Annotated in this window: 36 protein-coding genes and 1 tRNA gene; 25 read left to right on the top strand and 12 right to left on the bottom strand. The window is 66.2% G+C overall.

Features of this window, described 5'->3' with window-relative positions; genetic code table 11:
• The 5 genes from AC5O77_RS18440 to AC5O77_RS18420 all read left to right on the top strand — a co-directional run.
• Window positions 1–697, top strand: a 697-nt coding sequence (locus AC5O77_RS18440) for an IS4 family transposase (RefSeq protein ID WP_494507055.1), incomplete at its 5' end; no start/stop codon positions are given.
• A gap of 233 nt (window positions 698–930) precedes the next feature.
• Window positions 931–2,331, top strand: a complete 1,401-nt coding sequence (yjjJ, locus tag AC5O77_RS18435) for a type II toxin-antitoxin system HipA family toxin YjjJ (protein WP_065428852.1) — start codon at window positions 931–933, stop codon at window positions 2,329–2,331.
• A 124-nt stretch (window positions 2,332–2,455) separates the two neighbouring features.
• A tRNA-Ile gene (locus AC5O77_RS18430) sits at window positions 2,456–2,531 on the top strand.
• An 88-nt stretch (window positions 2,532–2,619) separates the two neighbouring features.
• Window positions 2,620–3,267, top strand: coding sequence for a hypothetical protein (locus AC5O77_RS18425; protein ID WP_494507054.1), 648 nt, complete (start codon window positions 2,620–2,622; stop codon window positions 3,265–3,267).
• Between the two features lie 60 nt (window positions 3,268–3,327).
• Window positions 3,328–4,014 carry a hypothetical protein gene (locus AC5O77_RS18420; RefSeq protein WP_494507053.1) on the top strand — a complete coding sequence of 229 codons (687 nt, stop codon included), beginning with the start codon at window positions 3,328–3,330 and terminating at the stop codon, window positions 4,012–4,014.
• 24 nt (window positions 4,015–4,038) lie between these two features.
• On the opposite strand, the gene AC5O77_RS18415 is transcribed toward AC5O77_RS18420, so the two are convergent.
• On the bottom strand, window positions 4,039–4,431 hold the full coding sequence (locus AC5O77_RS18415; protein ID WP_121504312.1) for a DoxX family protein: 393 nt from the start codon (window positions 4,429–4,431) through the stop codon (window positions 4,039–4,041).
• Between the two features lie 118 nt (window positions 4,432–4,549).
• On the opposite strand from AC5O77_RS18415, the gene AC5O77_RS18410 reads away from it, so the two are divergent.
• Both AC5O77_RS18410 and AC5O77_RS18405 read left to right on the top strand, forming a co-directional pair.
• Window positions 4,550–4,969 (top strand): H-NS histone family protein, encoded by a 420-nt coding sequence (locus AC5O77_RS18410; protein ID WP_012512202.1) that lies wholly within the window; start codon window positions 4,550–4,552, stop codon window positions 4,967–4,969.
• Between the two features lie 49 nt (window positions 4,970–5,018).
• Window positions 5,019–5,426: a hypothetical protein gene (locus AC5O77_RS18405; protein ID WP_494507052.1), complete on the top strand. Its 408-nt coding sequence runs from the start codon at window positions 5,019–5,021 to the stop codon at window positions 5,424–5,426.
• Between the two features lie 21 nt (window positions 5,427–5,447).
• On the opposite strand, the gene AC5O77_RS18400 is transcribed toward AC5O77_RS18405, so the two are convergent.
• A complete protein-coding gene (locus AC5O77_RS18400) occupies window positions 5,448–6,089 on the bottom strand; it encodes a glutathione S-transferase family protein (protein WP_494507051.1) in 642 nt (213 codons plus the stop codon).
• Between the two features lie 127 nt (window positions 6,090–6,216).
• Here AC5O77_RS18400 and AC5O77_RS18395 point away from each other — a divergent pair, with 127 nt between their 5' ends.
• A complete protein-coding gene (locus AC5O77_RS18395) occupies window positions 6,217–6,633 on the top strand; it encodes a hypothetical protein (RefSeq protein WP_049423734.1) in 417 nt (138 codons plus the stop codon).
• A gap of 7 nt (window positions 6,634–6,640) precedes the next feature.
• On the opposite strand, the gene AC5O77_RS18390 is transcribed toward AC5O77_RS18395, so the two are convergent.
• Window positions 6,641–7,444 carry an AraC family transcriptional regulator gene (locus AC5O77_RS18390; protein WP_494507050.1) on the bottom strand — a complete coding sequence of 268 codons (804 nt, stop codon included), beginning with the start codon at window positions 7,442–7,444 and terminating at the stop codon, window positions 6,641–6,643.
• Window positions 7,445–7,451: 7 nt separating this feature from the next.
• On the opposite strand from AC5O77_RS18390, the gene AC5O77_RS18385 reads away from it, so the two are divergent.
• Window positions 7,452–8,402, top strand: a complete 951-nt coding sequence (locus tag AC5O77_RS18385) for a DMT family transporter (protein WP_494507049.1) — start codon at window positions 7,452–7,454, stop codon at window positions 8,400–8,402.
• Between the two features lie 8 nt (window positions 8,403–8,410).
• On the opposite strand, the gene AC5O77_RS18380 is transcribed toward AC5O77_RS18385, so the two are convergent.
• Window positions 8,411–9,439 carry a hypothetical protein gene (locus AC5O77_RS18380; protein WP_494507048.1) on the bottom strand — a complete coding sequence of 343 codons (1,029 nt, stop codon included), beginning with the start codon at window positions 9,437–9,439 and terminating at the stop codon, window positions 8,411–8,413.
• Between the two features lie 258 nt (window positions 9,440–9,697).
• Window positions 9,698–12,532, bottom strand: a complete 2,835-nt coding sequence (locus AC5O77_RS18375; RefSeq protein ID WP_494507047.1) for a TonB-dependent receptor — start codon at window positions 12,530–12,532, stop codon at window positions 9,698–9,700.
• Window positions 12,533–13,086: 554 nt separating this feature from the next.
• Between AC5O77_RS18375 and AC5O77_RS18370 the strand changes: the two genes are divergently transcribed.
• Window positions 13,087–13,539 (top strand): PA2169 family four-helix-bundle protein, encoded by a 453-nt coding sequence (locus tag AC5O77_RS18370; protein ID WP_494507046.1) that lies wholly within the window; start codon window positions 13,087–13,089, stop codon window positions 13,537–13,539.
• An 85-nt stretch (window positions 13,540–13,624) separates the two neighbouring features.
• Here AC5O77_RS18370 and AC5O77_RS18365 read toward each other — a convergent pair whose 3' ends face one another.
• Complete coding sequence (locus tag AC5O77_RS18365; RefSeq protein ID WP_494507045.1) at window positions 13,625–15,115, bottom strand: MFS transporter; 1,491 nt, start codon at window positions 15,113–15,115, stop codon at window positions 13,625–13,627.
• Between the two features lie 107 nt (window positions 15,116–15,222).
• On the opposite strand from AC5O77_RS18365, the gene AC5O77_RS18360 reads away from it, so the two are divergent.
• Both AC5O77_RS18360 and cml read left to right on the top strand, forming a co-directional pair.
• On the top strand, window positions 15,223–16,128 hold the full coding sequence (locus AC5O77_RS18360) for a LysR family transcriptional regulator (protein WP_032128595.1): 906 nt from the start codon (window positions 15,223–15,225) through the stop codon (window positions 16,126–16,128).
• 197 nt (window positions 16,129–16,325) lie between these two features.
• A complete protein-coding gene (gene cml / locus AC5O77_RS18355) occupies window positions 16,326–17,513 on the top strand; it encodes a CmlA/FloR family chloramphenicol efflux MFS transporter (RefSeq protein WP_049401065.1) in 1,188 nt (395 codons plus the stop codon).
• 66 nt (window positions 17,514–17,579) lie between these two features.
• On the opposite strand, the gene AC5O77_RS18350 is transcribed toward cml, so the two are convergent.
• Entirely contained in the window at window positions 17,580–20,936 is a 3,357-nt protein-coding gene (locus tag AC5O77_RS18350; protein WP_494507044.1) for an autotransporter domain-containing protein, read from the bottom strand.
• Between the two features lie 189 nt (window positions 20,937–21,125).
• On the opposite strand from AC5O77_RS18350, the gene AC5O77_RS18345 reads away from it, so the two are divergent.
• Window positions 21,126–21,326 carry a hypothetical protein gene (locus tag AC5O77_RS18345; RefSeq protein ID WP_029550896.1) on the top strand — a complete coding sequence of 67 codons (201 nt, stop codon included), beginning with the start codon at window positions 21,126–21,128 and terminating at the stop codon, window positions 21,324–21,326.
• A 124-nt stretch (window positions 21,327–21,450) separates the two neighbouring features.
• Window positions 21,451–21,801 carry a VOC family protein gene (locus tag AC5O77_RS18340; protein ID WP_478464496.1) on the top strand — a complete coding sequence of 117 codons (351 nt, stop codon included), beginning with the start codon at window positions 21,451–21,453 and terminating at the stop codon, window positions 21,799–21,801.
• Window positions 21,802–21,816: 15 nt separating this feature from the next.
• On the opposite strand, the gene AC5O77_RS18335 is transcribed toward AC5O77_RS18340, so the two are convergent.
• Window positions 21,817–22,437, bottom strand: a complete 621-nt coding sequence (locus AC5O77_RS18335; protein ID WP_478464494.1) for a TetR/AcrR family transcriptional regulator — start codon at window positions 22,435–22,437, stop codon at window positions 21,817–21,819.
• 126 nt (window positions 22,438–22,563) lie between these two features.
• Here AC5O77_RS18335 and AC5O77_RS18330 point away from each other — a divergent pair, with 126 nt between their 5' ends.
• The gene (locus AC5O77_RS18330) at window positions 22,564–24,036 is read left to right on the top strand and encodes an MFS transporter (protein WP_494507043.1); all 1,473 of its coding nucleotides are present in this window, start codon (window positions 22,564–22,566) and stop codon (window positions 24,034–24,036) included.
• A gap of 10 nt (window positions 24,037–24,046) precedes the next feature.
• Here AC5O77_RS18330 and AC5O77_RS18325 read toward each other — a convergent pair whose 3' ends face one another.
• Window positions 24,047–24,352 (bottom strand): KGG domain-containing protein, encoded by a 306-nt coding sequence (locus AC5O77_RS18325; RefSeq protein ID WP_032128582.1) that lies wholly within the window; start codon window positions 24,350–24,352, stop codon window positions 24,047–24,049.
• A 323-nt stretch (window positions 24,353–24,675) separates the two neighbouring features.
• Between AC5O77_RS18325 and AC5O77_RS18320 the strand changes: the two genes are divergently transcribed.
• Window positions 24,676–26,160, top strand: coding sequence for a DUF4434 domain-containing protein (locus AC5O77_RS18320; RefSeq protein ID WP_494507042.1), 1,485 nt, complete (start codon window positions 24,676–24,678; stop codon window positions 26,158–26,160).
• Between the two features lie 5 nt (window positions 26,161–26,165).
• Here AC5O77_RS18320 and AC5O77_RS18315 read toward each other — a convergent pair whose 3' ends face one another.
• Window positions 26,166–26,630 (bottom strand): MarR family winged helix-turn-helix transcriptional regulator, encoded by a 465-nt coding sequence (locus AC5O77_RS18315; protein WP_049423760.1) that lies wholly within the window; start codon window positions 26,628–26,630, stop codon window positions 26,166–26,168.
• A gap of 50 nt (window positions 26,631–26,680) precedes the next feature.
• Here AC5O77_RS18315 and AC5O77_RS18310 point away from each other — a divergent pair, with 50 nt between their 5' ends.
• From AC5O77_RS18310 to AC5O77_RS18300, 3 genes are all read left to right on the top strand, one after another.
• Window positions 26,681–27,592 (top strand): S41 family peptidase, encoded by a 912-nt coding sequence (locus tag AC5O77_RS18310; RefSeq protein WP_494507041.1) that lies wholly within the window; start codon window positions 26,681–26,683, stop codon window positions 27,590–27,592.
• Between the two features lie 98 nt (window positions 27,593–27,690).
• On the top strand, window positions 27,691–28,584 hold the full coding sequence (locus AC5O77_RS18305; RefSeq protein ID WP_478057589.1) for an NAD-dependent epimerase/dehydratase family protein: 894 nt from the start codon (window positions 27,691–27,693) through the stop codon (window positions 28,582–28,584).
• 210 nt (window positions 28,585–28,794) lie between these two features.
• Window positions 28,795–31,326, top strand: a complete 2,532-nt coding sequence (locus AC5O77_RS18300) for a methyl-accepting chemotaxis protein (protein WP_494507040.1) — start codon at window positions 28,795–28,797, stop codon at window positions 31,324–31,326.
• 95 nt (window positions 31,327–31,421) lie between these two features.
• Here the strand turns inward: AC5O77_RS18300 and AC5O77_RS18295 are convergent, their stop codons facing one another.
• Complete coding sequence (locus AC5O77_RS18295) at window positions 31,422–31,808, bottom strand: DUF2628 domain-containing protein (protein WP_071227807.1); 387 nt, start codon at window positions 31,806–31,808, stop codon at window positions 31,422–31,424.
• A gap of 217 nt (window positions 31,809–32,025) precedes the next feature.
• Between AC5O77_RS18295 and AC5O77_RS18290 the strand changes: the two genes are divergently transcribed.
• Entirely contained in the window at window positions 32,026–32,196 is a 171-nt protein-coding gene (locus AC5O77_RS18290; protein WP_165929944.1) for a hypothetical protein, read from the top strand.
• Between the two features lie 60 nt (window positions 32,197–32,256).
• On the opposite strand, the gene AC5O77_RS18285 is transcribed toward AC5O77_RS18290, so the two are convergent.
• On the bottom strand, window positions 32,257–34,302 hold the full coding sequence (locus AC5O77_RS18285; protein WP_201117386.1) for a TonB-dependent receptor domain-containing protein: 2,046 nt from the start codon (window positions 34,300–34,302) through the stop codon (window positions 32,257–32,259).
• Window positions 34,303–34,795: 493 nt separating this feature from the next.
• Between AC5O77_RS18285 and mdoH the strand changes: the two genes are divergently transcribed.
• The 5 genes from mdoH (at window position 34,796) to hemC (ending at window position 40,843) form a co-directional block, all read left to right on the top strand.
• Window positions 34,796–36,721, top strand: a complete 1,926-nt coding sequence (mdoH, locus tag AC5O77_RS18280) for a glucans biosynthesis glucosyltransferase MdoH (RefSeq protein ID WP_032128590.1) — start codon at window positions 34,796–34,798, stop codon at window positions 36,719–36,721.
• Between the two features lie 50 nt (window positions 36,722–36,771).
• Window positions 36,772–37,431, top strand: coding sequence for an alpha/beta hydrolase (locus AC5O77_RS18275; protein WP_080291776.1), 660 nt, complete (start codon window positions 36,772–36,774; stop codon window positions 37,429–37,431).
• Window positions 37,432–37,434: 3 nt separating this feature from the next.
• Window positions 37,435–38,478 carry a sensor histidine kinase gene (locus tag AC5O77_RS18270; protein ID WP_494507039.1) on the top strand — a complete coding sequence of 348 codons (1,044 nt, stop codon included), beginning with the start codon at window positions 37,435–37,437 and terminating at the stop codon, window positions 38,476–38,478.
• A gap of 10 nt (window positions 38,479–38,488) precedes the next feature.
• Window positions 38,489–39,220, top strand: coding sequence for a LytR/AlgR family response regulator transcription factor (locus AC5O77_RS18265; protein WP_010481294.1), 732 nt, complete (start codon window positions 38,489–38,491; stop codon window positions 39,218–39,220).
• Between the two features lie 711 nt (window positions 39,221–39,931).
• Window positions 39,932–40,843, top strand: a complete 912-nt coding sequence (gene hemC / locus AC5O77_RS18260; RefSeq protein ID WP_049421426.1) for a hydroxymethylbilane synthase — start codon at window positions 39,932–39,934, stop codon at window positions 40,841–40,843.
• The last annotated feature ends 31 nt before the right edge of the window (window positions 40,844–40,874 follow it).

Genomic DNA, 40,874 nt, shown 5'->3' with positions numbered 1-40,874 from the left:
CAAGGGTTTCTGGGGCGCGGATCTGCTGTTGAGCCTGGCCGGAAACGGTACTGAGCGGCACTGGCTTACGCCCTCGCGGAGCAATCTGGTGGCCGAAGAAGTGGAGCGCTACAACGCGCATGATCGGTTGCTGGAAATGCGCGTCTCTGCGCAGGCGCGGAAGAAAAATCCTGCGCTGCCCACGCACTGGCGGGTGCGCGAAGTGAGCTATGAGCATCAGGGCAAGCTGAAAACGGTGCTGACCTCGCTACCGGCAGAAACGTACAGCACAAAGGCCGTAGCCGAGCTCTATCAGGAGCGCTGGGAAATCGAGCTCGGTTTCAGGGACCTTAAAAGCTCAATGCAGCGCAATGCCATCACCCTGCGCAGCAAGACCGTCGAGCTGGTGTATCAGGAAGTCTGGGGCCTGCTTTTGGCGTACAACATCATCCGCCGCGAGGCGAGCCAAGCGGCGGTTGCCTACGGCCGCGCACCCTCGGAGATACGTTTCAAACCTGCCTGCCACTACATCGCCGCGCAGCTGATCGTGATGGCGGCGGCACAACCCGCTTCGGCTACCGGAAGGCGTTTATCCCAGCTGCGATCCGGCGTCGCCAGCCTCTTCCTGGAGCACCGTCCCCGGCCAACAACTCCGAGGACGGTGAAGATCTCCAAAACCCGTTATCCCGTCGATCGCAAGGCTGCACCGCTTAAGTGAACAGCATTACGCTTCGGCGGGGTTTTTCTTTGCCCACCATATCCCTGTAAAGCCGAGCCTTTGCTCGACTGAGGCTTATGATTACGTAACAAGTAATGTAACGGAAGGCCCGCGTCGAAGCTGGCTCTTCGTGAATATGTCCATTATTTTCAAGCTCATAGGTGCACAGCCGCGCTTGCAGTCCCGCTTTTTTGATGCTAATTACGTAACAAATTTCGTATTACGTAATGCACATGCCACGCGCTCAACGCCCACAGGTACTGGATCTGATCGCTCAGCTGGCCCCCGGCCAGCCGTTACCTGCCGCGGCGCTGGCCGAGCGTCTGGGGGTGGACCGGATGGCGCTCAGCCGGCTGGTGGCCGCCAGTGGCCCGCAGGTGGTGCGCATGGGCAGCACCCGGGCAACCGCCTATGCACTGCGGCGGCCCACCCGGGCCGGCAGCGAATGGCCGCTGTACCGGCTGCGCGAAGATGCGACGCTGGAGGAGCTGGGGCGGGTAATTGCGCTGGTAGGAGGCGGCTTCCACGTCGATGCCGGGCCTGACTGTCCGAACCTGCGACGCGCGCCCGAAGGTGACGTTGCCGCCTTCTTTCCTGACTTGCCGTGGTACCTGGATGACCTGCGACCGCAGGGATTTCTTGGTCGCAGCTTCGCCCACGGCCGTGCGCAGGCGCTCGGCCTGCCGAAGGACCTCAAGAGCTGGCAACCGGACGATGTGTTGATGGCCCTGGTAACCGCTGGCGGGACTGAAGCGGGCGATCTGCTGCTCGGTACCGCCGCCGTGGAGGCGGCGATGGAGACGTTGCAGGTGCCGATCGATCGGGTTGCGGCCGACGATCGTCTTGCACAGTATCGCGAGCGTGCGCGTGCTGCGCTGGACGGAGAGGACGTGGGCTCCTCGCCGGGTGGCGAGCAACCCAAGTTCACCGCCACCGTAGAGGCCTACGGCAGGCGCCGCTCGGTCCTGGTCAAGTTCGCGCAGCCCGATGAAGGCGCCGCCGCCCAGCGCTGGAGCGATCTGCTGGTCTGCGAACATCTGGCGCTTGAGGCCCTGCGCGAGTCCGGACAAGCCGCGGCGTCCAGCGAACTGCTGCAGTCGCCCACGCACACCTTCCTGGAAATCGAGCGCTTCGACCGCACGCCCGATCTGCTGGGGCGGCGAGGCCTGGTCTCGCTGCTGTCGCTATCGTCTGCGTTCACCGGCGAGGTCACCCCAGCGTGGCCGGTTGCAGGCGCCGAACTGCGTGATCAAGGCTGGCTGACGGCCGACACCGTGCAGGCGATGGGCCGACGCCATGCGTTCGGGCGGCTGATCGGCAACAGCGACATGCACCACGGCAACATCGCCTTCCACTTCATTGATCGCGGCCCGCTGCCGCTGGCGCCGGTCTACGACATGCTGCCGATGTCGCTGGCGCCGTCAAAGCTGGGCGTGTTGCGCGCGGACGAGCCGCTGTCGCCGGTCGCGCCGCTGGGCAGTGGTGATCTGCAGCATCTGCGCTGGGCGGCACCGGTGGCTGAAGCATTCTGGCAGTGCGTGGCTGTTGACGGGCGGATCCAGTCGCCGGCAATGCGGTCGTTGGCGGGGGCGAACGCCGAGCGGGTGCGGGAGATGGGCGCGCGGTTTGGGTGAGCCAGCTGTTGCGCAAGCCTGGGCGCGTGGCGTTACGCAGCGATGGCTGAGGGTTTTTCAGTGTGTCTTGGCGTCGGCGGGTAGCCGGTTGAGCGCAGGCTCCACTACACTGTGACGCTGCGCAGGGCCTATAGCTCAACGGTTAGAGCAGGGGACTCATAATCCCTTGGTTCCAGGTTCGAATCCTGGTGGGCCCACCAAGCCAGTTCGCATGATCGGCTGCCGGTCTCCTCTTCTCCGCGCGTTCTTCATTTAGGGCAACATCTGATCCACACGCAAGGATCGAACATGCCCGACACCCGCGCCCCGGTGGAAGACTTCACCACTGAAATCGAAGACAGCCGGCATCTGTTCGCCTGGTGCCTGGTGCGCTACGGCCAGATTCCCGAAGCGCTGGCAATCGAACAGGCACGCGAACGCTATCCCGACCAGACCGCCGGCCACGAATACGAGCACGAACTGCTCTTCCACGACGAGCCCTGGCATTGGGCGATGCTGCATGTGCTGGGCGAAGGGTACTGGCACCAGAACCCGGAACTGTTGCAGCCGTCGCTGGAGTACGACACCGAATCGGACGCGCTGTGCCTGGCGCGCGGCGAGCCGATTCCCTTGCTGGATGAGGATGAGTATCTCGGTGCGCTTGCGCACGCGCGTCATATGCATGCGTGGACGTTGATCCATCAGGCAGGGATTGACGAAGAGCAGGCACAGCGGCAGGCGCTTGAGTACTACGCGTACTTTCCGCCGCATCATCGCTGGCGCATGTGCGTCCACGATGCGCGCGCTGCATGGGTCGACGTGATGAGCGTGCTGCGCATCAATGACTACTGGAGCCGGCCCGAACTGCAGAGGCCGCCTGAGGCGTACTGGCGCGCGTCACGTGCATTCGCCCTGGCACAGGGGCTCCAGCTGCCGGAAATTCCGCCTCCCTCATGAGAGGGCGCTGCAAGGGTGGCATGATGCGGCTTCCGCCGATCCGTACGACAAGGAGCCCGCATGAAGCGCAGTGCCCGTATGTTCGTCGCCCTGACTACCCTTGCGGCACTGCCTGCCGCTGCCGAGCCGTCCGACTCACCCAGGCGCCCGTCGGTTGACACCCTGCAACGCCTGATCGTCGACAAGGCACCGCAGACGCGCGTAGCAACACCGGACCACGAGCGCATCACCGCACGGCGCATCGATATCGTCGATGACACGGGGGTGATCCGCATGACGCTGTCCGGAAAGACACCGGCACCGATCATCGATGGCCTGCAGTACAAGCGCGCCTTCAACGTGGCCGGCATGGTGCTGTACGACAACCAGGGCAGCGAACGCGGTGGCTTGGGCACCGCCGATGTCGACGGCGGCATGGCGGTGCTTGCGCTGGACCATCCGGCGATGGATGCGATCGGCTGGCGGGTATCACCCGATGGTGCGGTGAGTTTTTCGATCAACCAGGCGCCGAAACTGATCCGTGAGCCTGCATTGGGCAACAAGCTGATTCCTGGGGTGCAAGCACCGACCCGCATCGGTCTGGTGGTCGGGCCTGACGGCACGCCGGCCATTGCCTTGAACGACAAGGCAGACCGCACCCGACTGCGCCTGACTGTCACTGCGGAAGGCTACGGCGCGATCGAGTTCCTCGATGCGCAGGGCAAGGTGATCCACACATTGGCGCCGGAGGCTGAGCTTCGGCGCTAGCGCGTGGGGGGCGCCGATCGGCGCTTACCCGCGCCGCCCCCTGCCATCAATGCTGTACCGCCCGGCCCCGGTGCAGGCCAGCAGCAGGAAGCCACCGGCCAGCCCCAGGTTCTTCAGGAACATGATCTGTTGGGTCTGGTCGGCGAAGTTGTGATGGAAGATGAAAGCGGTGACCAGGCTGAAGCCCACCAGCACGATCGACACCAGCCGGGTCTGGAAGCCAAGCAGGATGCACAGTCCGCTGCCGATCTCGAAGGCGATGGTCGGCCAGAGCAGGATGCCGGGCACGCCCATCGCTTCCATGTAGCCCTGGGTGCCGCTGAGATCACCGAGCTTGCCCAGGCCGGAGATGAGGAACAGCGCCATCAGCAGGATGCGTGCAAGCAGGTAAGCGAGCGAATGGGATGAGTGGCTCACGTCGGTGTCCTCGGAGATGGCCGGCGAAGGCGATCGGAGCCCACCGGCAGTGAAGCCCGTGTCTACGCCAAGGGCAAGGCGCCTTGACAGCTGGCCGTCCGCAGGAGACCTTTCTCCCATGACGATTGATATTGAATCGCTCAGCCTTCGGGAGCTGGGCGCCTTGGTGGTTGCCGCTGAACAGCGGAAACAGCTGATTTCCAGCCGCCGTCCGGCCAGTGCGGTACGGCGGATGTTGAAGGCCGCAGCAGCAGAAGCGGGGTATACCCTCGAAGAGCTGTTCGGCGGAGAGGCGAACGAAGAGGCCGCACCGCGCCGGAAACCGGCACGGCGCAGAACCGGGAAAGTGGCTGCCAAGTACCGTGACCCGGAGTACAAGCGCCTGACCTGGTCCGGCCGCGGGCGCATGCCGCGCTGGCTGGCGTCCAAGGTGCAGAAGGGCCACAAGGTGACCGACTTCCTGATTCCTGGCCTGGCCCGGCCGACGGCGCGCAAGAGCAGCCCGATCGGCAAGCGCACGGTTTTCAAGAAGGATTGAACCTGCCGCGCTGCTACCCTGCCGGGGTCTTTGAACGAAGGAACACGGGATGGCACACGATGGCAGCATGACGATCTCACCCAGAGTCCTCTACATCGCGGCAGGCGCGGCGGTGCTGGTCAGCGTGCTGGCCTGGGCGGTGGAATGGAGCGGGATGGCCTATGTCTGCCCGTACTGCCGCGTGCAGCGCACGGTCATCGGCGTGCTGGGCGTGCTGATGCTGTTCGCACGACCGGGCGGCCTCATCGTGCCCTGGTTGTCGTACACCGCAGGCGGCTTCGCGTTCGTGGTCGCGGCGATGCAGCACTTCAACGGCTGGAAGCGTATTTCCGCCGGAGATTTCAGCTTCAACGCGCAGTGGTACATCGACCCGTGGCTGCTGTCAGGTTGCGCGATGCTGATCCTGGTGGCGCAGCTGATGCTGGTGCAGGCCGCATGTCGGCGCAGTCTGCACTGAGGCCTGCTCACGGGCGTAGCGTCAGGCGTTCTGGAACACCGCCAGCTGCGCAGCAAACGCACGCTGGTAGGCGGGGCGCTGCGTTGCACGGCGCACATAGGCCACCACCTGCGGGTACTCATCGAGGAGGCCACTGCTCTTCAGGCGCAGCAGCACCGAAACCATCATCAGGTCGCCGGCGCTGAATTCGCCCTCCAGCCACAACGCCGATCCCAACCAGGCGGACAGCTGTGACAGCCGCATACGCACGCGCTCATCGAGCATCGGCAGACGCTGCGCATACCAGGGCTGCTCGCGCTCCAGCACCCAGGCCATCGAGCGCTCGACGATGGGCGGCTCCACCGTATTCAATGCAGCGAACACCCACATGATCGCGCGCATGCGTGCATCTGGATCAGCAGGAAGCAGGCCGGCATGCTGCTCGGCCAGGTGCAGCACGATCGCGCCGGATTCGAACAGGACCTGGCTGCCGTCCTGCCAGGTGGGGATCTGCCCGAAGGGGTTGCGGGCCAGGTGCGCGGGCTGCTTCAGCTCCGCGATGCTGAGCAGCTGCACGTTGTAGGGCACGCCCAGCTCCTCCAGCGCCCAGCGCACGCGCATGTCACGGGCCAGGCCCTGGCCGCGGTCCGGGGAAGTGGCGAAGGCGGTGAGGATCGGGCACATCGTGGCACTCCTGCAGGTCGAAGGGCCTGCCTTTCCTGTTCCGACGAACCACGGGGCGAGAAATCGACACCCTTCCCGGGACGGCGGGCGATACACTGCCCGCCACCCACCACACCTGTGCCTCCTCATGTGGCAGCGCCGCACTTCCCTGGCCGAACTGCAGCAGCAACGCGATGTGCTGCAGGCTGAGATGGATGCGGACGCCCAGCGATGGGTCTCACAGCTTCCGCCGGATGATCTCGTGGCAGCGCTGATGCCGCAGGCGCGCCGGCTTCAGGAGCTCAATCAGCTGATCCTGCGGGCTACACCGCCGCGTGAGCTGATGAAGCGCCTGAAGGCGCTTGAGCGACAGCTGCTCGAACCCGGTACACAGAACGCAGGCGTGCGGAGGGGACTGGAAGATGAACTGCGCGATCTGCACCTCTATTTCAGCAATCCCCGCCGTCGCCCATTGACGGCAAAGGTCATTCTCATCCTGTTCGCCTGCGTTCTGGCCGCCTTGTTCCTGCCAAGGCTGCTTGCGGACCTGCTGATCGCTCTCTAGGCCGCCCTCACCCCGCCCGATGCAGCTTCCGGTACTGATCCGGTGTGCACTGTGCGTGTCGCTTGAACATCTCAGCGAAGGCGCTGACGCCGGAATAGCCCAGCTCCTCGGCGATCCGGCTGATCGGCCGGCGGGTGCACAGCGCCTCGGTGGCGCGCACGAACTTCACCCGTCCACGCCAGTCGCCGAGCGACATGCCCAGCTCGCTGCGTGCCAGGCGTTCGAGCTTGCGCACGCTCATGTGGTGGCGCTGCGCGATTTCGGCAACCGATTCGGCCATCGACAGGTGTTTCTCCATGTACGCCATCACCTGCTTCAGCGCATCGCTGCTGGCGATCGGCAGGAAGCTGGGCAGTACGGCCGCATTGACGATCTGGTCGATCACCACGGCGGCCATGCGCCGCTGGGCCGGGGTCTGCGGATCGGTCACGCCCTGCCGTGCCAGTTCGTGCAGCAGCTCGCGCAGCAGCGGGCTGACTTCCAGTGCACGGCAGCGATCAGGCAAGCGGCGTGACAAGGCCGGCGACAGATAGGCGGAGCGGTAGGCCAGCTGCGAGCGGTTGCGCGAATAGTGGGCCATTCCCGGTGGAATCCAGATCGCGTAGTGCGGCGGGGACACCATCCACTCGCCGTCGATCTTCATCTCCATCACACCCTGCGCGACGAAGTTGAACTGGCCCCACGGATGGCTGTGCGTGCCCCAGTCCGTGGGCTCCATCGCACCCTGCCGGAAGTAGATCGGACCGGGCAGCTGGCGGAAGGTGGGGATCGGCTCCATCGGTTGCCGCAAGCCGGGGGTGGAGTGGCGCATTTTCGGGATGTCCTCGATATGCGCCAAGCGTACGCTGGCCTTTCCCCTACGTACACCTATACGCGTGAACTATCTTTTCCCGATCCTCGCCTGCCTGCTGTGGGGCGCGAACACCATCGTCACCAAGCTCGCCTCGGACTCGGTCGGCCCCATCGACATCGGCTTCTTCCGCTGGCTGGTCGCGGCGGTGGTCCTGCTGCCGTTGGCGCTGCCACGTCTGCGCGAAAACCTGCCGACCGTGCGCGCCAATCTCGGGCGCTTCCTGGTGCTGGGCTGCCTGGGTGGGGTGATGTACCAGTGCCTGGCCTACTATGCGGCGCACTTCACCTCGGCCACCAACATGGGGGTGATCCAGGCGCTGATTCCGTTGATCGCGCTGGCGCTGTCGCGCGTGTTCATGGGCCATCCGGTGCGAGGCACTTCCATTCTTGGCGCGGTGATCTCCACTGCCGGTGTGGTGGCGGTGGTCTCGCAGGGCGACCTGGCACGGCTGGCGGCGCAGGGCCTGAACCGAGGAGACGCGATCATGCTGATCGGCGCATTGGCCTTCGCCGCCTACAACGTGCTGATGCAGCGCTGGAAGATTCCGCTGTCGGTGCTGGAGTCGCTGTTCCTGCAGGCCACCGCTGCATCGCTGATCCTGTTGCCGGTACAACTGCTGGTCGGCACCGGGGTGAATAACCTCACGGCGGTCGGCTGCATCGGCTTCGCCGCCGTGTGCGCTTCGATCCTGGCGCCGCTGACCTGGATGACCGGACTGTCACGCCTGGGCGCTGCGCGCGTCTCTGGCTTCTTCAACCTGGTGCCGATCGTGACCGCCGCGCTGGCAGTACTGCTGCTGGGAGAATCGCTCAGTGGCTGGGTACTGGGCGGTGGCCTGCTGGCGGTGTCCGGCGTGGTGTTCGCCGAGTACAGCGCCGGGCGCACCGCCGCAGTGCCGAGCGAGCAGCCCGCATAGGGCTTCGGTCATGCGGGATACGTGTCTCCGCTCAGCGCCTGTTCCACCCGCTGTTGCAGCGCGTCTGCATCATGGCCGCGTTTGCCCTGCAGGCTGAGATACAGCGAAAGCGGGTCCACCACATCGCCAATACTGGTGAATGCCGGCGGATAGGCCCAGATCTGCAGCCGTGCGCTCTGAAGGCAGTCCGGGCCGGGCATGGGAAGTGCGCCCAGCAACCGCCACGCATCGATGTGCAGTGCGCGGGTGCCACCGATCGGGGGCGGTGACGTTTCAGCAAGCGCATCGAGGCCTGCCATCGGCGCCGGATGCCCCGCATCGCGGAGTGCCTCGGCGGTCGGGCCCCAGCAGACATCCACTTCCTTCAGGATGGGGGAACGCAGGAACGGCTGTGCCCTGGCCCAGACCTCGTCGCGGTTGCCGGCCAGCTTCAGGAAGCGCTCGCGGCCCCCGGTGGAGCGTTCAACCAGGCCGCGACCGACCAGTTCGGCAGACAGGCGCGACGCCGTCATCGAGGTGTAGCCGGCGACGGCACTGATCTCGCGCGGCGACCACCAGCGCGACTGGCCGCTCAGCAGCACGTGGATCAGTACGGCCTGCGCCGAAGGCAGCAGCGAGATGGCTTTCTTCTCATGATCGGGGTCGTCGCGGAACTCAATGGCCAGGCTCGGCGCGAACAACTGGGTGTGCGGGACCACGAAGTCGATGTGGTTCTCGACCAGGAAGCGGCGCTGGGTCGGCGTGAGATAGGGCGAGACGTACAGCACCAGTGCATTCGCTGCAGAGCGCAGGCAGCGCACATCCTCGATCACGCGGGTGCTGGACTCGCCCGGCTCGCGGGCCACGGCGAGCATGGCGGGGGTTTCCCCGTACAGCATCAGCCCGGCGAGGTGGTAGCGCGATGCCATCGCGTGGGGAATGGCATGCAATGAAGCAAGTGGATGCACTGCCGAGGCGAGCCCGGGAAGAATCCTGCGCAGGTACCGCTGCGCGTCAGCGACCAGGTCGGTCAGGCCGGTGCGAACTGCCGTCGTCATCTCGTACTTCCCTTGCGGCGGCATGTCCGGAAGATCGGAACCCGGCCACACCGTCACATTCAGTGGTGAACCTGGAGACGGGTGTGCAGTGTCGGGGCGCGTGGCGATCCATGCGGTCCTGCTCCTTAGCCGTCATGACATCAAGTGTTGCCGGGAACCTTGGAGATTCCGTCGAAAAACGATGGAGATTGGGTGGAGGCGGTGTGCATCGTGGCCGGCGGACTCCCCTTCCGCCGGCCACGAGCACGGACCTGCCCGTCAGAAGCGCTGCGAGTACTTCACGTACACGGTGCGGCCGATATCGAAGCCGCCGTAATAGGGGAAGGAGCTGGACGGCTTGGAGAACATGATCGGGCCCTGGTGGTTGAACACGTTGTTCGAACCCAGCGCCACGGTGCCGTCCCACGGCAGCTTGTAGCTGACCTGGATGTCGTGGAAGGCATTGGAGCCGACCTTGCGCAGGGCATCCGGTTCACCGTAGGCGTAGCGGTCGGGCAGGGTGCACGGACGGTTCGGTACGCAATTTTCAACCATGCCGGAGTAGTAGCGCACGGTGTACTGCGTGCTGAAGTTGCCGAGCTGCCAGTTCACACCCAGGTTCGAGCGCAGGCGGGAAATGCCCGGCTGGCCGATCCGGCCCATCATGATCGTATCGCCGGCCGAGTTCTGGTTCTCCTCGTCGTACTTGGAGACATAGCTGTTCTGCAGGTCGATGGTGAAGCGGCCGAACGAGAACTCGGGCAGGCGGTAGCGGATACCCAGGTCCCAGCCTTCGGTTTCCATCGAGCCCAGATTGGCCAGACCGTAGAACATGCTGGTGATGTGGCCATCGCCAGCGCGCTTGACGCTGCCACAACGCGAAGCGTTGCCGAGCACGTAGCAGTCACGCAGGATGCGGTCGACGCTGTCCTGGATGATCATGTTGGTGATCTTGTAGCTGTACCAGTCGAGGTTGATGTCCAGCCCGTCCACCCAGCGCGGGCTCCAGACCACGCCCACGGTCTTGCTCTTGGACTCTTCCGGGCGCAGCTTCGGATCGGAGCCGGTGGTGAACTCGTCAGGCGTGGCGCACGGATAGCTGGCGCAGGGCTTCAGGCTCTGGTTCAGCTGCTGGTAGCCCAGCGGGACGCCGGCGGCGTTGCAGGCGGCATTGCCGTTGACGCTGTTGGTGGCGCCGATGCCGCACGGGTCGACATAGGTTTCGAAGCTGGTGCCCAGGCCGCCATACAGATCGGAGATGCTCGGTGCGCGGAAGCCTTCGGCGAAGGTGCCACGGATCATGAGCTCTTCGATCGGACGCCAGGCGAAGCTCGCCTTGGAGTTGGTGGTGCTGCCGAAGTTGCTGTAGTCGGAGTAGCGCGTAGCCAGGTTCACGGTCAGTTCCTTGGCGAACGGCAGGTCGCGCAGGATCGGCACGTTCACTTCGGCGAAGAACTCGTTGAGGCTGTAGTCGCCGGCGGTGGTGGATGCGCCCAGTGCAGTGCTCTGGCGCGACTGGGCGAAGGCATCGGGCACGAAGCGGCCTTCTTCCTTGCGGTACTGATACCCCAGGGCGACGGACAGGTCACCGGCAGGCAGTTCGATCACCGGGCCGGAGATGTTGGCGAAGTAACTGCGGGTCTTGGTGATGCCGGTATCGTTGAACGTCGGGAACAAGAAGCGCTGCAGTTCGGGATCGGAGAGAGAGCCAGCCCCCGCGACCCCGAACGGCAGCAAAGGATTCCAGGCCAGGCAACCCGAGACCGGCGATGCCGCCGTGCCACACCGGGCCACACCGTTGGCATCGAGGTAGGAGGGCCCCAATGCCTGCCGGGAAGCGATCAGGCTCATGTCGCCACGGCCTGTTTTTGTAACTTCATTGCGGTTGAACAACGCGCCGACTTCCCAGTCGTACGTCTTGGTCCCCAGCTCGAAGTAGCCGGACAGACTGGGTGCAACCCGCAGCGACTTCAGCTTGCTTTCGGTCGTGCGCGGCACTTCCCACAGGCGTCGATTGAACGCGATGCCGTGGTCGAGCGGGTTGAATACGCTGGCCGCGTCCAGGGGCGTGCCGAACTTGGTCGACTGGTACGGGTAGCCCGCGATCTGCTGGTCGGTGGTGCGCTCGTTGTAGCCGATGTCGGCAGTGAACTTGATCTGGTCGGTCAGCGCATAGTCCGTGCTCAGGAACAGCGAGCGGCGCTCGATGCCGGTCTGCAAGTGCATCTGGTCGTTGCCGTTGGCGAACTCGGTCGGCGTGATCGGGTGGTAGTCGTTCGGGTTCTTCGGATCGCCGCCACGATTGAGGGTCTTGAATACGGCGTCACCGGTATTGCACTTGTAGAGCGCCGGGTCGCACCACGAACCGTTCTGGCTGATGTTGCTCCAGTCCGCGCCCGGGTAGTTGGGGCCGGCGCCGCCGTACCGGGAGAACTCCCGGTCGCGGGCAAACACCGGGTCTGACTTCTGGTATTCCAGTGCGAGCGTGTACCCGCCACGCTCCCCACGGGCGCCGGTGACCAACGAGAATGTGCTGTCCTTGCCATCGCCCTGGCTGAACTGCCCGTGCTGCATGGACACTTCCAGGCCTTCGTAGTTCTTGCGGGTGATGATGTTGACCACGCCAGCGATTGCATCCGAGCCGTACAGCGAGGAGGCGCCGTCCTTCAGCACGTCGATGCGTTCCACCGCGCTCATCGGAATCTGGCTGAGATCCTGCAGGCCGCTGGTGGTGGCGCCGAGCCGCTTGCCGTTGACCAGAACCAGGGTGCGCGTGGCACCCAGATTGCGGATGTTGACGTAGTAGCCGCCAACGTTCTCGCCGGACGCCAACGCGCGCGCACGCGAAATGGTCGGCGCGCCGGTGGAGGTCAGGTTCTGCAGCAGGTCGGCGATGGTGGTGAAGCCCTGCTGCTCGATCATCGCGCGGGTGATGGCGATGATCGGCTGCTGCGTTTCGATATCCACGCTGCGGATGGCCGAACCGGTAACCTGGATGCGATCGAGGTTCTTCGGTGTTTTATCGCTGTCATCCTGCGCATGCGCGGTCGGTGACCAGGCAGCGGCCAAGGCCGTGCCCACTGCCAGGGAAAGCAGGGTGTACTTGTAGTGCATTTGGCTCTCTCCAAATCCAGTTGAATGGGTTTCCGCATCGCTGCGTGGAAACCGATCTGAAATCCCGCTGTGCGGAATCGGAAGGAACCTAACACTCCGTTTACAACTCGATTACGTTATGGACGCGTTATCGTCGCGCGCCGGATACAGCGTTCATGCACAGGCCATGCACGAAACCGCGACGCGCACCAAGGGTGCTCTGCTTCAGTCTGGCTGCGGGCTGATGACAGACTCCAGGAGACATCCGATGAATACCCCCGGCAAACCAAGACCCACGTGGAAGCAGTGGCATGTGCTGTTGCTGGTGCTTGCCATCGCACTGTTGGTGACGCTGATCATCGTCATCGCGCCATGGTGAATCGTCGGCGTTCTGCTCAGGTACCGTGAACGCGGAAATGCGACGGGATGAAGGAGTCAGGGCGCGTTGAGGGTGGTGATGCATGCATCAATTCGTACTCACCCAATCGGCACATTCAAACATCCACAGTGGTCCCGAAGGCAACGCACTCGCGCTGTCATTCTCCATAGACCATCGAGCACACAGGAGCGATTCCATGAGCACCCAGTCCACCATCGAACACCGCCTCAACGACCTGATCGAGATCGCCCGGGACGGAAAGTCGTTCTACGAGGAAGCTGCGACCAAGGTGAAGGATGCCGAACTGTCGGCCCTGTTCACTCGTATTGCCGGCGTCAAGGGCCGCATCGTCGCCGCACTGAGTGGCTCCGTTGCTGCCAGCGGTGGCAAGCCGGCCGAGCACGGCACCATGGTCGGTTCGATGCAGCAGTTCTATGGCAAGGTCCGCGCTGCATTCGGCGACACCAACTATGGTTACGTGGCCGAGCTGGAAGAGTCCGAAGACCGGCTGCTTGGCGCGTTCAAGGACGTGCTGAAGGACAACGAACTGCCGCCGGCCGTGCGCCAGGAAGTCACCCAGCTTCTGCCTGAAGTGCAGGAGTGCCATAACGTGATGCGTGCGCGCAAGCACGCCATGAAGGCGGCCTGACGATCATCGGCGGCCTTCTCCCCGGGGCCGCCACGGTCGGGGCAGCGTGGCTGCCCCGGCCATCTTTGCAACCAGCGCTCCAACATCATCGCCGCGTGGTGCTACGGCCCAGCAGCAACACCGCAAGGCTGGCCAGCAGCGCGGCGATGGCCGACGTCCACAGTGCACTGGCAAATCCATGGCTGTAGATCGCCTGTGCGAAGGCGGCGGTGCGCGCATCGGCGAAGGTGCCGGTAGCGATCGCATCGGCCATGGGCAGTACGTTGCGCGCGGGAACCGCCGCGGACAGTGCGCTGCGGATGCCCAGGCTCAAGGCACTGGACAGTACGGTGAATCCGAGCAGGATGCCGACAAAGCGCGTGGTCGCGCTGATGCCGGAGGCCATGCCGGCGCGCTCGCGCGGTGCCGCGCCGATGATGGCTTTGGATGTCTCGCCATTGAGGATGCCGCCGCCGGCACCGATCACCACCATTGCGACGAGTGCCAGCCAAGGCAGGTGCTGCCACGCGGCCAGTCCGGCCACGGCATTGCCCGCGGCGGTGACCGACAGCCCGATCGCCAGCACCGCCGGACTGGCCAGATGGCGACCGAGCCGCCGGCCCACGCTGGGAAACAGCAGCATCGCCGCAGCGAACGGAAGCATGCCAGCACCGGCAGCCAGTACGCTCAGGCCGATGCCGTTCTGCAGGTACTGCGGCAGCATCGATGCCATCACCTGTGCGCTGACCGAATAGCCGACCATGGCAATGAGTGCGCCGACGAAACGCGGACTGGCCAGCAGCCCGAGATCGACCATGGGATGTGACCGTGCCCGTTCAACGATGACGAAGGCAACAGCCATGATGATGGCCAGGCCCAGCCCAATCAGCGCCGGGGCCGATGTCCATCCTTCTGCCAGTCCTTCCACCAGGAAGAACACGATGCCGAAGATGGCAGCGCTGAACGTGATGATGCCGGGCGGATCGAGCGGGCGGACCACGCTGTCTGACGACTCGGGTATCCAGCGCAGCGTGCCGTAGCCGAGCAGGCCCAGGAACGGCAGGATCGCGACGAACACCGCGCGCCAGCCCCAGAGTGCGGACAGCACGCCGCCGATCAGCGGTGAGAGCACCATCATCACGCCCATGGCTGTGCCCCAGAACGCCCATGCAGTGTCCTTGGCGGCCCCCTCGTGGTACGTGTGGCCGATGATCGACAGCGAGGGTGCCAGCAGAAAGGCCGCACCCATGCCCTGCAGAGCCCGCGCCAGGTAGAGCAGGGCAGCACCGGGCGCCAGTGCACAGAGCAGAGAGGTGAGGGCGAACAGGCTGATGCCGATCAGCAGCACCCGGCGGCGGCCGTAGCGGTCGGCGACAGCGCCGGCGGGCAGCAGCAATGAGGTAAAGGACAGGATGTAGGCACTGATCACCCACTCGATATCCGCGAATCCAGCGTGCAGGTCACGCGCGATGCTGGGCAATGCGACCGCGACGGCATTGGTCTCCAGCACGGTCATCGTGCAGCCCAGCGAGGCCACCAGCAGGACCGCGTCAGGCAGCGTGTGCTGTGCAGGCGAAGGGGGAGGAGAGGGCGGCACCGGTCACTCGCAGGAAGGGGAGGACGGCCATTCCATCAATGATCGGTGTTTGTTTCATTCTCGGTGTTTTCTGGTTACGTTAGCTTGAACCTAACGAAATGCCGCCCATGGAACGCCGTCACCTGGAGTACTTCGTCACCCTGGCCGAGGAGCTGCACTTCGGTCGTGCGGCCCTGCGCTTGGGAATTGCCACTCCCACGCTGAGCGTGCAGATCCAGGACATCGAGCGTCGGCTCGGCACGCGCCTGTTCGACCGCGGCCGGCGCGAGGTGCTGCTGACTTCGGCAGGCGAGGTGTTCCTGGCGGAAGCCCGTGATGTGCTGCGCCGGTTCGAACAGGCCGAAACCCTGGGCCGGCGCGCGGGGCGGGGTGAGATCGGCAAGATCGAGATCGGCTACGTCGGCTCGGCGCTGTATGCCGGAGCATTGCAGGATCAGCTCAGCCGGTTCCGCAGCCGCTACCCGGGCGTGGAACTGCAGGTGAGCGAATGGCCGATGGGCGAGCTCCCGCAGCTCCTGCAGGAAGGACGGGTGGATGTGGTGTTCTGCCGGCCTCCGATGGATGTGCCCGACAGTTTCGGCGAACACACCCTGGTCGAAGACCAGTTCTGCGTGGCGCTGCCGGAAACCCATCCGCTGGCGCAGGCCCGGTCGCCGGTGCAGCCGGCGTCATTGGCCCGGGAGGGTTTCGTCATGCCGGAGCAGCCGGTGGGCGCAATGGAAGTTGGGCGCCGCGGCGGGTTCATTCCACGTATCCGTTCCCAGCCCGGGCATCTGGCGGCGGTGTTGGCCGAGGTGTCGGTCGGCGTTGGTTCGGTGGCGATCGTGCCATCGGTACTGCAACGCACGCTGGTGCTGCCCGGAATGATCTATCTGCCACTGGCGGGCCCCACCATCGTCTCGACCATCGCTGTGCAGTACCGGCGGGCAGAGACTTCGCCAGTGGTGCGGCGGCTGATCGAGCAGGTGAAGGAGACACCGTGCAGGCGCATCGACATGTTGCCCCTGGCCTGAGCGCCGCGCGGCAGGTGGACGATTGCTACACTGGTGCCACCTGCATTCGCATTCGATGGACACTATGAACAACGGGAACGGTCCGCAGACAGTTCGCTGAGCCGCAACAACGATGCAGACGTTGTTGCGGTGATCATCCCTGCGATGCACGCGAATTGGATGGTCACCGCCGGATTCACTCTGGGCGGAGACTCCCCATGTTCAATCGACAGGCCCCGCGTTGGGCCCACCCGCTGCCATCGGCCATTGTGCTGATGGCGCCGTTCGACCTCCTGGCCTCGCTGGCCATGGACATCTATCTTCCTGTGGTGCCGGTGATGCCGCAGGCATTGCAGACATCACCGACGCTGGTGCAGCTCACCTTGAGCATCTACCTGCTGGTGCTTGGCCTCGGCCAATTGCTGTTCGGCCCGTTGTCCGACCGCATCGGGCGGCGGCCGGTCCTGTTGCTGGGGGCGTTGCTGTTCGCGCTTTCGTCGTTCGCGCTCGCCATGTCCAGCAGTGGCGCGGCATTCCTGGCCTGGCGAACCGTACAGGCGGTGGGGGCGTCGGCGGCACTGGTGGCGACCTTTGCCACGGTGCGTGATGTGTATGCTGATACAGCCGAAGGCGCGTCGCTGTACGGGCTGTTTGCCTCGATGCTGGCCTTCGTGCCGGCGCTGGGACCGATCCTCGGCGCGCTGCTGGCAGGCGCCTTCGGCTGGCGCGCGATCTTCGTTCTGCTCGGGGTACTGGGCATGATCGCCGGCATGCGCGCGGTACGGCATTGGCAGGAAACCCGCCCGCAGTGCCGGGACGCGTCGCGACCCGCGCTACGACGCATCCTTGGCAGCGGCGCGTTCTGGGTCTACACGCTGGGCTTCAGTGCGGGCATGGGCACGTTCTTCGTGTTCTTCTCGGTCGCGCCCCGGCTGCTGGTCGGGCGCATGCAGTACTCGCCGCTGTCGTTCAGCCTGGCCTTCGCCACGGTGGCGCTGGTGATGATCGTCACGGCGCGGATGGCGAACGTGTGCATTGCCCGCTGGAACGTGCGCGGTACCTTCCTGCGTGGCCTGTGGGTGATGGTGGCCGGCGTACTGCTGATGGCGTTGGCCGCAGCGTGGCCTCCCTCGTTCGTCGGAGTGGTGCTGCCCATGTGGGGCATCGCGGTGGGGCTGGTGATGGTGGTTTCGGTGGCTGCAAGCGGCGCGCTGCGTGATTTCGCCGATGCGTCAGGTACGGCGGTGGCCCTGTACTACGCCGTGCAGAGCCTGATCGTGGCAGGCATCGGCACGCTGGTTACCCTCGTGCTGCCCGGCGATACCGTGTGGCCGCTGGTGGCCTATGGGTTGCTGTTGCCACTTGCCAGCCTGGCAGGTGCCGCCGCGCTGCGGCATCGCGCATAACGCTGGGTGGCGGGCAAAAAAGGGGGCGGCCGCAAGGCCGCCCCAACCCGTCAAGAGAGCACGTGTTTAGAAGCGCACAGACCAGCGTGCGGTGGCGCCATGGTCGCGGCTTTCACTGCCGAACTGGCCGCTGTAGCCCAGCTCCAGCTGCTGCCGCGGGGTCAGCCACGCCGCCAGGCCCAGCTCGGCCACTACGGCGTTGTCGGCAATCGGAGCACCCTCGACCGCGAAGGTGGTGCTGCTGTTGGCGAAGGCCAGGTTGGCCACCTGGCTGCGATCACCCGAGGCACGGCGGTAGCCGACACCGCCACGCAGGTGCAACCAGCTGTCCTGCTGGAACGATGCCTTCAGGCCCTTGTCGAAGCGCACGCCCGCAGTGGCGACCGTGGTGCCGGTGTCGTCCACCTTGCCGTGCAGGGCCGCCGCGCCGCCACGCTCGTTGATCTGCTTCAGGTCCACTTCCACGCGGGCGACCTGCAGGTACGGCTCCAGCCCGGCTTCCGGGCCACCGAAACGGTAGCCGGCTTCGATGAAGGCCTGGCGGGTATGCGCGTTGTAGCGCGCGCTCAGGCTGTCGCTGAAGCCAGCGAAGTCGACATCACGCGTGCTCTTCACCTTGTGCTTGCTCCAGGCCACGCCACCACGCAGGCCGAAGCCGCCCCAGGTGTGGCTGGCATAGGCGCCGAAGTGCGTGTTGTCGATCTTCGACTTGGCACGACGCTCCTGCTGCTTCACGTCGGTGCGGCCTGTACCGGCCAGCACGCCGATCTGCCAGCCACCGAACTCGCGGTCGATGCCGACCAGCAGGCCGTTGCTGTTGGCGTCGGTGCGCGCGGTGTTGCTGTTGCCATCCAGCTTGCTGTTGCCGCCCAGTGCCTGCACCCAGGCGCCGGTGGCATCACCCGCATCGGCACCGGGTGCGGTGGCACCGGCACGACGTGACAGTGCGGCATCGCGCACATAGCGGCTGCCCTCGACCAAGGCCAGCGCCGTGGCCGGATGCAGCTCGCCGCTGAGGCCATCGAGCACGCCACCCACCTGTTGCGGGAACAGTTGGGTCAGCGGCTTGGGCAGGCCCTGGTTGATCGCCAGTCCATCGGCCACCGCCGCGGCCGCACGCTGGTTCGGCGTGGTGGCGGCGCTGGCGAGCGAGGCACCCCGGGTCACGTCGATGCGGGTGCCATTGGCGCCGTAGGCCAGACTGAACTGCAGGAACGGCGAGAACGCGCTGAAGTCGGTTTTCGCGAACTGGCCGCTGACACCGCCGTCGGCGCGGATGAAATTGAACTGCTCGCCGAGGTAGTAGGTACCCGGCTCCGGCAGTGCGACCAGGGTGCCGCCGAGAGTGGCGGTGCCGGTTACGTGCAACTGGTCACTGCGGCCGCCCGGGGCAAGTTCGGCGGCATAGACGCCGGTTGCGCCCTGCACGTAGTTGCCGTTGATGGTCAGCGTGCCGATCGAATTGCCGGGCGCGATGATGCCGTCCACACGGGTGTTGCCCAGCGTGCCGATGCCCTTCAGCAGGCCGTTGGCACCGACCGTGGTGGTGCCGCCGGTCTGCGTGCCGTTGAAGGACACCACGCCACCGTTGACCGTCAGGTTGCTGTCCTTCAGCAGGCCGCTGCTGCTGACCGTGCTCACGCCTCCAGTGGTGTTCAGGGCGGTGGAGACCAGCGAGCCGTTGAGCAGGAACTGGCCACCCTGGACTTCGACCGCTGACGTGAGTGTGTTGGTGCCGTTCAATTCCAGCGTGCCGTCCTGCAGCACTGCGCCGTTGAAGGTGTTGCCACCACTCAGGCGCAGCCAGCCGATGCCGGACTTGGTCAGCTTGCCGGGGCCGCCGATGTCGTTGGTCCAGTCATCCCAGGCATCGCCTTCCCACACCTTCAGGCCACCGGCCTTCTGGGTCATCACCACGTTGGTGTCCACGCGCAGCGAGCCGTAGCCTTCGATGGCCTTGCGCAGGTCGACCATGCCCCAGCCGTAGATCGGATCGATGCCTGCTGCACCCAGGTCGCGTGCGGTGGTCAGCAACACGTCGCGGACCTGGGCGTTGTCCAGATAGGGGAAGCGCTCCATCAGCAGGCCGAGCGCGCCGGTGATGTGTGGCGCCGCCATCGACGTGCCCGTCTTGGTGCCATAGACGTACTGGGTGCTCTCGCTGTCGATGATCAGGCGGACATAGGCGGAAGTGTTCTCGACGCGACCCTGGATATCACCGGACACAATGGTGCTCAGGATGTCGGTGCCCGGTGCCGAGATGCACCAGTTGGCGGCAACGCCGCAGATGCTGGAACTGCCATCGATCACGTAGTCGGTTTCGCCCGCAGCAGCGTTGGGCCGGCGGACGTTGGCCACGGCCAGCCAGTACGGTTCAAGTTCCGGCTTCCAGCGCGGCATGGCGGCCGTGATTCCGGCGACGGCGCCACTGCCGTTACCAGCCGACCACACCTGGATGAGGGTGGAGGAGGGGGCATCGCCATCGTTGGCGTAGATGCTGCCATACACGCCGTAGCCGTCACCGATCGCTGCATATTGTGCATCCAGCGCGGCAGCAGTCATGTTGCGGGTAGAGATACCCCAGCTGTGGTTGATGGCGCGCACGCCCTGCGCCTGGATCTGCGCATACATATCCAAGGTAGCGGTGTCATCGGGATCGGTGCGATATAGCGCGCGCGGACGATAGAAGTTGTCCGGATCCAGGCGCCACTCATAGTAGGTATCACCAAACACACGGGCTGCGGTCAGGTTCGAACCGAATGCTACGCCATGCATGCCTTTGCCATCGCGGTTGGCACCGATGGTACCCAGCACGTGGGTGCCGTGGTCGGCGTAGCTGAAGCCATAGGGCTGGCCTGCCGCGATCAGGCGTGCGGCCAGTGCGGCGGGAACGCCGGGGCCAAGGCCGTAGTAGTTGTAGCCTGGCTGCTCGCCACGGGTTTGTTCGCAGGCACCGGTACCGGCCACCACGCCTGGCGTGGCGCAGTCCGCGCCGATGGTGATGCTGGACGTATTGCGCCCCGCAAATTCCTGATGGGCCAGTGCCGAGCCCGAATCGAACAGGGCAAGACGTACGCCCTGGCCGGTCAGTCCACGTGCATAGGCGTAATCGGCCCCCATCGCACCCAGCCCCCAGTCAGCGTTGAATTCATCGCTGCGCCAACTGGCTGCATCGCCGGGGTTGCCGAGAACGGACGTGTTGGCCGCCGCTGGCGTGGTGGCCGTCGGTGCTGCGGACGCGCCGACGCCTGGTTGCGCCCAGGCCGCCTGCAACTGGCGCTGTTGTTGCCAGACCTCGAATGAGTCGTTGGCCATGGCGGGCAACGTGCTGGCAAGCAGCAATGTGCTGGTGACCGCCAGCGCGAGGCGGCTGTGCAGGGGAGAACGGGAGTGGGACGAACGGCCGTGCAGCGGGTGATTCATCGGACAACTTCCTTGATTGACGGACAACAAGGCCGTTAACCCCGCAGCGCGCCGATCCCCCCCAGTGGTGTGAAAGGAAATTTAATGAACAGGTTAATGTTCCGTGACACGGGCGTTCACTCCATCTCCCGGAGGCCTCGCTACCGTGGCCCGGCCTGGGCTCACCAGGCTTATCAAGGAGTGATGTCGATGCGTACTTTCAGGAAAATGATCGTGGGTGCGGTGTTCGCCTTGGCCTGCAGCGGTTCGGTTGCTGTGGCTGGGCCGATTCCGCCATGCGATCTTCCCTGTTGGAAGGCTTACCAGGCCTGTCTGTCCGGCGGCGGTGACGCGATGGAATGCCAGTACGAATACGATCGTTGCGTCATGGATCGCTGCGGCGCCGTGTAAGCAGTGGCAACGCAGGACTGATGGCGAGCCCCGTCACTGACGGGGCTCTTCTGTTTCAGCGCCGCCCGCTTGCAGGCCATGCACGCAGCGGCGAGGATGGGGAATCGCATCGGAGCCGCCGCACATGGCCGTCAAACGTGTCGTCGCCAACATCGCCACGCCTGACCCTGCGCGTGCCGCAGCGTTCTATGGCGAGCTGCTGGGCATGCCGGTGGTGATGGACCACGGCTGGATCGTCACCCATGGCGGCGAGGGCAGCGCGCTGGCGCAGGTCAGCTTTGCCACTGAAGGGGGATCCGGCACCGCGGTGCCGGACCTGTCGATCGAAGTGGACAATCTGCAACAGGTACTGGATCGCATGCACGCGGCCGGCATTGCGCTGGAGTACGGCCCCGCCGATGAACCCTGGGGCGTGCGCCGCTTCTTCGTCCGCGACCCGTTCGGGCGGCTGTTGAACATCCTCGCCCACATCTGAGCAGCAGAAAGCCCGTCAGCGACGTTTGGCACCGGTTGGTGGCACGCCGACCATGCGCAGGCAATCATCCACCACGGCGGCGATGAAGGCATCGGCATCCTGTGCGGGTGTGGCGATCAGGTCGTCGGTGGCGCCGTGCACGCCGGCATAGATCAACGAGGCGGTGACTTTGGGCGCTGGAAGCTGCCACAGAGCTGCGGCATTGCCTGCTTCGAGGATGCCCAGCAGTTGCTGCTGGATCGCATTGCGTTCGGCGTTGCCACGCTGGTGGTGATGATGGTTGGCGTACACCACGTCGTGCAGTGCATGGGTGCGCACATAAAGTTCGATGTTGGCGCGGATCCAGGCGCGCAGGCGCGCTACGCCATCGCTGGCCGGGTAATGCTGCACGGCGCGGTCGACGTCTTCCATGAAACGCCGGGTATAGCGCTGCGCCAGCGCCTGCAGAATCTCGGTGCGCGAGGCGAAATAGGTATAGAAGGTGCCCTTGGCAACGTCGGCTGCAGCGACGATGTCGCTGATGGTGGTGGCGTCCACTCCCTTTGACAGGAACAGTGCCTGCGCGGCGTCCATCAGTTCTTCCTGGCGGGTTTCCGCAGGTTTGGTGCGAGGCCTGGCGACAGCTGGGGTCTGCATGTGGGAGGGATCCGGGTGCGACGGGAGCCATTCTAGCTGGCCTGTGGCACCGACTGACCGTCAGTCATTGACCGACGGTCAGTCAGTGGCTAGGATGCGCACACATCCTTCCCCCGGGAGCCGTACATGCGACGTTTCCAGCGGCCGGCCCTGGTGCTGGCGGCCTACCTCGGCACATTCCTCGCCTCGCTGGACATCAGCATCGTCAACGTCGCCCTGCCGACCCTGCAGCAGGCGTTGAATACCGACATGGCCGGCCTGCAGTGGGTGATCAATGCGTATGCAATCGCGCTGTCGGCGTTGATGCTGTCGGCGGGGCCGCTTGGGGACCGTTACGGTCATCGGCGGATGTGGCTGCTCAGCGTCGCCACCTTCACGCTGGGGTCGCTGCTGTGCGCCTGTGCCGGCAATCTTGCGACCCTGGCAGCCGGGCGTGCAGTGCAGGGCATCGCGGGCGCTTTGTTGATTCCCGCCGCAATGCCGATCCTCAGCCACGCGTTTCCCGACGCGCGCCAACGTGCACGTGCGATCGGTGGCTGGTCGGCGTTCAGTGCGCTGGCCCTGGTGCTTGGCCCGCTTCTGGGCGGCGTGCTGGTACAGCGCGTCGGATGGCCCAGCATCTTCCTGATCAACCTGCCGCTGGGCCTGCTCGCGCTGGCGCTGGGCGCCTGGGGAATTCCGGAGCGGCGGCATCCGCAGCACGCTGCGCTGGACCCTGCCGGGCAGCTGCTCAGCGTCGTCGCGCTGGGTGCGCTGAGCTATGGCCTGATCGCGATCGGCGCGCATGGCCTGCTGGCCCCGGTGACGCTGCTGGCGCTGGGCGTGGCAGCTGCCGGGTTGATCCTGTTCGGCATCGTCGAACGCCGGGTGGCACGCCCATTGCTGCCGCTGGACCTGTTTGCCGACCGCCGCTTCGGCATGTTCAACCTGGCCTCGTTCGTGCTGGGCTTCACTGCCTATGCCAGCCTGTTCTTCCTGTCGCTGTTCTTCCAACAGGCACAGGGGCACAACGCTGCGCTGGCAGGCTCCCAGTTGGCCCCGCAGTTCCTGTTGATGGGTGCCGTCTCGCTGTTGTTCGGGCGTCTGGTCGCCCACCTCGGGCTGCACGCCGCGCTGGTGCTGGGCTACGCCCTGGCTGGGGTGGCGCTGTGCGCGATGGCCACGTTCGAACCGGCTACTTCGCACGCTTGTTCCAGTGCTGTGCTGGTGCTGCTTGGCATTGGAATGGGGCTGGCAGTGCCGGCGACCGGCATGGCGGTCATGGCCAGCGCGCCGGTCGAGCGCGCGGGTATCGCCTCAGCCACGATGAACGCGTTACGTCAGGCAGGCATGAGCTTGGGCATCGCGCTGCTGGGCAGCCTGATGGGCCAGCGCGCCGTGCAGCAGTTCGCCGCGTCCGCGCAGGCGGCCGGGCAGCGGGAGCTGGCCGCACAGGCGCGCGAACTGATCCTGCAACCGGGCTCGATGCACGCCACGCCGCAGATGCTGACGTGGTATCGCAGTGCGATGGCCAGTGGTTTCGGATGGGCGATGGCTGTGGCCGGTGCGCTGGCCCTGCTTGCGGCGCTCGGGCTGTATCGGCAGCGCGCACCGGCCTGACGCGCTGCATTCAGCCCTGCTGGCGTTGCGGACCCGCTGCCGTGCGTTCGATCTCCTGAGGCTGTTGTTGCTGCTGGCGCGCATTGGCGTGGCGAGCGTGTCCACCTTCACGACCGATCTCGGCCATGTGCTGGCGGTTGCGGCTGATCGCCTCGCCGCCCTTGCGGCCCGCGACACGTGCCTCGGCCGGACTGAATTCATGTGCGTTGCCGGAGGCATGTGCGGCGCGCCCGCCCTTGGCAGCGATCGCGCGCTGCTTTTCCTGGTCCATTGATGCGAAACCCCGGTTGGAGCTGCGCGGGTTCTGCTCAGTCATGTGAAATCTCCTGCGGTATGGGCGTCGCCTTCGTAGACGACGGCATCCATGCTTGGCCATCGCACGCTAAGTCCAGGTCGCCATCTTGGCCCTGGTTTTCACGCGCCCTGCGCACGGGGCTGATCAGGCAGCCATTCAGGCGGGCGCTGCCTTCGCTGCCGCGATCTCGCTCAACTGCGGCAGCAGGGCCGCAGGAACACAGTGAGGATGGAGCGTTGCGTAGAAGCACACGCGCATCCACCGATGATCATGATGGGGCCACCGGCCCTGTTGATAGGATGCGCAACAACGCCACTCGCCTGGCCACGACAGGGACGTAGAACATGAACAGGATTGGATTGATCGCAGTGCTGGCCTGTACCGCCCCCGTCCATGCGGCCAGCCCCCTGTTGTCCGGCAGCTTTGTCCACGTCGGCTATTCGGCTACCGACGAACAACTACCGGCTGCGCAGTTGCCGCTGTTCCTGGATGAGCTGCAGGACCTGGGCAACGACACGATCATCCTCGGTCAGGTGCGTGCCACCCGTGCCGGCGTGGGCTGCGCCAGCGGCGTGCAGGATTTCGAATGGATTGCCGGCTTTCCCGGCAAGCTCGGCACCGTGCTCGACGCGGCGGCCGCGCGCGGCATGAAGGTCGTGGTCGGCACCACCTACAGCTCGGGGCAGTGCGCCACCTTCTGGCAGGGGCAGAACGCAACGGCCGTGGCACAGGATGCGGCGCAGTCGCTGGCCCAGCTGGGCCAACAGTACGGATCGCATCCGGCGTTCGCTGGCTGGTACATCACCGACGAGCCAGCACAGGTGCCGGCTGATCGCGCGCCGTTCTACCGTGCGATCGTGACGGCGCTCAAAGGCAGTACACCCTCGCGGCCGGTGATGGTGGCTCCCTACCTGGCGTCATCCAGCGTGGATCCGGCCAGCGTGGGCCGGGCTGCTGCACAGTTCCGTATGGCCACCGGCGTGGATGTGCAGATCTGGCAGGACGGCATCGGCGCCGCCTCGCATGCACGCCTGTTCCAGTGGGATCGCCCGGGTCATTCCACCGAGGCGTATTACGAGGCGCTGTCGGCGGCGCTGGGGGCCAGCGGCCTGTGGGCCGACATCGAACTGTTCAACCATGGCAGTCCTTTGTTCCTGGAAACCGGCAACGGATTGTCCGGTGCCTATCGCGCCGCGTCGGTGCAGCGCATCAACCAGCAGTTGTGGAGCGCGCGTTCGGCCGGCAAGCGCGTTGCCTGGCTGAACCAGTACCACATGTCCGAGGTGGTCGGCCCCGGCCAGGGCTATGCCGAATCTCCGCGGCTGATGAACACCTATCGCGGGTTGTATGGCCTCGGTGCGTCCTACAGTGTCGATCCGGTGCAGACCACCTACAGCTACAGCGTGGCGCCGGATGCGAACTATCCGGACAGCAGCGGTCACGAGCTGTTCGATCGCCGCGTGGGGGATCCGCGCAATCCGATGGATGCCGGCTGGGTGGGCGTGCACGGCAACGTCAGCATCACCATCGACCTGGGCCAGCGTCGGCGCGTGGACTGGATCGGCCTGCATACGATGACCCGCCCGGCGTGGGGCATCGTCACGCCGACAGCTGTGGAGGTGATGTGTGCCGAGCCGGGCGCCGCTGCGGTGAAGATCGGTGTGCTGTCGGCGCCATTCCCCCAGGCCGGACTGAGCGGTTCGACCGAAGAGGAGTACGTGCTGGGCAACGCCGCGCCGCTGGCCGCGCAGTGCCGCACGCTGGAGCTGCGGTTGGCCAATGGCAGCTGGACGTTCCTCAGTGAAATCGAGATGGCGGCCGAGCAGTAAGCGCCTCAGCGTTGGGGCGTGCCACGCAGTCGCTGCGCGAACGGCCGCTGTTCAAGCGCCTGCAGTGCCTCGCGCAGCACCTGCTCCAATGACTGTCCAAGATCGGCATCGAGGCTGCGCGCCGCGCGTGCCGTGGCCTGCCACTGCGCCTGCAGCGCCGGCAACGCCTGCAACGCGCGCGGGCTCAGCTGCAGGATGCGCTCGCGGCTGTCTTCACCGACCGCAGCGTGCAGCCAGCCGTCGCGCACCATTGCTGAAACCGTCTGGCTGAGCGCCGAATGGCTGAGCCCGCAGGCCAGTGCGAGATCCTTGATGCGGCAGGGGCCCTGCGCCATCAGCGTGCGCAGCACCGGGGTGTAGCGCGGCCGGTAGTCCAGCTTCAGGTCGCGGTAGGCCTGCTCGACCGCCGGGTCGAGTTGGTCGAGCAGGGCCCGCAGCAGTGTTCCCAGGGTGGCATGTTGGAGATCCATGGTGGCGATGATATATAAGCACTTACATATCATCAACATGGGGTGCGGTCATGGCAGTTTCGTGGATCCTGGGCGCGCTGCTGGCGGCGTCCTGCCCGGCCCAGGAGGCGGTGCTGCAGGCGGCGGCCACGGCGATACAGGCGCAGTACCTGGACGTGGCCGAAGGCGCGCACATTGCCGAGGCCGTGCGCGGCTGGTCCACCCAGCAGCGCTATGTGGACAGCTGCGCGGACCCCAAGGCGTTCAGCGCACGCTTGAACCAGGATCTGGACGTGTTCGATGGCCACTTCCATGTCGAGCGGGTGGATGCCCGCGCCGGCCAGGACGACTGGCTGATGGCCTGGCGCGCGGATGCGCGCAGCAATGGTGCGGGCGTGCGCGAGGTGCGGGTGCTGGAAGGCAACATCGGTTACCTGCGCCTGAGCACCTTCTATCCGCTCGATCTGGCCCGGTCGAAGCTGGCCGCAGCCTTCACCCTGCTGGCCGACTCCGACGGCCTGGTGCTGGACCTGCGCCAGAACGGTGGTGGCGATGACGGCAGTGCGGACCTGCTGGTGCGGACCCTGCTGGCGGCGGAGATCACCCAGGTGCAGTCACTGCAACGCCGTGGCCAACGCAGTCCGGTACCGTTGCCACCGGCGAGCCTGGGGCTGTACCTGAAGCCGCTGGTGGTGCTGATCGACCGCCGCACCGGGTCGGCCGCCGAATTCGTCGCGTACTCGCTGCAGGCGCAGGGGCGGGCACGTGTCGTTGGTAGTCGAAGTGGCGGCGCGGCACATATGTTCGATGATCCTGTGCTGCTGCCGGATGGCTATCAGATCAGCATTCCCGACCGGCAGCCGATCAACCTCCGTACCGGAACCAACTGGGAACGCACCGGCGTCACGCCTGATGCAGCAGGCGGTGACGATCCGCTGTTCGTCGCCCGGCAGCTGCTCGCCCGATCGGCATCGCCAGAATGAACGCACAATTGCAACCACGCCCTATCGCAGACGACATGCAGCGTGCCTAGAATCGATGCATCCCGGTAATTCCCGGGCGCTTCGAGTGAATGGACTCAATGAAGATTCTGTTGACCGGCAGTTCCGGGCGGATCGGGCGTGCGATCTTCGGCGCGCTGGCGGCGGCCCACGAAGTGGTGGGGCTGGATCGCAGCCCATTCGCCACCACCCGCATCATTGCCGATGTCACCGATCGTCAGGCCGTGATCCGGGCAGTGCAGGGCGTCGACGCGGTGATCCATACCGCCGCCCTGCACGCACCCCATGTCGGCCTGGTGCCGGATGCGGTATTCCAGCAGATCAATGTGGAGGCGACTGCACACCTGTTGCAGGCTGCCCGCGAGGCCGGTGCACGCCGCTTCGTGCTGACCAGCACCACGGCGCTGTATGGCCATGCGGTGGTGGCGGGCGGTTGCCGCTGGATCGATGAAGATACCGAGCCGCTGCCACGCACCATCTACCATCTCAGCAAGCTGCAGGCCGAGGCGTTGGCTGAAGCCGCTGCGGCGCCGGGCTTCAGCGTGCGCGTGCTGCGCATGGCCCGCTGTTTCCCCGAGCCACCGGAGCGGATGGCGATGTTCCGCCTGCACCGCGGTATCGACGCGCGCGACGTGGCCAGCGCACATGCCGCGCTGCTGCACGATGAGGGCGCTGCCTTCGCACGCTACATTGCCTGCGCACCGACGCCGTTCCTGCGTGAGGATTGCCTGGAACTGGCGACCCAGCCCCGCAGGGTGCTGGCCCGCCGCGCCCCGCAGTTGCTGGCCGAGTTCGAGCGCCGTGGCTGGCCGCTGCCGCTGAGCATTGACCGCGTCTACGACAGTGCACTGATGCGCAGCACACTGGGCTGGCAGCCGCGCTTCGGCCCGGACGACGTGCTGCAGCAGTACGCGGTTGGCAGCATCGAGGTGCTGCCGCGGGCGGAATGGATCAAGGACCGCGTGGCCGAATAGGGCGGCAGCGGGGCGGGTTCCTGACCCGACCCTGAGCAGGTTCAGGAATGTGCAGATGGACCGCCTCAACCTCGTTCGCAGGCGGCCGCTAACCCGGTGCGCTTCCAGCGCCGGGCGTGTCCCGGCGGCCGGTGGCCTGCGCGACGGATCGCGCACCTGCGCGGTGCCCTCGCGGTGCCGGTCGTCCTGAACTGCCTTGCGGACCCTTCCATGCCTTCTCCCCGTTCCGCCGCTGCCCGCCGCCCGGGCAGCATCGCCCACAAGCTGATGCTGGGCACCGCTGCGATCGCGCTGCTGTGCTTCGGCCTGACTGCGTTCCTGATCTACCGCCAGGCCAGCGCCAGCCTGATCGACGCCTCGCGCCAGACCATGGCCAGCGAAGCCACCGCCGAAGCCCGCCAGGTCGCGGCCGATCTGGGCACCGCCTTTGCCAGCAACGACGCCATGGTCGAGGCCGTGCTCGCCCAGCGCGCGCGCGGCGATGTTCCGGACCGTGCCAGCCTGGCTGCCGTGCTGGGCGAGCAGCTGCGCACCCACCCCGAGTGGCTGGGCAAGAGCACCATGTGGGAGGCCGACGCCTTCGATGGCAAGGATGCCGAGTTCGTCAACACCGAAGCGCACGATGCCACCGGTCGTTACATGAGCTACTGGGCCTGGCACGACGGCAAGCCGCAGCAGTCGACGATGACCGACTACACCGAGACGGCCAGTGGCTCCGGTGACTGGTACATGGTGCCCAGCCGCGACAAGCTGGCGAAGGTAAGCGAGCCCTACGCCTACGACATCGGTGGCCAGCAGGTGCTGATGAGCACGCTGAGCACGCCGATCATCGAAAACGGCAGGTTCCTCGGTGTATTCACTGTGGACTTCTCGCTGGCGGCGCTGCAGAAGCACCTGGCCACGCTGAAGCCGATGGGCGCCGGGCGCGTCGAACTGCTCTCGCCGAATGGCGTGGTGCTGGCCTCGGCCAATGCCGCCGAAATCGGCAAGCCGCGTGGCGACGCATTGACCCGCAGCATGCTGGCAGACATCGCCGCCGACCGCCGGTTCGAAGCCTTCACTCCGGATGCCGCCGGCAACGTGCGCGTATACGTGCCGCTGCGTGTGGGCGATGCGCCGCAGCGCTTTGCACTGGGTGTGGTGATGCCGCACGCGGTGATCGTGGCCGAGGCGCGCCAGCTGCTGTGGCTGACCCTGCTGGTTGGCGTGGTGGCCGCGCTGACGCTGAGTGCCGGTGTCTATGTGCTGCTGCGCCGGTTGGCGATCCGCCCACTGGCCGAAGCCGTGCGCGTGGCCGGCGACGTCGCCGCGGGCAATCTGGACAGCACCCTGCCGGCACGCAGCAACGACGAAGTGGGCCGCCTGCTGGACGCGATGCAGGGCATGCGGGGGCAGCTGCAGTCGGTGATGGCGGCGCAGGCGGAAATGGCGCGTCGCCATGACGCCGGTGAAATCAGCTACCGCATGGACGCCTCGGCGTTCCCGGGTGAGTACGGCCGGATGGTGGCTGACAGCAACCAGCTGGTGGCCTCCAGCAACGCCGTCACCCAGCGCCTGGTCGACGTGATGCAACGCTATGCGGTGGGTGACCTGAGCGTGGACATGGAAGCGCTGCCGGGCGAGAAGGCGGTGTTCACCGCTGCAATGGCCACCACCAAGAGCAACCTGGCGGCGATCAACGATCAGATCCAGCAGCTGGCCGCCGCCGCAGCGGCCGGCGATTTCGCGGTGCGCGGCGACACGCTGCGCTTCGACCACGACTTCCGCCGCATGGTGGAAACCCTCAACACCATGATGCAGGTCAGCGACCACAACCTGGCCGAGCTGTCGACGCTGCTGCGCGCGATTGCCGCAGGCGACCTCAGCGCGCGCATGCAGGGCGACTTCCACGGCGTGTTCGCGGTGATGCGCGACGATGCCAACAGCACCGTGCAGCAGCTGACCCAGATCGTTGGCCAGATCCAGCAGTCGGCGGCCAGCATCCGCCTGGCGGCGGGTGAGATTGCCGCCGGCAACAGTGACCTGTCGCGCCGCACCGAGCAGCAGGCGGCGAACCTGGAAGAGACCGCGGCCTCGATGGAAGAGCTGACCTCCACGGTGCGCCAGAATGCCGACCACGCGCTGCAGGCCAACACCCTGGCCGGCTCCGCGGCGGGCGTGGCCAGCGAAGGCGGGCAGGTGGTCAGCCAGGTGGTGCAGACCATGGAACAGATCGAGTCCTCCTCGCAGCGCATTGCCGAGATCATTTCGGTAATCGATGGCATCGCGTTCCAGACCAACATCCTGGCGTTGAACGCGGCGGTGGAAGCGGCGCGTGCCGGCGAACAGGGCCGCGGATTCGCCGTGGTCGCCAGCGAAGTGCGTGCGCTGGCCCAGCGCTCGGCAGGCGCGGCCAAGGAGATCAAGGAGCTGATCGACGCCTCGGTGGCGCAGGTCGGTGCCGGTGCGCAGCTGGTGCACGGCGCGGGCCGCACCATGCAGGAAATCGTCGGCCAGGTCGGCCGAGTGAACGAGATCATGGCCGAGATCTCGGCAGCCTCGCGCGAGCAGTCGGCGGGCATCGAGCAGGTCAACCAGACCGTGGTGCAGATGGACGAGACCACCCAGCAGAACGCCGCACTGGTGGAAGAGGCCAGTGCCGCCGCGCGTGCGATGGAAGAACAGGCCGAGCAGCTGGCGGTGGCGGTCTCGCGCTTCCGCCTGCAGGCCGAGCCGGTGGCTACGGTCCGCCGCGCGGCCTGATCCTGTTGCGCGCACATGAAGACGCCCGGCCAAGGCCGGGCGTCTTCATTTCTGCTTGATGCTATGCCAGGCCGGAGTGCGGCGGCAGCATCGCGTCAGAACATGCCTTCGAAGGGATTCCAGCTGGCTTTGCCCTTCACCTGCTCCAGGTAGTAGCTGTAGTTGGTGCTGGCGGCAACCAGGAAGTTCATGGCGATGAACAGCGGGCGCGCGATGATGTCCGGCAGGAACAGGGACACGATGCCCAGCACGAGGCCGATGCCGATCACCACCAGCGCCTTGCGCCACATGCCCAGAATGAACAGGTAGATGAAGCCGAAGAAGAAGGCGAAGAAGTTGATGTTGATCTTGAGGCGGTCGCCGAAGGACAGCGCCTTCCAGGCTTCCTTGAAGCGCGGCTCCTTCGGAGCGCCGTGCTGCTGGAAGAAATTGAAGCGGAACTGCCACTTCGGGCTGAAGCGGGAGAGGTCGACGGCGTTCATTGACGATTACGTCCTTGTAGGAAAACGGTTACATGATACGAGGCCGACGGTTCAGGAAACTACCCTCAACCGTCAAAAATGTGACGCGCCCGGCATGTGCAGGCCTGCGGCGGGGCGCCGCACCGTCACCCATCCGCCTTGTTTTTAGGATAGGGTGCGCAGTTCCGCTGCCGCTCCAGCTGAACCCGGGCGGCGGCGGGATGTCCATGGAGGTTGCATGACCACACCTGCTATACCGGAAAACGCACCGGGACCGGTGCTCCTGCCGACACCTGAAGTGGTGCAGGCACAACAACTGCTCGCACGCCAGCAACTGGCGGTAGCGATGGACCGTGCACGCACGGCTGCTACGCAGAACGCGGCCGCGGCCGCGCTGGAAAGCGAGTAATCCGCAACACCGCCGATCGCGCTGGCGTGCTGCCAGCGCGATCGCGGCGCGCGCCGCCGGTCAGAACCGCGCGGTCATGCTCATGAAGTAGCTGCGCCCGGCCACGAAGTAGTCGGTGGAGCCTTCGGCATACAGCTTCTTGTCGGCCAGGTTGCTGACACCGCCGCGCAGGGTCAGTACCTCGTTGACGTTCCAGGCAGCGGTCAGGTCATACAGGGTGTAGGCCTTGAGGAAGGTCGTGGCGGTACCGGTCTGCTTGCCGGTGTACTGCGCCGACAGGCTGCTGGAAAACACCGTGTTGGGTGTCCAGTCCAGCGACGAATAGCCGGAAAACTCCGGCGTATCGATCAGATTCCTGCCGGTGGTCAGGTTCTTGGCTTCCTTCATCCAGGTGGCCGAGGTGCGCCAGCGCCACTGCTCGCCAAAGCGGACATTGAAGTTGCCTTCCATGCCACTGGTGCGCGCGCGCTGCACGTTGCTCATGCGCGTCCACCAGATGCCGTTGAACTTGCCCAGGGGCGCGTACTCGATCTTGTTCTTGAAGTCGGTATGGAAGTAGGTCAGGCCGGCATCGAACAGGTCATTGTCGAAGCTGATGCCGATCTCTCGGTTGGTGCTGGTTTCAGGGTCCAGGTCCGGGTTGCCGGCCATGTAGCAGCCACCGCGGGTATAGCCCAGCGGGATCAGCGAGGTGCAGCCGCGGCCGCCGGACTGGGTGGCCGCGCTGGGCGAGTTCTCGGTCAGGCTGGGCGCGCGGAAGCCCTTGGAAACACCACCACGTATCGTCCACTGTTCGGCCGGGTGCCAGACCAGGTAGGCGCGGGGGCTGACGTGGCTGCCGAACTTCTCATGATGATCCAGGCGTGCGCCCACGGTCAGCGCCAGCGTGCGGTGCAGCTTCAGTTCGTCCTCGACAAACAATGCCCAGGTATCCACTTCCAGGTTGGAGCCGCTGACGGCATTGCCGGCGTAGTCGATCGGCGCGCGGCCGATGGTATCGGTATTGGTCAGTTCCTGGCGCTTCCACTGGCCACCGACGGCGAACTGGTGTTCAACGCCCAGGGTGAACGGCGTGGTCAGGCTGCCTTCGATGATGGTATCGGTGGCCTCGGAGCGGCCGGTGGCACCGATGTCGTTCTTGTACTCGGTCCAGTACGCGCTGAGCTTCGAGTTGCCGAAGCTCCACTTGCCATCGTGGTTGAGTGCCAGCGAGCTGCGCTTGAGTTCGCTGGCACCCCAGGCGCCTTCGTCCTGCTTTTCCAGCGATGCGTCGATGAAGGCCTGCTGCACGCCGTGGCCGGCTTCCAGCGACAGTTCCTGCGCATCGCTGAGCTTCCACTGCAGCAGCGCGTCGACATTGCGGTCCTTCTCGCCGGCGTAGGCATTGCCATAGACACCACCGTTGGAGCGGTCCGAGTCGCGGCGCATGCTGTTGGCACCGATGCGCAGGCCGAAGCGCTCGCCGAGCGGGCCGGAGAACGTCGCACCGATCTGCTGGGTATCACCGCGCTTGCCATCACCCGGGCGGGTATAGCTGTGGGTGGCGCTGCCGTTCCAGTCATCGCCGATGCGCTTGGTGATGATGTTGATCACGCCACCCATGGCGTCGGAGCCGTACAGCGACGACATTGGTCCGCGCACCACCTCGATGCGTTCGATCTGGTCGGGCGAGATCCAGTTCAGATCCTGGCGGCCGAGGTCGGGCCGGTAGTTGGTCGAGGCCGAGCTGCCCATGCGCTTGCCGTCCACCAGCACCAGCGTGTAATTGGACGGCATGCCACGCAGCTTGATCTTGGACTGCTCGCCGACCGCGCTGAGGCCACCGGTCACGCCCGGCACGCGGCTGAGCAGGGTGGCCAGGTCGTGCACCGGCTGGCGCTCGATGTCCTCGCGGCTGATCACGCTGATGCTGGCCGGTGCATCCTTGATCCATTGCTGGTTGCCCGAGGCGGTGACCACCACGGTATCCAGATCCTTGGTGGAGGCATCGGCGCTGGCCTCTGCGGCGGCCAGGCCGGGCAGGGCCAGCAGGCAGGCGGTGGCCAGAGCGCAGGCCAGGCGGGTGCGCGGCAGGCGCGCGGAAGGGGTACGGAACGACAGGGACATGACGGCTTCCATCGGAGGAGGGGGACCCGGTGGAAGCAGCAGGCGCACGCAGACAGCAGGCAGCCCCCTTCCATGGGTCGTTGGGCGCTGGGTTGGAACCGGCGCAGCTGGGTGGGTCTCGGCCGTGCGGAAGACGGTGACCTGCCTGGTTAATGAAATGATAACCGTTCGCGTTTGTTACGATCCAGTACCTGGGGCGACCAAGTGACATCCGTTCCCCTGCCCCGGCACTCGCCTGCTGTTTGCTGAATGGGGATAAATCCCGGCGTAGACCTTCGCACTCGGCTTACATCCGGCGCCCTAGACTGAGCCGCATTTTCGATTCCGCCCCGTTGGAGATCGTGTGGGTTCCGGTAGTGACAGACAGCGACTGCGTGGCGTGATGCCGACGCAGCCAGGACAAGTGCGGGCGCCGGGAAAGCGCGCCGGGAACCTTGGTGCATGCAGCCCGGCCGGGATGGCCGGCCGTGCCGACTGCGCGGAGTAGGCGGCAATGGAGGTGCAGACCATCCATGCGGAAGCAGACACGTCCCGGCTTGATGCCGGCTGGACGCTGCTGCCGGCCGAATCGCCGTTGCAGATGCCTGAGCAGACCCTGCGCGAAGGCCAGCTGAAGGTTCGCCGCCACCGCACCTCGCCGCGGCTGATCGGCCTGCGCCGGTTCTATATCTTCGGCGGCACGCTGGCGATGACCGCCATCGCTACCCGGATGATGTGGCGGGTGCTGTCGGCCAATGGCATCAGCGTGCTCGAGGCCTGCCTGCTGGTGCTGTTTGTCGGCCTGTTCGCCTGGATCGCGCTGTCTTTCGCCAGCGCCGTGGCCGGCTTCCTGACTGCCGTGTTCGACCGGGGGTATCGCCTCGGCATCGACCCGGACAAGCCACTGCCGACAGTGCACAGCCGCACCGCGCTGCTGATGCCGACCTACAACGAAGATCCGCGCCGGCTGCTGGCCGGCCTGCAGGCGATCTACGAGTCGGTGGCCGCCACCGGCCAGCTCGACCGGTTCGACTTCTTCGTGCTCAGTGATACCCGGCGCGAAGACATCGCGCGGGCCGAGGAGCAGGTGTTCGCCGAACTGCGCGAGCGCGTGCCCGATGGCCAGGCGCGGCTGTTCTACCGCCGCCGTGGCGACAACAGCGGGCGCAAGGCCGGCAACATCGCCGACTGGGTCCGCCGCTTCGGCGGTGCCTACCCGCAGATGCTGATCCTGGACGCCGACAGCCTGATGACCGGCGACAGCATCGTGCGCCTGGTCGCGGGCATGGAGCACAACGCCGACGTCGGCCTGATCCAGACCCTGCCGTCGGTGATCGGCGGGCGCACCCTGTTCGCGCGCATGCAGCAGTTCGGCGGCCGTGTGTACGGTCCGGTGATCGCCCGTGGCGTGGCCTGGTGGCACGGTGCCGAGAGCAATTATTGGGGCCACAACGCCATCATCCGCACCCGCGCCTTCGCCGATCAGGCCGGGCTGCCGGCGCTGCCGGGGCGCAAGCCGTTCGGTGGCCACGTGCTCAGCCATGACTTCGTCGAAGCGGCGCTGATGCGTCGTGGCGGCTGGGCCGCGCACATGGTGCCGTACCTGGGCGGCAGCTATGAAGAAGGTCCGCCGACCCTGACCGACCTGCTGGTGCGCGACCGCCGCTGGTGCCAGGGCAACCTGCAGCACGGCAAGGTGGTCGGCAGCCGTGGCCTGCACTGGATCAGCCGCATGCACATGCTGATCGGCATCGGTCATTACTTCACCGCGCCGATGTGGGCGATGCTGATGCTGATCGGCATCGCCATCCCGCTGTTCCAGGAAGGCATCGATTTCAACGCCCTGCTGCACCTGTCGCCCAGCGTGTACTGGCGGGCCCAGGATGAGGAACAGGTGGTGCGCCTGTTCGCGGCGACCATGGCGGTGCTGCTGCTGCCCAAGGTGCTGGGTTACCTGGCGATGCTGCTGGACCCGGTCGACCGCCGCGGGTGTGGCGGTGCCCTGCGCGCGTTCGTCTCGATGCTGGTGGAAACCGTATTGGCCGCGCTGATGGCGCCGGTGGTGATGTACGTGCAGTCGCGCGGCGTGGCCGAAGTGCTGTCCGGCCGCGATTCGGGCTGGGACGCGCAGCAGCGTGACGATGGTGGCATTTCGTGGCTGGCGCTGATCCGTGGCTACGGTGGGCTGGGGGTGTTCGGCGCCTTCATGGGCATGCTGGCCTGGGCGGTGTCGCCATCGCTGGCCGCGTGGATGGCGCCGGTGGTGATCGGCATGGTGCTGGCGGTACCGGTGGTGGCACTGACGTCTTCGCGTGGCCCCGGCGCCTTCCTGCACCGGCTTGGCCTGCTTGATATCCCCGAGGAGAACATCCCGCCGCCGGTGCTGGTACGCGCCGCGCAGCTGCGCCGGGAAGCGGCCGAACAACCGCCGCTGTACTGATCGTCCCGCGGCAGCGGCATAATGCGGCTCGAACTTGAAGGAGCCGCATCATGCTGCAAACGGTGGAACAGGAGACCGGCGCCTCGCCGCAGTGGTCGGTGATCTGGCTGCACGGCCTCGGTGCCGATGGCCACGACTTCGCGCCGATCGTGCCGGAGCTGGTGCGTCCGCATTGGCCGGCGCTGCGCTTCGTGTTCCCGCATGCACCGGTGCGGCCGATCACGATCAACAACGGCGTGCCGATGCGCGGCTGGTACGACATCGTCGGCATGGATTTCCGTTCGCGCGCCGACATGGTGGGCGTGCAGGAATCGGTGGTGCAGCTGGATGCGCTGATCGCGCGCGAGATCGAGCGTGGCATCGCGCCGGAGAAGATCTTCCTGGCCGGTTTCTCGCAGGGGGGCGCGATCATCCTGACCGCCGCGCTGTCACGCACTGCGCCGCTGGCCGGCCTGATCGCGCTGTCCACCTACCTGCCCGAAGCCGACGGCGCAAAGCGCGCTGAAGGCGCCGTGCAGGTGCCGGTGTTCATGGCCCATGGCAGCAGCGATCCGGTGATTCCGCAGGCGGTGGCCGCACACAGTGCGCAGGCACTGCAGGCGCTGGGCCTGGAGGTGGAATGGCACAGTTACCCGATGGCCCACCAGGTCTGCGCCGAAGAGATCCAGGCGCTCGGTGACTGGTTGCAGGAACGCCTGGGCGCTGCCTGACCCATGCCGCCGGCCAGCGCCCCGCCCTGGATGCCGGAGCTGTGCCGCCTGCCGCGGCTGGCGGCGATGCTCGGCCTGGCCGAACTGGTGGTGGTGGTGCTGGCCCTGGCCCCGGATGGCAGCCGCCACTGGACCGTGGGAGAACTGCTGTCGGCCAGTGGTTTCGCGTTGTGGCTGGCGCTGGCCGTAACGGCCAGCCTGTGCCTGCTGCGGAACGCGTTGTCGAGGTTGCCACAGGTTCTGGGGGCGGTCTCGGCCATCGCACTGGCGACGCTGATCGCGGTGGTCTGCGCGGGCATCGTGCATGCCCTGTACGCGGTGCTTGGCGACAACTTCGCCCGCGGCATCAGCTTCTGGCGCTTCACGCTGGGCAGCGCGGCGACGACGGCGCTGATCACTGCCTTGGCCCTGCGCTACTTCTATGTGAGTGATCGCTGGGCCGCGCAGGTACAGGCCAACGCACGCGCACAGGCCGATGCCCTGCAGGCGCGGATCCGCCCGCACTTCCTGTTCAACAGCATGAACCTGATCGCCAGCCTGCTGCATCGCGACCCGGTCGTGGCCGAGCGTGCGGTGCTGGACCTGTCCGATCTGTTCCGTGCCGCGCTGGGGGCGGGCGAGGGTGATTCCACCCTGCGTGACGAATGCGAGCTGGCCGAGCGCTACCTGTCGATCGAATCACTGCGCCTGGGCGAGCGCCTGCAGGTGCGCTGGCAGCGCGACGAACCGCTGCCCTGGGATCTTCCCCTGCCTCGCCTGGTACTGCAGCCGCTGGTGGAGAACGCCGTGCTGCATGGCATCTCGCGGCTGCCCGAGGGTGGCACCATCGAGTTGCAGCTGATGCGCGAGGATAATGAACTGCAGATCTGCGTGCGCAATCCGGCGCCCGACCCGCAGGCCCCCGGGCTGGCCCTGGCGCGCGGTGCCGGCCATGCCCAGCACAGCATCGGCCATCGGCTGGCCTGGCGCTTCGGCAGCGCCGCGCGGATGACGGCTGGCTGGAGCGAGGGCTACTATGCCTGCCAGGTGACAGTGCCGATCCAGTGAGGGAGCGATCGTGAGGGTAGTCATCGCCGATGACGAACCGCTGGCGCGTGAGCGCCTGCGCAGCCTGTTGGCCGCGCAGGACGGCGTGGATGTGGTGGCCGAGGCCGGCAACGGCGAGCAGGCCCTGCACGCGTGCGCGGAGCTGCAGCCGGACCTGGTCCTGCTGGATATCGCCATGCCCGGGCTGGATGGCCTGGAAGCCGCCCGCCACCTGGCCAGCTTCGAGCCGCGGCCGGCGGTGGTGTTCTGCACCGCTTACGATGCGCATGCGCTGTCGGCGTTCGAGGCGGCCGCGATTGATTACCTGATGAAGCCGGTACGTGCCGAGCGTCTGGCCGCGGCCATCGCGCGCGCGCGCACGTTCCTGGCCGGCCGCGATGGCCAGCCACAGGACCACCGCGGGCAACAGGCGCGCAGCATGCTGTGCGCGCGCCTGCGCGGCAGCCTGCGCTTGATTCCGCTGGACGACATCCATTACCTGCAGGCCGAAGAGAAGTACGTGGTGGTGCACCACGCGCGCGGCGAGGACCTGATCGAAGAGTCGCTGAAGTCACTGGAAGAAGAGTTCGCCAGCCGCTTCATCCGCATCCATCGCAACTGCCTGGTGGCACGCCATGAGCTGGTGGAGCTGCGTCGTGGCACGGGTGGGCAGGTGCAGGCGATGTTGCGCCATGGCAAGCAACCGCTGGAAGTCAGCCGCCGCTGCGTGGCGACGCTGAAGCAGGAACTGCGGCATCTGTGAGTGTTCCGCGCGGCCTGCGGCCGCGACTGCTTACGAGCAACGTCTGAAGCAACAGCAACAGCAACAGCAACAGCGGGTCATGGCTCGGTGTTTCTACGTGCTGGGTGAGGCGGGATGGGCGGGCGGGACACGCCGTAAACCCATCCATGGGGTCTCGATGGCGCCTTGCTCGTGTGCGCAATCCTGCGCACACAGCAAGACCGGGGTTGGGCGTCCTGCCCAACCCGCCCGAGGCATGCCTCGGGCCCATGGCGCCAACGGTCCCGCCCGCCCATCCCGCCTCACCCTCGCGAATTTCCCGGTGACGGACAGCAAAAGCATTGTTGTTATCGGGTGGGGAGAGAAATGTAGAGTCGAGCCATGCTCGACTCAGAGCGAAGCGACCCGCTGTTGCTCTGCTTTTCTTTTGATCTTCCGTGGCTGGCGCGCACGGAAACTGTCATAGGACGGGCGGGGTGGGTTCGCGGGGGTGTCCGCGGCATGGGCCCGAGGCATGCCTCGGGCGGGTTGGGCAGGACGCCCAACCCCGGTCTTGCCGTGTGCGCAGGACAGCGCACACGAGCAAGCCGCGGCCAAGCCTCCATGGACGGATTCACGGCGTCCCCCGCGAACCCACCCCGTCCGGCCAAGCGCGATAGATCCAGCCGACGCACCAGCCACGAGGGGCTCCGCCGTTGGCCGTATCCCGCCGATAGGCGCGATAATGATCGGATGGAAACCGTCCGCATCGCCACCCGCAAGAGCCCGCTCGCCCTCTGGCAGAGCGAACACGTCGCCGATCGCCTGCGCCAGGCCCACCCCGGCCTGCATGTGGAACTGGTGCCGATGAGCACCCGCGGTGACGAGGTGCTGGACCGCTCGCTGGCCGCCATCGGTGGCAAGGGCCTGTTCCTGAAGGAACTGGAGCTGGCCATGCTGCGTGGCGAGGCCGACTGCGCCGTGCATTCGCTGAAGGATGTGCCGATGGAACTGGATGAACCCTTCGCGCTGCCGGCGATGCTGACCCGCCACGATCCGGCCGATGGTTTCGTCTCCAACCTGTACGCCTCGCTGGATGCGCTGCCGATCGGCGCGCGGGTTGGCACCTCGTCGCTGCGCCGCCAGGCCCAGCTGCGCGCGCTGCGCCCGGACCTGGAACTGCTGGACCTGCGCGGCAACGTCAACACCCGCCTGGCCAAGCTCGACAACGGTGGCTACGACGCCATCGTGCTGGCCGTGGCCGGCCTGGAGCGTCTGGGCCTGGGCGCGCGCATCGTCGCGCGCCTGCAACCGCCGCAGTGGCTGCCGGCCCCGGCGCAGGGCGCGGTGGCGGTGGAGTGCGACGGTGGCAATGCGCGCCTGATGGCGCTGTTCGCGGGCCTGGATGACGCGGAAACCCGTGCCTGCGTGGAAGCCGAGCGAGCGATGAACCGTGCGTTGCATGGCAGCTGCCACGTGCCGGTGGCGGCGATCGCGCAGTGGCAGGGCACCGACCTGCACCTGCAGGGCCTGGTCGGCAGTGCGAGCGATGGTCGTGCGGTGCGCGCCGAGGCGATCGGCCCGGCCAGTGACCCGGAAGCACTGGGCCAGCGCGTGGCGAAGATGCTGCTGGATGCCGGTGCCGGCGAACTGCTGAACGTCTGAGCCATCGCAGGTCTGTCTCTTATACACATCT

The organism is Stenotrophomonas sp. INTA L402-1 (assembly GCF_059295135.1).
This window is presented reverse-complemented; position numbering and strand designations above follow the sequence as displayed.

Excerpts from the sequence above, each read along its gene's own strand:
- yjjJ (WP_065428852.1), top strand. The coding sequence starts at position 931 with ATGCCACGCGCTCAACGCCCACAGGTACTGGATCTGATCGCTCAGCTG.
- AC5O77_RS18425 (WP_494507054.1), top strand. The coding sequence starts at position 2,620 with ATGCCCGACACCCGCGCCCCGGTGGAAGACTTCACCACTGAAATCGAA.
- AC5O77_RS18420 (WP_494507053.1), top strand. The coding sequence starts at position 3,328 with ATGAAGCGCAGTGCCCGTATGTTCGTCGCCCTGACTACCCTTGCGGCA.
- AC5O77_RS18410 (WP_012512202.1), top strand. The coding sequence starts at position 4,550 with ATGACGATTGATATTGAATCGCTCAGCCTTCGGGAGCTGGGCGCCTTG.
- AC5O77_RS18405 (WP_494507052.1), top strand. The coding sequence starts at position 5,019 with ATGGCACACGATGGCAGCATGACGATCTCACCCAGAGTCCTCTACATC.
- AC5O77_RS18400 (WP_494507051.1), bottom strand. The coding sequence starts at position 6,089 with ATGTGCCCGATCCTCACCGCCTTCGCCACTTCCCCGGACCGCGGCCAG.
- AC5O77_RS18395 (WP_049423734.1), top strand. The coding sequence starts at position 6,217 with ATGTGGCAGCGCCGCACTTCCCTGGCCGAACTGCAGCAGCAACGCGAT.
- AC5O77_RS18390 (WP_494507050.1), bottom strand. The coding sequence starts at position 7,444 with ATGCGCCACTCCACCCCCGGCTTGCGGCAACCGATGGAGCCGATCCCC.
- AC5O77_RS18385 (WP_494507049.1), top strand. The coding sequence starts at position 7,452 with ATGTCCTCGATATGCGCCAAGCGTACGCTGGCCTTTCCCCTACGTACA.
- AC5O77_RS18380 (WP_494507048.1), bottom strand. The coding sequence starts at position 9,439 with ATGACGACGGCAGTTCGCACCGGCCTGACCGACCTGGTCGCTGACGCG.
- AC5O77_RS18375 (WP_494507047.1), bottom strand. The coding sequence starts at position 12,532 with ATGCACTACAAGTACACCCTGCTTTCCCTGGCAGTGGGCACGGCCTTG.
- AC5O77_RS18370 (WP_494507046.1), top strand. The coding sequence starts at position 13,087 with ATGAGCACCCAGTCCACCATCGAACACCGCCTCAACGACCTGATCGAG.
- AC5O77_RS18360 (WP_032128595.1), top strand. The coding sequence starts at position 15,223 with ATGGAACGCCGTCACCTGGAGTACTTCGTCACCCTGGCCGAGGAGCTG.
- cml (WP_049401065.1), top strand. The coding sequence starts at position 16,326 with ATGTTCAATCGACAGGCCCCGCGTTGGGCCCACCCGCTGCCATCGGCC.
- AC5O77_RS18350 (WP_494507044.1), bottom strand. The coding sequence starts at position 20,936 with ATGAATCACCCGCTGCACGGCCGTTCGTCCCACTCCCGTTCTCCCCTG.
- AC5O77_RS18345 (WP_029550896.1), top strand. The coding sequence starts at position 21,126 with ATGCGTACTTTCAGGAAAATGATCGTGGGTGCGGTGTTCGCCTTGGCC.
- AC5O77_RS18340 (WP_478464496.1), top strand. The coding sequence starts at position 21,451 with ATGGCCGTCAAACGTGTCGTCGCCAACATCGCCACGCCTGACCCTGCG.
- AC5O77_RS18335 (WP_478464494.1), bottom strand. The coding sequence starts at position 22,437 with ATGCAGACCCCAGCTGTCGCCAGGCCTCGCACCAAACCTGCGGAAACC.
- AC5O77_RS18330 (WP_494507043.1), top strand. The coding sequence starts at position 22,564 with ATGCGACGTTTCCAGCGGCCGGCCCTGGTGCTGGCGGCCTACCTCGGC.
- AC5O77_RS18325 (WP_032128582.1), bottom strand. The coding sequence starts at position 24,352 with ATGACTGAGCAGAACCCGCGCAGCTCCAACCGGGGTTTCGCATCAATG.
- AC5O77_RS18320 (WP_494507042.1), top strand. The coding sequence starts at position 24,676 with ATGAACAGGATTGGATTGATCGCAGTGCTGGCCTGTACCGCCCCCGTC.
- AC5O77_RS18315 (WP_049423760.1), bottom strand. The coding sequence starts at position 26,630 with ATGGATCTCCAACATGCCACCCTGGGAACACTGCTGCGGGCCCTGCTC.
- AC5O77_RS18310 (WP_494507041.1), top strand. The coding sequence starts at position 26,681 with ATGGCAGTTTCGTGGATCCTGGGCGCGCTGCTGGCGGCGTCCTGCCCG.
- AC5O77_RS18305 (WP_478057589.1), top strand. The coding sequence starts at position 27,691 with ATGAAGATTCTGTTGACCGGCAGTTCCGGGCGGATCGGGCGTGCGATC.
- AC5O77_RS18300 (WP_494507040.1), top strand. The coding sequence starts at position 28,795 with ATGCCTTCTCCCCGTTCCGCCGCTGCCCGCCGCCCGGGCAGCATCGCC.
- AC5O77_RS18295 (WP_071227807.1), bottom strand. The coding sequence starts at position 31,808 with ATGAACGCCGTCGACCTCTCCCGCTTCAGCCCGAAGTGGCAGTTCCGC.
- AC5O77_RS18290 (WP_165929944.1), top strand. The coding sequence starts at position 32,026 with ATGACCACACCTGCTATACCGGAAAACGCACCGGGACCGGTGCTCCTG.
- AC5O77_RS18285 (WP_201117386.1), bottom strand. The coding sequence starts at position 34,302 with ATGTCCCTGTCGTTCCGTACCCCTTCCGCGCGCCTGCCGCGCACCCGC.
- mdoH (WP_032128590.1), top strand. The coding sequence starts at position 34,796 with ATGGAGGTGCAGACCATCCATGCGGAAGCAGACACGTCCCGGCTTGAT.
- AC5O77_RS18275 (WP_080291776.1), top strand. The coding sequence starts at position 36,772 with ATGCTGCAAACGGTGGAACAGGAGACCGGCGCCTCGCCGCAGTGGTCG.
- AC5O77_RS18270 (WP_494507039.1), top strand. The coding sequence starts at position 37,435 with ATGCCGCCGGCCAGCGCCCCGCCCTGGATGCCGGAGCTGTGCCGCCTG.
- hemC (WP_049421426.1), top strand. The coding sequence starts at position 39,932 with ATGGAAACCGTCCGCATCGCCACCCGCAAGAGCCCGCTCGCCCTCTGG.